Here is a 57,671-nt window from a genome sequence, read left to right as displayed (position 1 = left end):
GCGTTTTTTCCTGCTTTTCATACTCGCGTTCCTGCGTCAGGCGTTCCTGTTCTTTTTGCTCACAATACGCTTGGTAGTTTCCTTTATACCGCGTTGCCTGACTCGGAGTCAGTTCAAGGACAGCCTCGGCTGTCGCATCGATAAAAGCCCGCTCATGTGACACATACAGGATGGTAAGCGGCGTTTGATGCATCCAGTGAATCAACCAATCCAGCGTATCCGAGTCCAAGTGATTGGTCGGTTCGTCGAGCAGAATGAAATCCGGCTGTTGGACCAACAGGCAGGCGAGTTGAATGCGTGTCTGCTCGCCGCCGCTCAGTGTATCGAATGGGTGTGTCCAGACGTGTTCCGGCAATTGCACTTCTTTTAACGCCCGAGCGGCGTCTGTCTCAAGTGAAAAAGCATCGAGATCGAGCGCAGCTTGGTAGTTTTCGAGTGACGATGAGTGGAGAGCCGCTTCCCTTGCTTCGTAACGTACTCGGTCAGCCTGTTCAACAAGCCGAATGGCCGGTGTACTGGAAGTGAGATGTTGGGCGACATGTCCAACGTTCGTATAGCCGCGGAAGATGTTTCCTTCCGTCGGCTGAAGCTGTTTTAAAATCAGCTGGAAGAGTGTCGTTTTACCGACACCATTGGAACCGACCAAAGCAATATGCTCACCGGGACGGATGGAAAATGACACGTGTTGAAACAACGTCTGTTGTGGAAGATCAAAGCGTACATCATGAAAAGATAAGATTTCTGCAGGCATATGTTCAGCTCCTTTTGGGTTCATTTCAGCATTGATGAAATGAAAACACACCATCCGAAAGCGAGCGGATGGTGTGCAGGAGGGCAGATCAAAGAAGGTATATTCCGAATGACGGAAATACCGAAAATGAGCAGACTCGTAGCGTCAGTCATCCGCAACTCATTGCGAAAGTGATGAATTCTTTCATCATTAGACAGTAGCGAGTGAATGCTTCATTTCGGTATTGTACCTCCTATTCATAGACTATGTGTTCAGTGTAGCAACTTGTCGTCAGCAAGACAAGTAAGAATCAAGCAATACTTGAGCCGCAGCAGCTTCCTCTGGATTTGGCGGCAGAACATCCGCTAATGGATAATCGAGACCGAGCGCTTCCCATTTGTAGACGCCAAGCTGATGATAAGGAAGTACTTCGATCCGTTCGACATTACCGAGTGTCCGGATGAATTCACCGGTCTGGCGCAGGAACGTCTCCGTCATCGTCAAACCGGGCACGAGAACGTGGCGGATCCAGACGGGAATGTTCCGTTCTGCCAACCGTTTGGCAAAGGCAAGCGTATTGGCATTACTGCGCCCCGTCAGAATCCGGCAGGTCGCATCATCAATATGCTTAATGTCGAGTAACACGAGATCCGTGTAATCGAGAATCCGGTCGATATTTTTAGGGACGACCGAACCGGCTGTATCGATGACGGTATGCAAGCCTTTTTGTTTTGCTTCCCGAAGTGCTGCTTCCAAAAATTCCGGTTGGGCAAGGGGTTCTCCGCCGGAAAATGTGATACCACCGCCTGTTGCTTCAAAAAATGATCGGTAACTTTCCGCTTCTTCAATGATTTCCGTTGCCGAGACGGAACGACCACATCCGAATTCCCACGTATCCGCATTGTGGCAGTATTGGCAACGTAAAGGACAGCCTTGCGTGAAGACGATGAAGCGAATACCCGGTCCGTCGACCGTGCCGCAGGATTCAACAGAATGAATCGTTCCGATTGTCATAGCCATTTCAGTCCTTTCTTTCAGTTAAAGTGCACCGTGGAACGTCCGGTTGATGACGTCGATTTGCTGTTCGCGGGTCAACTTGATGAAGTTGACGGCGTAACCGGAAACGCGGATCGTCAATTGGGGATAAAGTTCCGGATGTTCCATCGCATCGAGTAATGTCTCCCGGTCGAAGACATTGACGTTTAAGTGATGTCCTTTTGAAGTAGTTCCGCCCATGTAGCCGTCAAGCAGTCCGACTGTATTTCGAATTCGTGTCGGTTCATCTTTCCCCAGTGCTTTCGGGACGATGGAGAACGTGTAGGAAATGCCGTCAAGGGCATGTTCATACGGTAATTTCCCGACGGAAGTCAATGCGGCGACGGCACCCTTCGTATCCCGACCATGCATTGGATTGGCTCCCGGTGCGAATGGTTCACCAGCACGTCGTCCGTCCGGCGTATTGCCGGTTTTTTTGCCGTAGACGACATTTGAAGTAATCGTCAAGACGGATTGAGTCGGTAAAGCATCACGGTACGTCGGATGTTTCCGGATTTTTTCCATAAACAGTTTGACGAGATCAACCGCCATCTGATCGACCCGTTCATCATTATTTCCGAATTTCGGGAAGTCACCTTCGATTTTAAAATCAACCGCAATTCCGTCAGCATCACGAATCGGGGAGACTTTAGCGTAACGAATGGCGGACAGGCTGTCGGCCACGACAGAGAGTCCGGCGATACCGCAAGCCATCGTCCGTAAGATTTCCGGATCGTGCAACGCCATTTCGATGCGTTCGTAACTGTATTTATCATGCATGAAGTGAATGACGTTCAATGTATTGACATAGAGTTCCGCCAACCAGTCAAGCTGACGGTCGTAAGCAGCCATGACCGTTTCATAATCTAAGACATCATCTAAAATCAAGTTCGTCTTTGGAGCAACTTGAATTTTAAGTTTTTCATCCATGCCGCCGTTTAACGTATAGAGCAATGCTTTTGCTAAGTTCGCCCGTGCTCCGAAAAATTGCATTTGCTTCCCGATTTTCATGGCGGAAACACAGCACGCGATGCCGTAGTCGTCGCCATAAATCGGCAACATCAGATCATCATTTTCATACTGGATCGAACTGGAGAGAATCGACATCTTGGCACAAAATTCTTTAAAGCCGCGCGGTAGTTGTGTGGACCAGAGGACCGTCAGATTCGGTTCTGGAGCCGGACCGAGATTGACAAGTGTCTGCAGGAAGCGGAACGAACTTTTTGTCACGTTGGAGCGACCGTCCTCACTCATCCCGCCGATTGATTCCGTGACCCAGGTCGGATCACCGGAGAATAAATCATTGTAGTCCGGTGTCCGGAGGAATTTGACGATTCGCAGCTTCATGACAAAATGATCGACAAGTTCCTGGGCAGTCTGTTCCGTCAAACGTCCTGACTGTAAATCGCGTTCGATATAGATATCAAGGAACGTCGAGACGCGGCCGAGTGACATCGCAGCCCCATTTTGTTCTTTGATTGCAGCGAGGTAAGCAAGGTACACCCATTGGAACGCTTCTTGGGCGGTTTCCGCCGGACGGGATAAGTCGCAGTCATAACGTTGACCGAGCTCGGTCAGTTCTTGTAACGCCCGAATTTGTTCGTTCATCTCTTCACGGTCCCGGATCATCGATTCGGATAAGAAGCCGCCGCGGTCTTTTAAATCTTGTTTCCGTCCTGCAATCAAGAAGGCTGTACCGTACAGCGCAACACGGCGATAGTCTCCGATAATCCGACCGCGTCCATAGGCATCCGGAAGACCTGTGATGATACCCGCTTTACGGGCAGCACGCATTTCAGGCGTATAAGCATCGAACACGCCTTGATTATGTGTTTTACGATATTCACTAAATGTTTTTGTTACGAGGGGATCGGCTTGGAAACCATAGGCTTCTAAAGCATCATTGACCATTCGAATCCCGCCGTTCGGATGAATGGAACGTTTAAATGGTTCGTCGGTTTGCAGACCGACGATTTGTTCGAGTTCGCGGTTGAGGTATCCTGGACCGTGTGACAGAATCGTTGAAGGTATCGAAGCATCGACGGCATAGACGCCACCACGTGAACGTTCTTCACTTGTTAAATTCATGATTTGTTGCCACAGTGTTTCCGTAGCCACGGTTGGTCCTGCAAGAAACTGATCGTCTCCCCGGTATTCTGTCCGGTTTCGACGGATGAAATCAGCTACGTCAATTTGATTGTTCCATGCGCCTGTTTCGAATTGTTGCCATGCTGGTGTTTTTTCAAGTAACATCACGAACACTCCTTTGTTTTTAAGGTGAACAGTCCAAGATACATCCCCTATGTGAATAGTGTAACAAACATTAGGGGGGAAGAGTTTTACATCCCGGTGAAAGCGTAAAGGACTTGAAAAACGTTGGTACATAAGGAATCCGTTAAATGTGTACCAGTGATTGGAATATGCTTAAAAAACAGAAAAAGGGCGAAATAAAGCCATATTTTAAATTCTGTATCACTATTTTTATATGTATCTAAACAAGACAGTTCGAATCGTGATAAAAGTCACACCGGGTTATCTTGTATTTTTATGACGTATCGTTGACAATGAAAAAGGGAATATAGACCGTGGAGGTGCATAAAATGGATTTTTCGATGTTGGAAGACCGTGCCGATTATAGAGCAGGTGATTGGGTGACGTTAAAAGTATCGACTGAAGGAACACCGCGAACGGGAATGATTACGGAGTTTGAGGAAGACGGCTTTTGGATTCGTTTTGAAGATGACTTTGATTTTGAAGACTTCATCGGATATAAAGAAAAATACTTGGTGAAGCTGATTCGTCGCCCGAATGATGTCCGATCCGATTACCCGGTGCTCAGTCAGTTTCCGAAACTGGCGGATGAACTTCAAGACCGGGTCATTCAAGGGTTTGATATTTTGACGGAAGAAATAAAGAATGACCAGGAAGTGGTATATCACATCCGGCTCATCGACGCAGGGAACGAATACACACAAACGTTACGTGGTCTGCGTGACGAAACGACCGATCAATTTGAATATGTCACAGAATGATGCAGAAGAGAGTAGGAGAATACACGTTATGGACTTTATGAAACCTTTTATTACAGAAGCATGGGAACGCGCCCGCTTCGAAAAAATGATGCCGGTTCAAGAACAGGCGATTCCATTATTACGCGAAAGAAAAGATGTTTTGGTCGAAGCACCGACCGGGACCGGGAAAACATTAGCATATGTCATTCCTGCATTAGAATTGATTGATGAAAATGAACCGCATATCCAAGTCGTGATTACAGCACCGACACGTGAACTGGTCATGCAGATCCATCAAGTCATTCAACTGTTTTCGCAAGGAAGCGGCATAAAATCAGGTGCCTTCATTGGTGGCGTCGAACTCAAACGCCAGCATGAACGATTGAAGAAAAAACCGCAAATCATCGTCGGAACCCCGGGACGACTCGTCGAACTGATTGATTCTAAAAAAATGAAGATGCATAAAGTAAAACTGATAGTTTTAGATGAAGCCGATCAAATTTATGAGAGCGGCATGAGCGCGTCGGCAACACGAATTGCCAACAGTGCACTGCGGGATCGTCAGCTGGCCTTTATCTCGGCGACATTGCCAGAACGAACAGCTGAATGGGGAAAAACATTATTTGCGAACGAGCCTGCACGGATTAAAGTAGAACGTGTCATGAGTACGCAAGTGAAATTCGGTTATATCGAAATGTCACGCCGTCTTAAACCGGAATACTTGCGTCGCCTGGCGAACATGCAGGGAGCGAAAGTATTGACGTTCATCAATAACCGCTCATTCCTTGGACCGTTAAACGGCGAACTCAGTAAATTCTCATTAAAATACCGCATTCTTGACGCCGAAAAAGGAAAACGGGAACGGATGGAGACACTCCGTTCGTATAAACGGGGCGAGTTCCCATTGCTCGTGACGACGGGCCTCGCAGCTCGTGGCCTCGACATCGAGGCGGTTACCCATGTCGTCCATTATGATTTACCTGAGTCATTCGATGATTTCGTTCACCGTTCTGGACGGACAGGACGCGGGAATGCATCTGGTATGGTTCTTGCCCTTGTCACGGATCACGATTTGAAACACCTGAAGACCCTGACTAAGCAAATGGGTGTGGAAATGGAAGAGATGGAAATTTATCGTGGCGAAGTGATTCCGAAACGGGAACACACGGAACCCGAAACAATCAAACGACCGGCGAACCCACACCGGAAAGGACCGACACGATGAAAAGCGAGCGAAAAATAATCCCTTTTCCAACGACCGTATCGGAAGCGGAGATGAATACGGCGCTTAAGAAGATGTATCAAGAAGCCGCAACGGCCAGAAGTACAGACTGGGTGGCCTTCATCGAAGAAATCGCAACGGAAGGACGTTGGTATTTGAAAGACGCTGAACTGTTCCGTGATTTATTCGTAGATTGGGCAATTTTCTATGAAACCGATGAACAAGGGAAAACGCCGCACGGCCGTTTTTTAGAACAGGTCAAGGAAGACATGTCACCGAGTCTGTACCGTGCGCTGAGAGGTTTGGCGGATCCGGTTCCCTCGTTGTTTCTTGTTGAGGAAGAGCGGGTCGTCGACATCATGTCAAAACAGACGTATCAGACGGAGTTAGCAGAAATTGAAGTCGAGCCCGGTGATTTGTTGGTCGGTAAACTTCTTTATATCTCGGGGAAATGGCGTTTTGCGATTGCTTACATGAAAGTCGCCAAAGCATTAGTTCCGGAAGTCCGGATTCTTTTAGCTGATTTCGTAGACGAAGTAGGAGAAGATGCCTTGTTACGTCAGTATCCCGAATTTTGTGCCGAGTTGATTGATTTATTACTCGATATTGAAGAAGGAAACATCGCACCACGTCCAGAATAATCAAAACCGGCCTTTCCGAATGTTTACGGAAGGGCCGGTTTTTTTGGACAGGTACACTCATTCAATCTCGGAACGATAAATCCTAACCCCATTTTTATCTTGATGTTTCACACGATACATTGCTAAATCGGCCTGTTTGAGCCATTGTTCTAAATCAGTTTCCGGATCGTGGCGTGCGACGCCGACACTGGCAGAAACGCGTAGCAGTTCTCCGCGATAATGATAGGGTTTCGACAGCTGATTCAAAAAGACTTTACAGCGTCGTCTTAAGGAAACTTCATCCTTCGCCGAGGTCAGTAAAGCAAATTCATCCCCGCCAAGCCGGTAGACGGATTCGTCGGCGGATAATTCGGACGCAAGACGTCGTGCCACTTCTATCAAGATATAGTCTCCGGTTTCATGGCCGTACGTGTCATTAATTTGTTTGAAGCCGTCCAAGTCAATCAAAGCCAGATAATTCAAGTTAGATGTTTTTTCATTAAACATTTTTTCTAAAGAACGGCGATTGCCGATGGGCGTCAATCCATCATGATAGGCATGGTATTCGATTTGCTGTTGTCGTGCCATTCGCTCTGTCACATCATGGAGAATCAGGAAGTGACCAACGGCAGTATCGGCTATCTTGATAGGAATCAGAATCAATTCGAATTGTTGATTCGCTTCATTTTGATAATGATTTTTTTTCGTTTTCAAGGCAGTCTGAACATGTTTTAATTTATCTGTCAAATGATCAATTGTCATGGCGGGGAGACCCAAAATTCGTTGAGCAGCCCGATTCGCAAAAATGGGTTCTTGAAGCTTATTAAAACGAACGATGGGGTCAGGGTGTCCGAGGAACAATGGGATGACTTGTTGTTCACTTGCTTTAATTTGTTCTGTTCGCCGCTCAACCCGTATCGCCAACTGCTCATTCCGGGTATCTAACTGATGGACGATGGATGTATGTTGCCGTGTGATGAAAATTTGGCGGACAATCAATAACAATAAGATGACAAAGACATCCCGTTTTTGTCCGTCTTCATCGAGGAAATAATGAAAGAATAACGGCAAAGATAACAACGGTAGCCAAGCGCGTTGGACGATAGATGATTTGTTAGTCCCTTCAAAGATGTGATCAATGTGCCAAAGGATGGCCGCACTTTGGGCCAAACGGATAAGAATTGGTGAGAAAATCAGATACTGCATCGTGAACGCCGGAAAGTAGACGGATGATATTTCGTAAATTCCACGAATGAAAATTGATAAAAAGAGCAGAAGCAAAGTTGTTCGTGATACCCAATGCGTGTCCTGGATAAAGAAAAAATAAAAGAAGACGAACAAACCGAGTGACGTGTTGATGATGACGACAAGTGAGTATGGAAACGGATTGACTGCAGGATTAACCAGTTCATTCAGAATATGAAACGCAACAAGTGCGAAAAAAATGACCAAAATGATGGCATCCATAAAAGCCAAGAGGTGTTGACCAAAACTTTTTTTAGATGCAATCCGGTAAAAAATAGCATATAAAAACAAGTAATGGGACAACGAAAACAAGACCATGCTGTAGAGTCCGGAAAAGCTTTCAGCAGGACTGAATAAATGAATTGTTTCTAAGATCGATCCGATGACAGATAAACATAAAGAGCCAAGAGTGAACAACCAAAAATTTCGTCTTGGAACGATCAGAAGCTGTTCTTTTTTATAGGCGACCAGGATAAAAAAAGTAATCAATACCAACGATAGGTATTGTAGGATTTGCTCAACGATAAGATTTGGAATCGATTCGTTTGCAGAAGCAATTACCATCAAGACCGTGGAAATGATCAGTAAGGGTGGAAACCATTTTATGAAATAGGGAGATTGCTGCACGAAACTGCCTCCTCACATGAATTGGTCTGTCTTTTTCTCATCATACACTGCTTTTGTCCGGTTCATGTGATTCAAAAAAATAAATCGTATCCGTCCGTCATGTTGACGAAAGGATACGATTTATAAAAAGGCAGGATTACTTTTTGTAGCTTTCGTACGCTTCCACTTTTTCGGACAGGTATGTCCAGTATTCCATCAACTGATCGACTTTTGCTTTCGCCTGTTCGATTTGTTGATAGAGATCGTTGACCTGACCTAAATCACTCCCGGAAGAAGCCAGCTTCTGTTCAAGGGATTCGGCATGAAGTTCGGCTTCTTCAATTTGAGACTCAATCGTTTTCCAGTCGAGTTGTTCTTGATAACTCAATTTCTTAGGAGTCTCGGCAGGCGGTGTCTCGACAGGTGTAGCGTCTTTGACGACAGGCACAGTTTCGATAGTCGTAGACGGGAGTTCCCGTTGCTCCAAATAATCAGTGTATTGACCATAATAAGACACGATCTCGCCGTTTTCGAATGCCAATAACCGATTCACGACACGGTCGAGGAAATAGCGATCATGACTGACCGTGATGACCGTTCCGGGGAACGAATCGAGGTAATCTTCCAATACGGATAATGTTTCCGTATCCAAATCGTTGGTCGGCTCGTCAAGGAACAGAACATTTGGTTCATCCATCAGGATGGTCAGCAGTTTTAACCGTCGTTTTTCACCACCGGATAATTTACCGATTGGTTTATATTGTGCTTCTGGCTTAAATAAAAATTGTTCCAACATCTGACCGGCTGTGATTTCTTGACCGTCCAACGTCGTGATGACTTGGGCAATCCGTTCGACTTCTTCAATGACGCGCCGGTTAGGGTGACTGAATTCTGCGAACTGGCCGTAGAATCCGACTTTGACGGTTTCGCCATGAATAATGTCACCGCTCGTCGATTCTAGACGTTTGGCAAGGATGGATAATAAAGTGGACTTGCCGCTCCCGTTGCGGCCGACGATTCCGTATCTTTCCTTACGACCGAATAGCCAATTAAAGTCGCTGAACAACGTCCGGTCGCCAAACTGATGCTTGACATCAACAGCCTCGATGACTTTTTTGCCGAGTCGTGTTGAACCGACCTGAACTTCGAGTGATGCTTCGTCTTCTTCGTATGAAAGTTCCTGCAAGGCATCGACACGCTGGATCCGTGCTTTTTGTTTCGTTGTCCGTGCTTTCGCTCCGCGACGTAACCAGGCGAGTTCCCGGCGGAGAATATTTTGACGTTTTTCCTCCATAGAGGCAGTCCGTTCCCGGCGTTCCGCACGCTTTTCTAAGAACGATTCATAATTACCGACATAGAAGTAGGCTGTTCCATTCGCGATTTCCATCATGTGGTTCGTGACACGGTTCAAGAAGTAGCGATCATGGGTGATGAGTAAGATCGCCCCGCGGTATTCCTTGATTTGTGACTCGAGCCAAGTAATCGTCTCGGCATCGAGTTCATTGGTCGGCTCATCGAGTAGCAAGAGATCAGCTTCGTCGAGCAATGCTTCAGCCAGTCCGACACGCTTGCGTTGTCCGCCTGACAACGAACCGATAGTCGCTTCAAGATTCGTGATACCGAGTTTGTTTAAAATCATTTTGAGACGGGATTCTGTATCCCAGGCATTGGCAGCATCAATTTCTGTTTGTGCACTGATGAACCGTGTCAATAACGTTTCATTGCTCGGGTCTTGTTCAAGCGCCAGGCGCGCAACCTCATAATGGCGAAGTGCATTGATAGTGGGGGTATTACCGGATAACAAGACTTGCATGACCGTTTGATCTTCCGGATAATCCGTTGACTGGGACAGCAGACGGATCCGGTAATCATTCGGATGTTGAAGCTCACCTGCGTCCGGTGTTTCTTGTCCGGCTAATATATGGAGTAACGTTGATTTTCCTGTACCGTTGACACCGATGATTCCAATCCGGTCACCGGGACTGACGGAAAACGTCACGTCTTCGAATACGATTTTATCGGCAAATTCTTTTTTTAGTTGATCGACTTTAAGTAACATGTCAGACTCCTTCTACAATTTCCTTGATTTGCTGTTCGACGAGAACGACTAATTCTTTTTGCGACAATGATTTAGGATCAATCGGTTTTAGAATCGTAACATCGACGGTCGCCGGACGAATGCGTCCGGTTTCCTCCATGACACGATAACTGCCCGAAATCGCAATCGGAACGACAAGTGCACCACTGGATGTGGCCAGTGTAAAACTCCCTGCCTTGAACTCGGCGACAGGACCGCCTTTAGAACGTGTGCCTTCCGGAAAAATAATCATCGACTGACCATCTTTAATCGTCTCGATTCCGGCCCGGATGGCCTTTAACGATTGTCGTCGATCTTTGCGGTCAATCATGACACATCCCATCAGATTCATCCAGACATTGACGATGGGAATCTTATTAACTTCGATTTTTGAGATGAACGCTTTTGGTTTATCAATTTTCCCGAGTAGAATCGGAACATCAAAATTTCCTTGGTGATTGGCGATAAAAACAACCGGTTGATCGGCCGGAATGTTTTCCTGACCGGTCATCCGGACTTTGACTCCGGCAAGACGGAGCAGTGAGTTTGCCCAGGCATGGGCAACTTTTTGTGTGTATACATATCGTGCAGCGTGTGTTCGACGTTTTGCCCCCGGGAGAAACGGTAATGTAAGGGGTAGAACCAGTCCGAAAAATATGAACCAGATGATTGTGCGTAACATAGTGGCATCAGACTCCTTTTCTACTTTCATTATTATTGTACAAAAAAAGACCGGGTATCGCACCCAGTCTTCGTCATCATTCCCAATAACGAGGTTCCGACTCTTCTTCGGTCTCTCCAAGTTCAAACGTCAAGCGACGGGTCGTCGGATTAATCGAGAAAGAGGCGTTAGTATTATCAATCTGTTTGATTTCCATCGTTTCCTCGTCAAGGATTAATGTCAGTCGGACCTTATCTTCGTGATCGACAAGCAAGACACCGTCTTCTTTTAACCACAGGTCGATGACAGGCGAGTAACGAAGGGTCCAACCGTTGGATAAGGGAATTTCATTCATAGTGACTCAGTTCCTCCTAGTAATACGAAGTTAAAGCGGTTCTTTATTTATCATGCTGTTCTGTCGCTGATAATGCAAGTGGTGGAATGGATTCCCGTTGCTCGTAAGATAATTGATACGATTGTTCCCGCTTTTTCATCCGTTCATACTGCTTTTTGACTCGACGGTGTTGCACATATTCATGATAAGACTGGTGAGATGTCCGAATGAGTTGTCTGAAAGAAGAGAGCGATAAGCAGATGGCAAGTGTGAAAACGAATACACCGATTGAATCTGTATAATAGCCGGTCGTATAGCTCAAATATGTACTGATGAGACCCGTAAACGTCGTGAAAAGGTAAAACCACATGACATGCCCTCCTTGTTTAGATGATATACATCTTTAAAGGAATTCGTGGTAAAACCAGGATTTCCTGTATCACCCTGTGAAACTTCGGGAAAAATAAAAAAATCCACACGCTTAGTGTAGATTTTATGGAGTATCGATATGTTGGAGTGCAGGTGTCTTTGGAGACAGATCTGTACTGTTCGAACCTTCTGCAAAGACGATTCCGATCGTTGCGAGGAACGCAAAAAAAGCAAATACCAATGTTTTTGTGAAGCGTCTTGCGAAAGAACGCGATTGAATGTTATGAAACATGTTTTTCCCCCATATTTAACTAAACTAAACCTTCTTTTTCCTATTGTTTTATCATATCTCTTTTTTTCAAAAAAATCACTCAAATCAGAACCGTTCACAAAAATGTCATATTTGTTCACTTTTGCTTCATGTCAGAGAGGGGAGGAAAAAGAGTATAGTATGATAGGTGATACGCAGAAACCGGGAAAAAATGATGGAAACGACAGAAGGGAGATGACCACTCATGGCATTACGCGCAGGACAGGTTGTCACATTAAAAGTAGAACGAGAAGCAGAGTTTGGTGTTTTCTTAAGCAACGGGGAAGAGGACATCTTACTTCATAATAATGAACAAACGAAAAAACTGGAACTTGATGAAGAAGTAGAGGTCTTTCTTTATCAGGACAATGAAGGACGACTCGCCTCTTCGATGACGATTCCAGAAGCGTCATTTGAAGATTACGTCAAAACGACGATCAACGGCACGCGTTACAATACAGGTGTATTCGCCAATATCGGAATTCAAAAAGACGTGTTAGTATCACTCGATGATTTGCCACAACGCCGGACATTCTGGCCGGAAGAAGGAGATCAGCTTTATATCCGCCTGAAGCATGACCAGAAACTTCGTTTACTCGGAGATCCCGCTCCGTATGCTTATTTCAACTTACAGGCAAAACCGGCACCGGAAGAGTGGAATAACATGGACGTTGAAGGGCTTGTTTTTGCTCAACGGGACCCTGGTGTAAACGTCTGGGTCAATGAACAGACGATTGGTTTTCTCCATGAACAAGAGATGGAACGCTGGCCGCGACTTGGAGAAGTTATGAAATTACGGGTGACAAATGTGAAGCCAGATGGTACAGTATTACTTTCAGCAAGACCACGTGCTCACGAGGCAATCGACATCGATGCGGATTTAATCATGAATCATCTTCTTGAACATGACGGTCAGATGGCGTATGGTGATAAGACACCTCCTGAGACGATTGATGAGGTATTTGGCCTAAGTAAGGCTGCCTTCAAACGTGCTTTAGGTCGATTGTTGAAAGACAAAAAAATAGAAAAACATGAAACGGGTATTCGGTTAACGAAATAAGTTGACCAACTTAAGCCTACGTTTCGAATAAATAGTTAGGAATTCATCATTTTGGTGGTTGCGGCTGGTACTTACCGGCGACCATTTCCAAATAAAACCCCATCACTAGTGGGGGCAAGCGGCGCGAATTCGAGCGTTGTACGGTCCGGGCATCATGCCTTTCCCTCGCCCTTATGGCAACGATTATGATGGTGACTTCCCTAAACATTATTATACGCAGAAATAGCCCCTATCTTTAAGGAAGAGGTTCTGCTATAATAGGTAGTCGATTGTATTCGTTACGGTAGCGTCTGTTTAGTGGCAGACGCTTTTCATATGACAAAGGAGAGTATTTAGCATTGACAACATTTCGTGAATTAAATCTTAGTGAGGCACTTATCAAAGGTGTCCTAAAAATGGGCTTTGAAGAAGCAACTCCAATCCAAGCAGAAACAATTCCAGTCGGTCTTAGCGGCGTTGACTTAATCGGTCAAGCGCAAACAGGAACAGGGAAAACAGCTGCATTCGGTATTCCAACGATCGAGCGTCTTGACGCAAAATCACGCCATATCCAAGCATTAATCCTTGCACCAACTCGTGAACTTGCGATTCAAGTTGCAGAAGAACTAAACCGCATTGGTGAAGTAAAACGCGTTCATGCCTTGCCAGTATACGGTGGTCAGCAAATCGACCGTCAGATTCGTGCGCTTCGTAAGAACCCACAAATCGTCGTCGCGACACCTGGTCGTCTAATGGACCACATGAACCGTAAAACATTAAACCTCGACCACGTCCAAACAGTTATCTTGGATGAGGCAGATGAAATGTTGAACATGGGATTCGTGGAAGATATCGAAAAAATCTTGGGTACACTTCCGCCGACTCGTCAAACACTTTTATTCTCTGCGACAATGCCGCCGCAGATTCGTAAAATCGCAGATCGTTTCATGACGACTCCGACTCACATCAAAGTAAAAGCAAAAGAAATGACTGTCGAAAACATCGACCAATCATTCATCGAATTAAAAGAAAACCAAAAATTCGATGTGCTTTGCCGCTTGATTGATACGGATTCTCCGGAACTCTCAATCATCTTCGGTCGTACGAAAAAACGTGTTGATGAGATGACAGAAGGACTTGTCCAACGTGGATACACGGCTGACGGTTTACACGGTGACTTAACACAAGCAAAACGTGACCAAGTTATCCGCCGTTTCAAAAAAGGAACAATCGATATCCTTGTAGCTACAGACGTAGCGGCACGTGGTCTTGATATTACAGGCGTTACACATGTTTATAACTTTGATGTCCCGCAAGATCCGGAAAGCTATGTTCACCGTATCGGCCGTACTGGTCGTGCTGGTAAAACAGGATCAGCGATTACTTTTGTTACACCACGTGAATTCGGTCAGATCAAAACGATCGAACGTGTTACAAACAAAAAAATGTCGCGTCGTCATGCACCGACACTTGATGAAATCCTAGAAGGTAACTTGAAACTTGCTGCACAAGAATTAATCAAACGTGTAGAAGCGAAAAATGCTCAAGAGTATACAACACTCGCTCAGGAACTTCTTGAAGAGTACGAAGCAGTTGAATTGATTTCAGCAGCACTTAAAGGATTAACGAAAGAGCCGGATGCAACGCCAGTTCAAATTTCGTCAATCGAACCAATCCGTGTGAAACGTTTTGGTAGCAACGGTGGCGGCGGTAACCGTCGTCCTTACGGTAACAAAGGTGGATCAGGTTCTGGTTCTTCTTCTAACCGTAGCAGTGGCGGATACCGTGGCAGTAACCCACGTGGTGGGGAGCGCCGTGAAGGCGGTCGTCCTTCTGAAGGAAACCGTAGCAGCAGCACATCTTCTTCTTCAGATCGTCGTGAAGGTGGATACGCTGGTCGTAACCGCAGTGAAAGTGATCGTAACCGTGGCGGACGTAAACCACGTTTTGAAAAGTAAGAAGTTTGAACCGATTTGTCACAGACAAGTCGGTTCTTTTTTATGAAATCTCGTGCTAAAATGAGCAATGAACGATATAGAGAGGGCGGAATCTTGTGTATATTACCTACGCTTTGGCATTCATTTGTCTGATAGTGCTAGTCGTCGCAACGAAACGAATTAGTGAACAGACGACAAAAGGGCACTTCCGTTATATTCCTTTGGCGACTTTGTTATTTGGCGGAATTATCTTTCTTGTCTTGGCGATTGGCAAGGGCGGGGCGACCGGCATTCAATACGGAGTCCTCAGCATCATTTATCTTACAGCGACATTTGGTGTTTATCTGTACATCGCAATCAGAAAAGATACGACCTTATTTTAAAGACAGGACCTCTCTGATTACAGAGGGGTTCTTTTTTTGATAAGATGGAACAAGAGAAAAGGGGGGCAGAAGAATGGATGCCTTAGATGTCATTGTTCATCCCGAACAAATTGAAGCTTGGTTTCAGCCGATTGTCGGAGCGGCGCCTTTTAAAGTGGAAGGGTATGAAATTCAATCCCATTTCCGGGGAGAACCATTAAAACCGTTTTTTCAAGAAGACGATGTACCGATTGAGTATCAGCTCGAAGTGATGAGTCATGTCATTCGACATGCGTTTCAAAAAGTACCGACGGATGCGCATTCGTTTGTTTTAATCCGCTGCCGACCGGCCTGGCTGTTTGAGAACGGAGGAGAAGATTTTTTAAGCATCTTGCGTGATGCACAAATCGATTTTCCGGAAGACCGGTTATATGTCACATTAACGGATGTGCAAGTCGATGATTTTGATCGACTCGGCCGGATTGTCGCCTATTATCAAAACTCCGGTTTGAAGGTCGCATTAGACCGGGCAGAAGCGACCAGTCTGGAACGAGTCTTTTCGATGTCGCCGGATATGTTGATTGTCGATTTGGCATCGATGATTGAGAAAAAGACTGTGTCGGCCAGTTATCCGCATTTACTGCAGACGATGGAACATCTCTGTGATCAACTCGGCGCGCCGTTGTTGTACAAAAATATCAGCCATCTTGGTCAGTTGCGTTATGCCTGGCAGCACGGCGGACGATACTATATGGGAAATTTACTCGGTGAAACAACACCGGACTGGGTAACGACATGTCCGGGAATGGAGATTCTTCTTCACGAGGTCCCGATGTTTTATAAATATGACCGGGAACAGATGAACCGGCTGTTTCAGCTGGAGCAGGATTGGACGATTCGTTTTAACGAATATTGCCAGTCGATCAAAGCAGAGGAAGACCTCGACAGTTGGCTGTTGATGCTTGCGAAAAAGATGGAACCGGAGTTTATCCGCTTTTATATCACGGACGCGAACGGCTTCCAGCAGTCATCGAATATCAGTAAAAAAAGTGGGGACTGGAAACGGTATTCGTTTTACCAAGGGTACAATTGGAGTTTCCGGCCGTACTTCATCCGAACGACGGTCGCAATGGAACGACGGCATACCGGTTACTTATCCGACCGTTACGTCGACTTCAGTTCAGGTGAACAGACACGGACCTTCAGTATGCCGCTGAATAATGGGATGTTCTTATTTGCTGATATTTCAGCAGACTATTTATATCAAGAACGATTGAGTGAATGAGGAGGAAATGAATGATGTTGGATTATGATTACGATGCACTACGTGAAATTGGACGGATTGTCGCGATCGCCCGCGATGAGATGGCAAATGCCGTCAAACCAGGGATTACGACAAAGGAACTGGACGAGATCGGGGCACGTATCCTGAAAGAACAAGGAGCGGAATCCGCACCGATCGTCATGTATGATTTTCCGGGAGCAACTTGCATCAGTGTGAACGAAGTGGCAGCACACGGTATTCCGGGTGCGTATGTCATCCAAGAGGGAGATATCGTGAATGTCGACGTTTCCGCTGTGAAAAACGGTTACTACTCCGACACGGGCAAAACCGTCATCGCAGGACAAGCCCGTCGTCCGGAAGATGTCCGCTTAGTTGAAGTCTCGTTGTCTGCCCTTGAAAAAGGATTAGAGAAAGTGAAAGCCGGGACAAAGGTGAATCAAATCGGCAAAGCGATTTATGCCGAGACACGCAAGAGCGGATTTACCGTCATCCGGAACTTGGCGGGTCACGGGTTAGGGAAGACGTTGCACGGCGAACCGGAGTCGATTTCGAACTACTTCAGCCGTGAGGAAAACGACTTGTTAAAAGAAGGGCAAGTCATTGCCGTTGAAACGTTCATCTCAACAGGCGACGAATTTTGTATGGAAGACGAGAAGGACGGTTGGACATTATACACACCAAATAAAAGTTTGGTTTCTCAATTTGAACATAGCGTCATCGTCTTAAAAGACGGGTATGAAATCTTAACAAAAGTCGATTGAGTCAGGAATCGTCAATCGATTACACCAAACAGGAGTATCAAGTCCCTCGATTCGAGCGGGATGTGATACTCCTGTTTGTTTAGAGCCTTTTTGTTGAGACGGCTAATCGTTCAAGGCGTTCGCGGGAAACCGGATGTTCCGCATACCGGATCGAGCCGTTTTCGACGATGTAGTCCTGTTCTAGCAAATCTTCAATGAAGTATTGATCGGTTCCGGACATATCAATCGGATAAGCAAGTCCCGGTAAAGTGGCGAATGCCAACGTTTGGCGTCGGCCAATCCCGCTCTCAAACATGCCGCCTAGCCAGTACGATGGCGCCATGCTTCGGACATCGAGCGCTGCTGTCAAACCGCCGAGACGAGCCGGTTTGATGTTGATGATTTGACCTGCCTGCAGTGTCCGCATCAGCAAGGCATCCTGCGTCGTCTGAATAGATTCATCGAGACAAAGCGGTGTCTTGAGTAACGAGACAGCCTGCTGATGACTTAACCAGTCATCAGCAGGAAACAGCTGTTCCATCATCAGCAAAGAGAACGTATCCCACTCTTGAAGGAGTGGTAAATCCGACAAATAAAAACTTCCGTTGGCATCAAACATCAACGGAGCATCCGGAAAAGTCTTTCGAACCTGTTTAAGAATAGCTGTATCCGTTGGAGCCAGTTTCAATTTAATCCGCTCGAATCCATCAGTCAATGCCTGACCTACAGCTTCAATTGTCTGATCGGCAGAGGAACGTCCGAGTGCTTTTCCACACGGAATTGCCAGCGTCGCATCACCACCCAAATAGGTCGCAAGGGAGATATGTTCCGCTTGTGCAAACAGTTCATGAACGGCCCCGTCAAACATCGCTTTTGCCATCTGATTTCCTTTGATCGGCTGAAAGCGTGCAGGGACGTCAGCGGGTGACGATAAAGGTTGTGCCGCAAGCAAACGGTAAAGGAGCGGTGACAGGGCACGAAGTGAGTCTTGTGTTTCTGCCGTATACCAAGGTGTCTCAAAAGCGACACCTTCTCCGTAGCCGATTCGACCTTCTTGATCGGTCAACCGGAGAATCGTTGTCTGTCGTTTCGACAACGTGGAGATGGCGGTCTGCATCGGCTGACGAAACGTCAAATCCACATCAAATAGTTCCGCGCTGCGAAGGGTGATTGCCGTCATAGTGACTCCTTCAGCTGACGCCGAATCAGTTTACCGTTGGCGTTACGCGGTAATGTATCACGGTAAAAATAAGTGACGGGACATTTGTATTTTGCCAGTAAACGTCCCATTTCTTCGCGGATACCAGTCTCTGGCATCGTACTGACGATGAAAGCGACCGGTACTTGCCCCCAGATCGGGTCAAATCGTCCGACGACACCGGCTTCCGTAATACCTGAAATCGATAATAGGGCAGCTTCGACTTCGGCCGGATAAACATTTTCACCACCGGAAATGATCAAATCACTTCTACGATCCAATACATACAAGTAACCATCGGCATCGATTCGTCCGAGATCTCCTGTCTTCAAATAGCCATCCGCTGTAAAGGCGGCTGCAGTCGCCTCTGGATTAGCAAAATAACCGTTCATGACAGTCGGGCCTTTGACTTCAATTTCCTGGTAACGATTGATGCGGATTTCCGTCGGAGCAATGGCTTTACCGGCAGAACCAATCTTTCGAATCGCTTCTTCCGGCAGGAGTGTCGCGACTTGGGAAGCAGTCTCGGTCATTCCGTACGTTTGCATGACGGGAATATCACGGTCTAACGCGCGGGTCAGAATCGGTAAAGGTACGGGACCGCCACCGGTCAGGACGACACGCAAATCAAACCGGCGCAGTCCGGCTTCAAGCAAACGATCTAACATGACTGAGACGAGAGAAATGTGTGTAATATGTTCTGTCTTGATCCATGTAATGGTCTTATTCGGTGAAAAATGAGGTTCAAGGATAAGTGGAACACCATAGATGACGGAACGGTAGACGACAGCTAAACCGCTCATATGAAACAACGGTGTGACGACAAGGAAACGGTCATCCGGATAGGAGCCGGTATGACGGGCCGCATTCATGGCGCTCGAAAAGTGATTGAGCATCGTTTGTTCGACCGCTTTTGGCCGTCCGGTCGTTCCGCTCGTAAATAACATCGACTGGATATAATGTTTCGGCATATGACGCACGAGAACATCGGGCGCCGGATCGACTACTTGAAACGGGAGCCGTTTGACCGGTGCATCAATCGGTCGGTCTGAGATGACGAACCGGACATCAGCTTGTTTAAGTTGCATCTGCACTTCCGTTTGACTCAAGCGGATGTTGATTGGAACGATCGTCAATTCAAGCAACTGGGCGGCGTGAACGGCGATGATATAACTGCTGCTGGAAGGACCGTATAACGCGATACGATCACCACGGGAAAGCAGGGGAGCCCAGGAACTTGCCAGTTCATGTGCTTTTGTGTAGAGCGCGGACCAGGTCAAACGTTCGCTGTCCGTGATGAGAGCAAGATCATCCGGTTGTTCTTTAGCACGTGTGTAAATCCAAGGGTACACGGATTACCACTTCCTTTCTGGATGATGATAAGAAAAAGGTTCAAACGTCTTTCGACATTGAACCTTTTTTGTATTATGGGAATCGTGGAAACTGTCCAAAGTCAGGATCACGTTTTTCTTTAAACGCATCGCGTCCTTCTTTTGCTTCGTCTGTCGTGTAATACAGTAATGTTGCATCACCCGCAAGTTGTTGGATACCTGCAAGACCGTCTGAATCGGCATTAAATGCAGCTTTTAAGAAACGAAGTGCTGTTGGTGAGTGCTGAAGGATTTCAGAACACCATTGGATTGTTTCTTGCTCCAGATCAGCCAGTGGAACGACCGTATTGACGAGGCCCATGTCAAGTGCTTGTTGGGCATCGTATTGACGGCAGAGGTACCAGATTTCACGTGCTTTTTTATGACCAACGACGCGAGCGAGGTAACCAGAACCATATCCAGCATCGAATGATCCGACTTTAGGACCCGTTTGACCGAATTTCGCATTGTCAGCTGCAATCGTTAAGTCACAGACAAGGTGAAGAACATGTCCGCCACCAATTGCATATCCTGCAACCATTGCGATGACCGGTTTCGGAATAACACGGATCAGGCGTTGTAAATCAAGAACGTTCAAGCGTGGAATTTCATCCTCACCGACATATCCACCATGCCCGCGGACTTTTTGGTCGCCGCCTGAGCAGAAAGCAAGATCGCCTTCACCAGTCAAGACGATGACACCGACGTTTTGATCGTCACGTGCACGTGAAAAAGCGTCAATCAGTTCGTGGACGGTCTTCGGACGAAAAGCGTTGCGGACTTCGGGACGGTTGATCGTAATTTTAGCGATCCCATTCCATTTTTCATACTTGATGTCTTCGTAGCTACGGGCAGATGCCCATTCTGGAACGTATCTCATTTCAATTCCCCCATTTAATTAATTAAGAGTAGTTTCTCTACTATTGTAACAAACTTTTCCGGTTGGTCGATATGTGGGGCGTGTGATGCACCGTCAATTAAATGAATTTTTTCGGGTAAAGCAGCTTCGATAGCAATTTTTTTAAATTTACTGTCCTCGGTCCCGACAATCCAGTCAATTGAAGAAGGGTCGAGTAAGTGCCAGACCGGAGCCATATTGCCTGTTCCTTGAGCGATCAAAGAAGCGGCCAGTCCTTCCGGTGATTGTGCCAGTCGTCCACGGCGGATCGACTCCCGTATTTCAACCGGTAAATGACGTTGACTTGCAAAAAGCGGGAGCGACTCCCAGTAATCGATGAAAGCTGTCAGACCATCCGTCAATAAACGATCGGCGAGACGGCGATCGGCTTGACGACGTAACCGTCGTTCATGTGCCGAGCGGATGCCTGGTGTCGTACTGATGGCAATCGTCTGTTTCACCTGTTTCGATGTCGCAGCAAGCAGAAGGGCGATTCGACCGCCCATGGAATAGCCTAACACCGACCAGTCTTCGTCACGGGTCGCAAGTAAGGTCTGCAAATCCTTTACCTGTTCCGTCAGGCGCATCCGTTGGTAAGGAGCAGCAGCTGTCCGACCATGTCCGAGCAAATCAATCCGATAGACGGTATAGTCTGATTGCAACCGGCTTTCGAGCAGATCCCATGTGGCACTGCTCCCGGTAAAACCGTGTAATAGCAACAAAGGCGGACCGCTTCCTGTCATCTCGACATGGTATTCCTGATGCCGCAGTTTCATCGGAATGCGTCCTGCAATGCCTGATTCGTCTGTTCCCAAATCAAGCGGTGGAGACGAACGTTTTCCGGACGATCGGTGACGATTTCCAAGACACGTGTCGCAGTCGCTTGTTGCTGCAACGTCGACTTGAGCTGCGTAATCGATGAAATCCGTTCATATTCTACCCCGTAGCCGGCAGCCAAGTGGCTGAAATCAACGTCTTGTGCCGTTCCAAAAAGGGGTTCAAACAAAGCAGGATCAAGATTTTGTTGCGGTAGAAAACTAAAGATACCGCCGCCGGTGTTATTCACTAAAAGTATCGTGATCGGGACAGATCGTGCCATCATCAATCCGTTGATGTCATGTAAGAACGCAAGATCACCGACCAGGAGGTAACGATTGTCGGCTTCATATGTTGCGCCGAGGGCACTTGAAAGAATCCCGTCAATGCCATTGGCTCCTCGATTGGCGAGGATACGCAGCGGCGTACGCGTCGGTAAAAACGTATCGAGGTCGCGGATCGGCATACTGTTCGAAACAAATAGACTGCCTTCCGTTAAATCATTTAATGCCCGGACGACGTTGTATTCCGTCAGCTGGTCTGCATCCAAAGAAGAAAAGACAGTCTGGACGATGTGCTCTGCCCGTTGAAGGGTCTTGAGATAAGATACATCATGCGTTATGACGGGGACAGTCTTCATTTGGCTCGGATGACCACTTAAAAAGTGGGCCTGCAACTGGGGATCACGCCAATTTCCGGGATGCCCGACAACTGTCGTTGGAATACCTTTTGACCAAAGAAGATATGGTTTTGATGTCGGCATCGCACCGAATCGTAAAATATGATCCGGTCGGATATCATCGTGAATCGCTGTTTCTTTTAACCAGGTATCGTAATAGCTGAAAACCGTATCGTTAGAAGAACGGCGGCCTTGACTCAATGGATCGGCTAAAACCGGAATCCGCGCACGGTCGGCATAGTCAAGGATGATTTGTGTATCCGCAAGAGAAAGTTGAGGTCCGATGACAATCAAAAGACGCGGAATTGATAAAATTTCAATCCATTTTTGTGTATGTTTTTCTACTGCCGGTTGATGCGGTTGTCCGACCGGCTGACCCGTTTGCAGTAAATCCAGTTCTGGAATCAATGGTTCCCGAAGTGGAATATTGATATGGACCGGACCAGCAGGCTCTGCCAGGGCGAGAAGAACGGCGCGTTCCGCTACGTGCTGTACGTACGGAAGAGCAGTATCTTCCGGCAGCGGAAGGTCAAAGGCATGCCGTACCTGCTTCCCGTATAGACCGACTTGATCAATCGCTTGGGGGGCACCGACTCCACGTAATTCATGGGGGCGATCCGCCGTCAATACGATTAACGGCAACTCGAAGATGTTTGCTTCCGTCACGGCAGAATAATAATTCGTGGCTGCCGTTCCGCTCGTACAAATCAAAGCGACCGGACGCAATGTATCTTCCGCACGTGTTAAACCAAGGGCAAAAAAACTAGCCGACCGTTCGTCAACGAGGACGTGGGTACGGCTAAAAGGGTGAAGAAAAGCAGCGATGGCAAGGGGGGTCGAACGAGATCCGGGACTGATGACAAAATCCCGGACTCCGCCTTTCACTAAATTATCGATTAATGCATGCATCCATTTAGTCAACATAAATATCATCCTTTTCTATCGTACAAAGATGCGACAGGGCCTGTAACATCGGTGATAGTTTTGTATCGGTTTCTTCCAGTTCACTTTGGAGAACAGATCCTTCGACAATCCCGCAACCCGCATAAAGAACAGCCGAGCGGTCGGTAAACAGACCGGAGCGGATGGCGACGATGAATTCACCATTTTCCTGTCCGTCCATCCAACCGACGGGAGAACCGTACCAGCCACGTTCGAACGTTTCGATTTCGCGGATCGCAGCGACGGCCGCCTCCTTGGGTTCTCCACCCAGTGCAGGTGTAGGGTGAAGCTTCTCGATCAGCTGAAACAGACTGACTTCAGGTGAAAGTGTTGCATTGATCGGCGTATAGAGATGCTGGATATGGCGATTCTTCAGCAACATCGGTTCATCCGGTTTGGTGATCGCTGTCGAGAGTCCTTGAAGTGTATTTTCAATCGAGTCGACGACAATCGCGTGTTCGACACGGTTTTTATCATCCTGTAACAATGACTGTCCCAGTGCGGCATCTGTTGTCTCAATCGCGTGTCGAGGAGCGGATCCGGCAACGGCGGCTGTTTTGAGCTCAAGACCGGATTTTAAAATCAATCGTTCCGGCGTCGCACCAAGGAAAGCTTCATCTGTCGTCGGTTGAAAGAAGAAGATATAACTGCCCGGCTGCGAAGACTCGAGTTCTTCGACGAGTCCTGCCAAATCAATTGGCTGATCGAGCTCATAGACGACCTCACGGGCTAAGACGATTTTTTTAAGTGACGTTTTTAAGAGTTGTGCCGCTTGATGAAACGAGGCTTCAAAAGCATCATTTCCGTCACGCGTCAGACGAATCCGTGTCACGAATGGAGTGGACTTCGGTGTATGCAATTCTGCATATTCTACTGCCAACTGGTTGAGAATCTTTTCTGCGTTAGATTGCGGTTCAACGAACGCAAAAACCGTTACCGTCGTTCGTCCATCCTGTTCCAAGTAAAGATACTTGGGAATGGTCATCGACGCTTCTCCAAAAGAAGACCAACGATATTCAGTATGCTTGAGTTCAGAAAAAGAAAAGCCGCAAAAGGCAAATAAATCGGTGCCGACATGATCCCGATTCAAATTTGACCACATGGACTGCATCCGTAAGAAACGATCGTGTCCTGCCGTCTTTAGTTGTTGCGTAATGCCAAAACCAATGGCACGCATGGACCGATCAGGTGTCGTAAAATAAAAGCGTTCTTCTGTTCCGAATGACAGTGCGCTGACATCCTGCGTCTCGACATTCCACGAATACGCGGCGATAATAGACCGTTGATATGCATTTGCATGACCAACAGCACGTTCAATACATTGTTTAAGCTCATGTTGAGCGTAAGCCATACCGCTCATTGCCCCCTAGTCTAAAGATACTGTGATACGTTTCACTTATTCTCAGTGTAAACTTTTTATCTGAAAAAAAGAAGGAATAAGCTATCTGGGATTGAGCATTGACAGTAAAAAACGAAACCCGATACACTTATACAGGAAAGGGGTTTATTATATGAATAAATCAATCGCTGTATATTGGCGAATGACACGACCGCATACGTTGACGGCAAGTTTTGTGCCGGTCGTCGTAGGAACGGCTATCGTGGCACCACGGATTGAATCGTTACGGATGGATCTGTTTTTTGCCATGTTGATCGCATCGATGCTGATTCAGATTGCGACGAACTTATTTAATGAATATTATGATTACAAGCGGGGACTCGATACGGAAGAATCGGTGGGGATCGGAGGATCGATTGTCCGCGACGGTTTTAAGCCGGGAACGATTTTAGCATTTGCCTTCTCGTTATACGGCATCTCGGCCCTGCTTGGTATCTATTTGTGCCTTGAAACAACATGGTGGTTGCTTTTGATTGGAATCGTTTCGATGTTCGTTGGTTACATCTACACAGGAGGACCATTACCGATCGCTTATACACCGTTCGGAGAAATCGTCGCCGGTTTTTTCATGGGGTATGTCATCATCGCGATCTCAGCTTATCTGCAAATCGGTTATGTTCCGACAGAAGCAGTCGCAATTTCGATTCCGGTATCCATTTTAATTGGATCGATTCTACTCGCGAACAATATCCGTGATCTCGACAATGACAAAGTCAATGGACGAAAGACGATTGCCTGCTTAGTCGGTCACCAAAAAGCAGTCTATGTGCTGATCGCCTTTTTTGCTGCTGCCGTCCTGTCGCTGTTGATTGCCGTACTGGCCTTTAACGTTACATTGTGGGCACTGCTTGCTCTTTTAAGCATTCCACTGATGATTAAAGCCGTGAAACTGTTCTGGCGTGACCTGCCGCCGCAGGAATTGATGCCGGGTATGGCGCAGACGGGGAAGGTCAATACAATCTTTGGATTATTGCTTGCGATCAGTTTGACCATCGCCAATCTCTGATGGAAACAATAACGCTTTTTTGAATGGAATCCCGAACGATCGACAGACAAAACTGTCATCGTCGGGATTTTTTTGTTGGGATCATGAAGGGTCTGATTGGTTGTAACAGTTTTGAAATTTTACTATAATGGAAGCAATGTGCCTAGAACGCGTATAAATCCTTCGGGTTCATGAAATTTTTTTAGAGGTGGAACAGGAATGAATAAAATTGCGGTAATCGGAAAAGTATTCGTCGACATAAAAGGAACTTCGTTTGCACCCTTGCATAAGGATGCGAAAAACGTCGGGGATATCACCTTCTCGAATGGTGGTACAGGACGGAATGTAGCACAAAATCTCGCTGTTCTCGGAAATGATGTTCGTTTTATCTCGACGGTTACGAACGATCAAATCGGTGTCGGGGTACTCGAAGAGTTAAAATCTTACGGGGCCAACGTCGATCATGTAGAGATGCTCGAAGATCATGGAATGGGGATGTGGCTTGCAGTCATGGACAATGAAGGAGATTTACAGACGTCGATTTCTAAACAACCGGACGCTAAACTCCTGGAAGAAGCCATTCTTCGTCAATCCGTCTATGCGCTTGACGGAGTGGATGCAGTTGCGATCGATTTGGATTTATCGGTGACAGTTCTCGAACGGTTGATTCATATCTGTCGCAAAATGGAGTTACCGCTTTACGGCGTCTGTGGACATTTGAGTGTGATTGAGCGTAATCGCCACCTCTTACAAGGATTTACGGGCTTCATCTGTAGCCGTGAAGAAGCTGAGATTTTATCGGACCTATCGATTGTAACGGTAGAAGACGCCATTCATGTAGCGAACGAACTGGCGAAAAAAGGAGCACCCTTCACGGTTGTCACAATGAGTGAGTTAGGTGCTGTCTATGTGGACCGCCGGACAGCGACTTCTGGTCATGTTGGGACGAAAAAAGTGAAAGTAGTTGACTCAACAGGTGCTGGAGATTCATTCTTTTCTGCCGTGCTTTCCGAATTGACGGAATCCAAGCGGGCAGAAGATGCACTTAAACTTGGAATGAAGGTTGCCGCACAAGTCATTGCATCCACGGAAAATGGATTGATTCCAGAAATGCTTGAGACCATTCGTTGAGTCCTCAGATGATGAGGAGGAGTGAAAATCAATGCCGATTCAAAGAAGTGCCATTATTCTAATCAATGAAGCAGATGAAGTTGCCTTGATTCGTCGGGATAAGCCGGGTGAGACCTACTATGTGTTTCCGGGCGGCGGACGAGAAGCAGGCGCAACATTAGAAGAAACCGCCATCCGGGAAGCGCATGAAGAGCTTGGAGTGGACGTGGAACTTGAGGGAGTTGCCGCGAATGTTCGATTTAACGGATTGGACAATCCGTATTACTGGGCAAAAATGACGGGTGGTATATTTGGAACAGGGACGGGAGAAGAATTCGAGGATCTGTCGTCCGGATATACACCGCTCTGGATCAAACGTGAAGAGCTGATTCATTTACCGGTTCGTCCGACATCGCTTGTACAAAAATTGACGAAGATGACGGAACGTTTTTATGATATCGAGCTTATAGATAATTGAGGTTTTAGTTGAAATAAACAGGGAAAAAGTATAGTAAGACAATGAGGTAGTCCTGGACTGCCTCTTTTTTATGAAGGGGAGATGATGATGGCGCATACACGTGATCCTAAAGGGTTAGCCCTTAATCTAAAGCAACGCATGTCCGATCACAACATTACGGATTACGCAGGAACGTTAGCTTATTATTGGTTCTTATCGATTTTTCCAGGCATTATTTTTGTTATTTCAGTATTATCATTCTTTGATATTGATCAACAGACGCTTGAATCACAAATTCGTGATTTAGCGCCGGGTGGATCGGTCAATACGTTTACGGATGTCATTTTCCAAGCAATCAAGGAACCGCAAGGCGGTCTCTTGTCAATCGGGGCGATTTTAGCGATCTGGTCGGCTTCCAAAGGCGTCGATCGTCTGATTACGACAGCCAATCATGCCTATGGTGATTTTTCACCCCGTAGATTCGTCGCAGCACGTGGAATCGCATTGATTCTGACCGTTGTGCTCGGAATCGGAATGCTCTTGTTGATTGTCTTGAACGTATTAGGTGGGCCGATCATCAGTTACTTAGCCAACTTTGTCCTACCGATTGATATGGGGCAAAAAATCCTGTTGACGGTCTTGCGATATGCCATTTCGACTATTTTGCTGATTTTGATTTTGTCGATCTTCTACCGTGTCGCTCCGAAACGTCCGATTTCCTTTAAAGAAGCGATTCCCGGGGCGGTTTTCGGTGTCATCGTATGGCAGTTGTTATCGGTTGGGTTCGGATTTTATGTATCGAATTTCTCAAATTACAATCAAACGTACGGTTCGCTCGGAAGTGTCGTCATCGTGTTGTTATGGTTGTATTTTACAGGGTTGATCATTTTACTCGGCTCTGAACTGAATGCGTCGTGGGAACGTTTCATGAAAAAAGCAGATCCGAAAAAGATGGAAGAAAAACGATTAAAAGAGCAAGCGGATCTGGACTCGATTCCAACCAATACATTTGGTTGATTTCAAGCTCCATCTATTCTTTGAACGTCACACCAAAAAAGCATCTACTGTCGGTAATCGACGGTAGATGCTTTTTGATTGGATTACGCTGCTGCTTGTTTTGAAAAAGTTGCAGGAGTTGCCGGGAGAGGCATATCTTTTTGAAGGAGGCGTAATCCGTTCAAAATGACAAGAATGGTCGAACCTTCATGACCGACAACTGCGAACGGCATGATGAGGAACTGTGACAAATTCGAAATGATTAGCAGAAGAATGACACCGATTGCGAGTGTGATGTTTTGTTTGACGACACGATTCATCTTACGCGCTTTGTTGACGGCATAAGCCAGGCGTCCTAAATCATTTTTCATCAAGACGACATCGGCTGTTTCAAGAGCAGCATCTGTTCCTTCACCCATTGCGATACCGACATGTGCAAGTGCAAGAGCGGGAGCATCATTAATTCCGTCCCCGACCATAGCGACTGTTTTTCCTTCAGTCTGGTACTGCTTGATATAACGTACTTTGTCTTCAGGAAGACATTCGGCAACGTAATCTGTCAGGCCCGCTTCCTTCGAAATCGCAGCAGCAGTCACAGGGTTGTCTCCTGTCAACATGATTGTCGTGATCCCAAGTGCATTTAACGACGCGATCGCTGTCTTGGCTTCAGGACGAATCGTATCCCGTAGTGCGTACAGCGCGATGATCGATTGACCGTTACTGACATAGACGATGGTATTTCCTTGTTCTTTTAACGTTTGCTCCATCGATAGGAAAGGATCGGTCAATCCTTCGTGGAACGCATATTTTCCGATCCGGTACGTCTGACCGGAAACCGTGGCTTCGATTCCGTAGCCGGTCACGTCTTTGAAAGCGGATGGTTCAATGATATCCGTTTTTAAGTGTGTAACAATCGCTTGTGCCAGTGGATGATTCGATTGTGCTTCAATGGATGCGACCGCTTGTTTGACGGCGAAGACATCCATTCCGTCAGCATAATGGCTTTCCGTGACGATAGGTTTCCCGGTCGTTAATGTCCCGGTTTTATCAAAGACGATCGTATCGACTTGTCCAAGTGTCTCGATATGTGCTCCACCTTTAAATAAGACACCGTTTCGAGCAGAAGCGGCGATTGCTGCTAGGGCAGCCGGTGTGATTGAAGCGACCAAAGCACAAGGAGAAGCGACGACGAGTAAAATCATGGCCCGATAGATACTTGTTTCAAATGTCCAGCCAATTAAGTAATGGGGGACGACCATCATCAAGGCGACGACGAGTAAGACGATTTTAACGTAACGGCTTTCGAACCGTTCGATGAATTGTGCGGATGGTGATTGTTCGCTTTGAGCGTTTTGAACCATGTGAATGATTTTTTGGAACAGGGACTCGTCCGCGGCTTTTGTCATCTCGATTGTCAGCACACCATTCATATTGACGGTTGAATTGTATACGGTATCGCCGACCTGTTTTTCGACAGGAATCGATTCGCCTGTAATCGAGGCCTCTTCAATCGCAGCTTGACCGCGGATGATGGTTCCGTCGACAGGAATCCGCTCACCGGGACGGACGTAGACGAGTTCTCCGACGATCAATTGGTCAAGACCCACGACTTCCAGTTTACCGTCTGAGTTCAACCGAGTAGCTTCTTCCGGCTGTAAGGACATTAAACTTTGTAATGCCCGTTCGTTTTTATTCATCGTGTAGGTTTCGAGGGCACCGGATAACGCAAAGATGAAAATCAAGATGGCACCTTCCATCCAGTAGCCGATAGCCGCTGCACCGATGGCAGCTAAAATCATCAATAATTCTACATTCAAGGTTTTGTCATGATACGTTTCCGTTAACCCTTCTTTTGCTTTTGCATACCCTCCGATTAAATAAGCGGAGAGATAAAGCGTGACATAACCTGTGGCTGGGATGTTGATCTTTTCAAGTGTGTAGGCAATTAAAATCAATATTCCGCTAAAGAGTGCTAAAATCAATTCGTGATGTTCCTCCCAAGCATGACGGAGAGCGGAACGCTGATGGACATCAGTAGTAGTAGAGGTAGTCATATGGAAAAGCTCCTTTCAAGTCTAAATGAGAAAAGAAATCATTATGTTAAAACAATGAGAATGTTAATTACCAACGTTTTCTCATGAATGATAATGAGTTTCATTGTCGCTAGATTATAATAATTATTATCTGTAAAGCTACTATACCATGTCTATGTCAAAAGGAACAGGAAAGGAATTAGCAAAAATGAAAAAAATCTTGACTGATCGATTTGGTATGGTTGTACTCGCTTTAGTGACGACCTTCCTTTGGGGAAGTGCGTTTCCCTTCATCAAAAAAAGTTATGAGCTGCTTGCCATCACTTCAACGGAATACGGGGAACAACTGTTGTTTGCCAGTTACCGCTTTTTTATCGCCGGCGTCTTATTGCTGATTGTCAGCGTCCTGATTTTTAAGCAACCGATTACATTAAAAAAGCGGACACTCGCGTACAGCCGGCTCGGCTTCTTTTTGACGTTTCTTCAATATGTGTTCTTTTATATCGGACTTTCCTTATCGACCGGGGTTCAGGGATCGATCATTGCCGGATCGACTTCATTTTTTCAAATGTTGCTCGCCCATTTCCGGTATGAAGATGACCGGTTAAATCGATTCAAAGGACTGGCCTTGTTTTTAGGATTTACAGGTGTGATTTTAGCCAACTGGCCGCAAGGGTCAGCCGGTGTATCGTTTGGGAGTGGTGAAGTCTTACTGATTCTCGCCATGATTTCCGGCGCATTCGGAAATTTGATCGCTAAGGAATATTCGGCCAGTTATCCGGTCGCACCGATGACAGGTTGGGCCATGGTCATTGGATCAATCGGCTTATTCATCGTCGGAGCGGTCTTGAATGGAGACTGGTTCCCGTTTAGCTTCACGAGTACGACGGTCTGGATGCTGATTTATTTAGCATTCTTGTCAGCGACAGGGTTCACCTTGTGGAATCTCTTAATGAAATACAATCCGGTCAGCCGTGTGTCATTGTTCATGTTTTTTGTACCGATTTACGGTGTGACGTTATCTGCGCTCATTCTCGGGGAATCCATTCCGCCGCAAGCCTTTATCGGTCTGCTGTTTGTCGTTGCAGGAATTCTTGTATCAACGTATCTTCCGATTTGGTTTCAAAAGCGGAGTTGACGAAGGTTCTGAATCGTGCAAAAATGGTCTCAATCAATCTGTTATTTTTAATCGTTCGTTGCTAAGCCGACTCGTTCGGCTTTTTCTGTACGGTCATAAAACCACCGATTCGGCCTTGCTGCAAAGGCTAGTGCAACTAAAAAACGAGAGGAGATGAGAGAAGTGGAACGGAATGAGATCGTTCGAAAGATCATTGCCAACCGTCGTCCGCGGGATGAGTTTGCCCGCTTTGTCGTCACTTGTGTCAGTCAACAATTAAAGGAGACGCACGGAGATGTCGGTGTGGAAATCGTTGAGGCGGAAAGAGGGTACGACTCCGTTTGGTCAATCAACGGTCGAGAGGTCGTCGTCTTGCTGGAAACGGAAGAATTGAAACGCGCAAAAGAACAACCGTATGCAATCGACGATAAGCTCTGGCACAGTTTTCGGCAAGAAGGAATCGTAAAATAAAAAGACGGTCGTTCCGCATGGGACGACCGTCTTTGCTTGTTTACAGCAACCGGGATACAGGTTTTGAGCGAAAAAGAAGGTAAGCGAGTGTCGCGAGAACGAGGACGAACAAAATAAAGTAGAATCCCGGCGGTAACATGACGAACAAACTACCAGAAATCGGGCCGAGAATCGAACCGAGACTAAATGAAATCCCGGCAAGCAGGTTCCCGGTCGGCAGCAGATGATTTGGCAGCTGTTCGGTCATATAAGCGACGCCTAAAGAATACGTCGAACCTAGAGCCATGCCGCTGATTGCAAAAATCAGGAACAATGCACCGTAGCTTTGGAATAAAAAACAGGCTGTCAAAAATGCGAAAGATCCGATGCTGAGGACAGTGATCAGCGTCCGCCGTTTTCCGAAATGATCGGCGAGACGTCCAAGTGGTAATTGCATCAATAAGGAACTGACGACAAAAGTTGTGATCAACGTACTCGTCTGGGATAGCTCATAGCCGTTTCGTGTTGCAAATACAGGAAAGCTGGCGTTCAATGTCGCTTCTAAAAAGCCGTATGTGAAGCCGGGCAACAATGTAAACCAAGCACTCGTCAAGACAAGACGATAACGGGAAGCCGCAGACTGAAGCTCTTCCGGCATGACATCAGACGGCTTCTCGTTCGGTACTCGTCTTAAGGCAATCAGGACGAGGACAGTCAGTGTTCCGGTCAAGACGAACGGCAGCCAACTGATCCAGTCGACGAGTGGTGCGGCAAGTGGTCCAAGGGCAAAACCGAGTCCAAATGCCATGCCGTACAGAGACATCGTCCGGCCAAGCTTATGGTTCGGTGTAATGGAGGTAATCCAAACTTGAGAACCGTAATGGAGAGTCTGATCCCCGAAGCCGACGACGAATCGCAGTACCATCCAAGCGAGAACGCTTGGGATGAGCGGGAAAGCAAAGACGGCAACAGCCACTAAAGCAAGACCGAACGAGATGACAGGAACATACCCATGGCGCCGCAACGGTTTTTCCATCAAGGGTGCTGCGACGATGACACCAATATATAGTACAGCAGCACTCAGTCCATTTATGTAAGCGGGTGTTCCTTGACGTTCGAGCAAAATGGAAAGCAGCGGGATGAGTAATCCTTGGGTGAAACCTGAAATAAATACAATCGAAAGAATCAAAGCAAAGCGACGCGACAAATCAAACAACTGCCTTTCCTTTTTTATATAAGCATAACATGTCCCGGATGTACGTCTGTACATCCGGGACATGTTATGCTTATTGTTCTTTTTGTTCAGTTGGTTCGAACCGTGTTGGACGTGGCATATGCAAAAGATGTTCGTCCCAATCCGTTTGGTCGAACACTTCATCGTGTTCGATACTGTGAGACGCTCGAATGCCAATCATCATGATTCCAAGTACCATACTGAACATTCCGATAATCGCGACAATCCCGACGAGCCATTCCATTTTTGAAACCCCCTTCGAACAAGGAAAGTGTGTCAACTTTGTGACAGACTTTTCCCGTTTTGAAAGAGACTCAAACCTGGTCAGAGGCGGCTGGATTGCTGTAGGAAATCGACTTCCGGATAATAGGCATTTTTGACGAGTGCATTTGGACCGAGACATTGAACGGCGGGACAGTGACAGGACAAACTTTGATTGAGCTCAGTTTTTTGCCACATCGCATACGCATCGTTGAAGGAAGTGTCCTGAATCGTCCCGAGTGAGGCAAGTTCATCCCCGAAATCCGTCACGATGATTTCACCGTCAAAGATATTGACGTTCAGGCGTGATCGGCCGTCAGGGTCATTACGGACGGAAACATTTGGTTCCTGACGTAAACGACGGTGGAGCTCTAAATCTTCTTCTTTCATCGAGCAGGCATAAAATGGCAGGGTACCGAATAACATCCAGACATTTGGATCCCGGACATCAAGAAGACGATGGATGCCGTCACGGATTTCATCCAGACTGGCGGCTTCAATCATCGAGGCGAAATCTGCCGGGTACATTGGATGAACTTCATGGCGGACACATCCCATCTCAACGATTTCCTGGTGGATGGCTTCTAGATGTGGCAGTGTTCGCTTGTTAATCATCGTTTCTGCTGAAACGAGGACGCCACGTGCGTTCAGAATCCGGGCGTTTTCCTTCATCTGTTCAAACAGCTTCGTCCGTGCTTCACGAGAGGGTTTCCGTTCCATCATGGCGAAGCCGCCATCAATAAAGTCGTCCGCAGTTCCCCAGTTATGTGAAATATGTAAGACGTCAAGATACGGGATGATCAGCTCGTACCGCGAAAGGGGAAGTGTTAAATTTGAATTGATTTGGGTTTTAGCTCCCCGTTCGTGGGCATACTTAAGTAAGGGCACGACGTATTCCCGGACCGATTTCATCGACAGCATCGGTTCTCCGCCTGTAATCGAGAAGGCACGCAGATGTTCAATCTCGTCCAGTCGTTTGATGAGCAGTTCGACCGGGATGGTAGGTGTTTCACTGTTCGACAACATATAGCCGACGGCACAATGTTCACAGCGCATGTTACAAAGGGTCGTCGTCGTGACTTCGATGTTCGTCAGTCGGGCTTGTCCGTACTGTTCGATATCACGGTACGCTTCCCACGGATCATTTTTGATGGTGATGGGTGATTTTAATGACATGATACATTTTCCTCCTTTTTAAAGCTTCACTACGTATCGTATGCTAAATGTATACAGGAATAAAGAACAAGAAAGGAAGTCAGAATAATGGGAAAAGCAAGAACTGATAAACTTGGGCAGATGAATGTGCTAAAATCAAGAATGCAGCTTTTATGCCATACGATCGATTCATTGGATGAAACATCAGATATTGAGGATTTGGAACGTTTAGCCGTCTCCTTGGATCAGTTGAAAGCCAAGGTGCTTCGTTATGCAAAAGATATGAAGGAACATGAGGAATCAGAGAGCGGTTCGAAATGACCGCTTTTTGATTTGGATCATGGAAAGGATGAATCAGATGACAACTAAAATTAAACTACAGGTAGGCGAAATTCGTTCCGTAACCTGCTTACGCATGGGAATCAACGGAGAAGGAATCGCGACACTCGAACGACAAATCGTCTTCATTCCAGGTCTGCTTGTCGGGGAAACGGCTCAAATCGAGATTACAGAAATCCATAATAACTTTGCGAATGCAAAAATCTTGAAACGTGATGTCCGTTCACCGGACCGTGTGACACCGTTATGCCCGATCTACAGCCAGTGCGGCGGATGTCAGCTCCAACATATGAGCTACGAAGGGCAACTCCGTTATAAAGAAGACATGGTCCGAAATGCCTTTACGAAATCGACGAAGCTGAATGTCGAGAAATCGGATATTCGTCCGACAATCGGGACGACGGAATGGGAATACCGGAATAAATCACAGTTTGCGGTCGGAAAAGAAGGAACACAAATCGTCAGTGGATTGTACTCAGCGAACTCGAACCGTCTCGTTGCAATCGACGAGTGTATCGTTCAAAACAAAGAGACGTTACGCGTCAACAAAGCCGTGACGAAAATTTTGAATGACTACAACGTTCCGGTCTACAATTCGGCCAAACAAGACGGTGTCATCCGGAACATCGTCGTTCGGACAGGCATCAAGACAGGTGAAATTCAAGTCGTGTTAGTCGCGTTCAAAGACGGCTTTAAGGATCTTGAAGGTTTGTCACGCGATATCTATGATATTCCGGGTGTGATTTCAGTCGCCTTGAACATTAATGATAAATTGACGTCACGTGTCTTCGGTGAACAAACGGAAATTTTGCGCGGTGTGGAACGAATCGAGGAACAGATGGGTGAGTTCACGTATCAATTGTCACCGCGTGCCTTCTTCCAGTTGAATCCGGAACAAGCCGAACGGATGTACGGTGAAATCGTTAAAGCAGCAGCCTTGACGGGCGAAGAACGTGTTGTTGATGCTTATGCAGGTGTCGGCTCGATTGGTCTTTGGATTGCAAAAGGTGCAAAAGAAGTCCGTGGAATGGAAATCGTCGAGGAAGCGGTCGAAGATGCGACGGCACACATGAAACAATACGGATTTAACCACGCACAGTACGTGGTCGGGAAAGCAGAAACTTGGATTCCGCGCTGGGTGAAAGAAGGATGGATTCCAGACGTCTTCATCGTCGATCCGCCTCGTTCAGGATGTGATACGCAACTGTTGAACGCAATGATTTCGTCAAAAGCGAAAAAAATCATTTATGTTTCCTGTAATCCACAAACGTTGGCACGTGACTGCGATCATTTGATGAAAGCCGGCTACAAAGTCAGCTACATCCAGCCGTACGACATGTTCCCGCAAACGGCGCATGTCGAAGCCATCGTTGTACTAGAGAAAAAGAAAAAGAAAAAGTTTTAAACAGATCGAACGGATATATGAAGTGATTTCTATATGAAAAAAAGGAAAACGGCGACTGAAGCCGTTTTCCTTTTTGTTCCGTCTCACGACTTTTTAAGTTTGTTGTAACCAATTTTCATCCTGTTCTTGAAAACACCGTTTGAGATCAGCGACCCGTTCTGCCGGTAAAGGTCCTTTTTCCAACAAGCGGATATTTTGGACCAGATGCTCCGGATTGGCTGTTCCGATGATGGCACTTGTGACACCGGGTTCAAAAACGGTAAACCGGAGTGCGGTTTCAAGCCAAGAAGCTTCTTCAAGCGGGAAATCGAGTTGCTGTGCCCGTTCCCAGTAAGGTTCGACATATTGCCCGGCCGGCCGGGACTCAAACCGCCATGGTGCATTGGCAATCGGACGTTTGGCGATGATACCTTTTTGTTGATGATGAATCAGCGGGATTGAATCATTCAATGCCCGTTGATCATACAGATTAACGGACGTTTGAAAACTGTCGAATCGTCCCGTCGTGATGGCATAGTCGAGATCTTCCCGGTCGCCTGAATAAGCAATCAGTCGGACTTTTCCGGCCTGTTTCGCCCGCTCGAGCGCCTCGATGACGTCATCTTGAGCCAGTATCTCTTTACTGCAGGAATGCAAATGGACGATATCGATAAAGTCTGTTTTCATCGTCAAAAGGGCTTGATCAATCCCGCCGGCAACAGCTTGGAATGTCCAGTCTTGCGTACGCGGGACATCATACCCGACCTTCGTCGACAGGACGACATCATGGCGGTGCTGCTTCAAAAAGTCACCGAGCCGTTGTTCGGATAAACCGTAACCGCGGGCGGTATCAAATAGACGGATGCCTGCATCCAACGCTTGATGGAGGATATAGCTTGCTTGCTGATCGGATAAATCATCGGAACCGATATGACCGGCACCAAATCCGAGAGGGGAGACTTGGATGTCAGTGTTGCCAAATGAACGTAATTCCATGCTTGTTCCTCCTTTGTTTACTTCTCTACACTATACGAAGAAAACGGTTGCATCAATCGATATCCCTCGATGGATGCAACCGTTTTTTATAAAGATAAATCAGATAAAACACCAAAAACAGTCCAACAATCAGCCACGGGATCATCGAATCCCGTTCGATCAATTCATTGACGGCGAAAGCTTCGAGGACCAATGCGGGAACTTTTCCAATCGTACTGGCAGTTAAAAAGACAAGTGCCGAGACACCGCTTGTCGCACTTAAAAATGTGACGAGTCCGGATGGCGCAAACGGCAACAGCCGTAAAAAAAGAATTGTCCAAAAGGCATCCCAACCGGTTTGCTTCGTTAACCTGGCGAGCCACTTCAAGACGAACGGGGACTGAATCAGCGGTTCAACACGCCGGAAACCATGACGATAGACATAAAAGGCCACACCGGCACCTAAAGCTTCGCCAAGAAAAGATAAAAGCAGTCCATCCCAAAAACCGAAATAAAGTAAATTCGCTGCCGTGACGAAGGCACTTGGCACAACGCCGAACAGACTGATGACGATACTGACTAAAAGACTGATTGGTACAGCAAACATATCCGCTTGCTGCAACCAACCAAGGAGTGTTGCTTCGATAATAAAACGTCCTTTCAAGCGTAGAGCAATCAATGCTATTCCATTAACCAATCAAAAACCGTGACATTAAGAGAACCCGTCGTCCTCGTCCGGTAACAACGGTAACGTGATCAGGACGGTTGTTCCCTGACCGAGAGCGGATTCGAATGAAATGGTTCCGTCGTGCCGGTCAATGATGTGTTTCGTGATGGCAAGTCCAAGACCTGTTCCGCCATCTTTTCGTGTTCGTGATTTATCGACCCGGTAAAATCGCTTCGTCAAGCGCTCCAAGTGTTCCGGCGGAATGCCTTCTCCTTCGTCCCGGATTGTACAGACGGTATGATCACCTTCTGTTTTCGTCGACAGATAGATATGTCTTGAAGCAGGGGTGTAGCGTAAAGCATTGTCCAACAGGTTTCCGATGACTTGTTCCAAACGGTCATTGTCACCGAGAACGATTTGACTTGGATCAAAATCGGTGACGATGGACACGCCTTTTGCTTTCGCAATCGGTTCCATCCGGTAAACGACATCTTCCAGGACTTGGCTGAAAACAAGCGGTTGCTTCGTCATCGGATACGAGTCTCGTTCCAGTTGGGCGAGATCAAGCAAGTCATTGACGAGGCGTTGCAACCGTTCCGTTTCCCGCTCGATGATCTGATAATATTGATCCCGCGTTTTTTCATCCAATGCTTTGTCTTGCATCATTTCCGTATAACCGCGGATATAGGAGAGTGGTGTCCGTAATTCATGACTGACGTTCGCTAAAAATTCCTTCCGCTGTTCATCCACTTCACCGAGAGATTCGGCCATCTTATTTAAGGTTTCTGCCAGTTCCCCGATTTCGTCATCCGATTGGATCGGAATCCGGTAAGCAAAGTCCCCTTGAGCATAGACGGTGGAAGCCCGTTTCATATCAATCAGTGGACGAATGATCGTATCGATGATTTGACGGCCGAAAATCACAAGATTCAGCACAATCAATCCAATCATAAAGAAGATCATCAGACGAAGCGGGCGGAACGGTTCACTGATTTGACCGAGTTCCAGATACAGAATCAGTGTCCCGACAAGTCGGTTGTTCTCAATGATCGGGAAACCGGTCATTAAGATATCTGTTCCTTCGATCGGATGGGTCCGGCTTGAAACGATGGTTTCACCATTGCGCAACTGTTCGATATCCGCATTCGTCAGGAACCGGAGACCGGCCGGATTTTTCTTCAGAAAATCGATGAAAAACACCTTGGATTCGGTCAGTTCATTCGTATAGGTCATCCCATCGTAAAAGGCACCGGACAATCCCTCTGATTCATAAATGTTAATCAGTTTTTCACCCCGGTTGAGCAACAGGTCTTCCTGCGTTTGAAGGTAAAACCGGTCATACAGATAAAAGGTTAATAAGACGAATAAGACGGCAGAAAAAACGCTTGTGAACCAAATCGTAATCCAAATCCGGCGACGAATGGTATACCGCTTAATCATACTTCCTCGAATTTATATCCGATGCCCCAGACCGTCTGAATCGAGCCGCCGGCTTCACCGAGTTTCAGGCGAAGTGTTTTGATGTGAGTATCGACCGTCCGCAAGTTTCCGATGTAGTCTGCTCCCCAAATCTGATCAAGCAATTGTTCACGGGAAAAGACTTTGTCGTTGTTTTGGACGAACAAATGAAGTAAATCGAATTCCTTGCGTGTTAAACTGATTGGTTTTCCGCTGACATGGACACTGCGGCTTTCTGTATCGAGTTCCAGTTTACCAATCGTCAATGTCGCCGACTGATCGACCGTAAAGCGATGCGACCGACGGAGTGTCGCTTCGATACGGGCCAACAGTTCACGGGGACTGAACGGTTTCGTGATATAGTCATCAGCACCGATTTTCAGACCATGAATCCGGTCGAGTTCGTCAGAACGAGCCGTCAACATGATGATCGGGACATTCGAGAATTCACGAATGCGCATGCAGGCCGTTAAACCATCCATTTCCGGCATCATGACATCCAGCAAGACAAGATGAAACGTATCGCGTTGCATTTGATCAAGCGCTTCTTGACCGTTTGAAGCGGTTGTCGTCTGATAGTTTTCTTTTTGAAGATTCGAGACAAGCAGATCACGCATTTGTGCTTCGTCATCTACGACAAGTATTTTAAAGGATTGTTCTGGCATCAGTAATCACTCCATTTCATATAGGAAGAGGTGACGGCTTCTCCCGACAGGTGAATTTTCCTTATTATCATACCATTTGAAGCTTTCGATCCGCATCAAATGTACGAACAAAAAAGCACAAGAGGCAGGTGCCTCTCATGCTTCGAGTTGTTGTTCGTAGACCGTTTCGAATTCGCGGCCATGGATATACATTTGAAAACTTGATTTCGAGACTTCGTACAACGTGAATTGAGTTTCCCCGGTGTTCAGCTGTTCAAGTAACGCTGGTCGTAATTCATCGGCACAAAAAGCATAAGGCAGTTTTTCCGCTGCTTTTTGTGAACGGATGTTAGTCTTCCGGATTTTCATGAAAACACTTTCGAATTCGAGATCAAAAAATAGTTCTGCAAAGAATGCTTCTTTTGCAAGATTGTTATAACCTTTCCCATGATACGGTTTACCTAACCATGTACCGAGAAACCCATACTGTCCTTCGATATCGAGTAAACTGATTGTACCGATTGGTTGGTCAAATTCGTCTAGGATTGTGCGTGAGACAAGCTCACCGCGTTCTTCCTCTTCGATTGCCTGCTTTGTAGTAAACAGAAATTCATCAAAGTACCGTGTTTTTTGGCGGACGTACGGATATACGTCTTGATGCTGCATCAGTTCGAACAAATCAGCGCAGTCGCTCAGCTCCCGTTGCTTGAGCATACTTCCATTCCTCCTTCTTAAGACCGCTAGAATGATTGTCGAAAGCTACCTGTCTGACTCGTTTGAACCGCGCATGGTATGCCTTCTTCAGTTGTCGGATAAGATAATATTACCTTCTTTTTTTAAAAAAGCAAGCAAATAATTTTTGTGAAAAAACATACGAAAATAAGACATTTCTTGCAAACGAAAAAGCCTCACTTTCATAACAAAAAAAGCCTATGATTTTCAACGGATTTCCGTTAAAATCGTAGGCTTTTTTCTTAAGACATCGATGTCAGATGGGTATGTTCAAAAATAACTTTTCCGTCAATCATGGTCATCAAAGGCTTCGCCAGATAATCGAGCGGGAAGTGACTCCAAAGAACAAGATCGGCATCTTTTCCAACTTCAATGGAACCGACACGATCCGCAACGCCAATCGAACGGGCCGGATTAATCGTGATGGCACGAAGCGCGATATCAACCGGCAGTCCTTCACGGGCGGCAAGACCGGCACATAAATTTAAATATTGAACCGGTGTGTACGGATGATCCGTCGTGATTGATACTTCAAGACCATGTTCATGCAGAACACGATACGTTTCCCATGTTTTGTTTTTGAGTTCGATTTTTGACTTTCGTGTAAAGGTCGGACCAACCGTGACATGTTCAATCGGTAATTGTTGCAGTTCTTTGGCAACGAGATGACCTTCTGTACAATGTTCGATTCGGACATCGAGCTCAAACTCTTCTGCAAAACGAATCGCTGATAAAATATCATCGGCTCGATGGGCGTGGACACGGAGCGGCATTTCTTTTTTGAGGACCCGTTCAATCATCCGGTGCGCAAATGTATCTGCGGTCCGTTGCATCTTCACTTCAAGAAACGCTTCCCGCAACATACCCATGATTCCCATGCGCGTCAATTCACCGGCACGACCGGCACTATGGACACGTTTTGGATTTTCACCGAGCGCAATTTTTAATCCGGCATACTTCCGTAAAATCATATCATCGATGAAGCGGCCATGTGTCTTGATGACACTTGTGACACCACCGATGATATTCATGCTGCCCGGCATGACTTGTACCGTCGTGACACCATGTTCGATCGCTTCTTTGAATCCTTCGTCGAGTGGATACACGCCGTCGATTGCCCGCAAGTGGGGCGTCATCGCGAAAATGGTTTCATTGGCATCGTTTCCGACTGTACCGGTTCCTTCATCGTACAAACCGAGATGGGTGTGGGCATCGATGAAACCGGGAAGCAGGAAGCGGCCTTCTGCTTCGATGACACGTTCGTTCTCTTTGGCATCCAACAATTCATTGATTTCATGAATCTTTCCATCTTTGATTCGGATATCGCCATAAAAATTATCTGACGTAATCGGAAAAATATGTGCATTACGTATTAAAACATCCAACATTGTTCAACCCCTGTATTAGTTTGTGTGCTCGAGATTCTGAAGTGCATCCTTTAATTCAGCATACCGAAACTTGTAGCCGTTTTCGAGAGCTTTTTTTGGAATGACACGAGCACCCTCGAGTACGATAACACTTTTTTCTCCTAGAGCGAGCTCGAGGGCAAAGCGTGGAGCCGGTAACCAGTGCGGACGGTGCAACACTTTTCCAATCGTTTGACCAAACCGGCGCATCGTTTCCGGATGAGGGGCTGTAATGTTGAGCGGACCGTTGACAGACGGTGTCGTCAGTGCGAACAGGAACAGTTCGACAAGATCGTCGATATGGACCCAGGAAACCCATTGTTTCCCGTCGCCCATCGTGCCGCCGCCGAATAATGTATACGGCAGGCGCATCAATGGATAAGCACCGCCTTCTGTACTGAGGACGACACCAATTCGCGGATGAACGAGACGCACACCGCTGTCGGCAATCGGTTGAGCGAGATTTTCCCATGCGACGCAGACATGGCTGAGGAAGTCGGCAGTCGGGGGGATAGTCGTTTCTTCCGTAAACGTCTGATGGCGGTCCTGACCGTAAATTCCGACGGCAGAAGCCGATAGGACGACATCCGGTTTTGAATCGAGGGCCTGAATAATCCGGACGAGTTCTTTCGTCGAGTCAATCCGGCTCTCCAGGATGACGCGTTTACGTTCTTCTGTCCAGCGCCCTTCATTGATGGAAGCACCTGCTAAATGGATGAAGGCATTTACATCGTTTAAGTGATGTTCGGGTGTTGCTGTATCCGTCAGCCATTCAACGTAAGAGACAGCACCTTCTGTTGCCTTCGGTGAACGGGTTAAAATGACAATCTGGTGGCCTTCGTTAAGTAATCGTTTTGTTAATGCCTGTCCAATCATTCCGGTTCCGCCTGTAATCGCTATTTTCATAACTAGAGTCATCCTTTCGTTCAATCTATATGAATACTTGTACATATGTTCCCGTTTGTCCATTTCACTCAAACCTCATTCAACATGTTATCGTTGCAGGAGAAGATGAAAAAGGAGGAACCGACTTGAAAATCACACGGATTTCAACCCAAAAGAAAAATACGGAACGCTTTAATATCTACATCGAGCGTGAAGGGAAGGAAGAATATGCGTTTGCCGTTGATGCCGATATCCTAATCAAATACAATCTGCAACGGGATAAAGAGCTGGACGATGATTTCGTCAAGGAAGTGCTGACGGCGGAAGAACAACAAAAAGCGTACCGCTTATCACTCAATCATCTGTCATATCGGATGCGGGCGACGAGCGAAGTGGAATCGTATTTGATCGAAAAAGAGACGCCGGAACATGCCGTCAAGCATGCCATCAAACGATTGACCGACCAAAAATATTTGAACGATCAACAATTTGCGGAAGCGTATACCGCGACAAAAAAAGCGACGACACCGCAAGGACCGGGTAAAATCCGCCGGGACTTAGAAATGCTGAAGATTCAAAAGACGTATATTGATCAGGCATTGACAGCATTCACGGAAGAAGAAGAGCTGGAAAAGGTGTTGAAGTTTCTTCGGCAAAAACAAAAAGAACTGGCCCGCCGATCGGTTCGGGAACTAAAGCAGAAATTGCAACAAACCCTGATGCAACGCGGATTTTCATCGGAGGTCTCGAAGCTCGGGATTCAACAAGTGTTCGAAGAGGTGGAAGCGGACACAGAAGAATCTGCCGCTTTGTACCAGGCACGAAAATATTATCCGAAGTATCGGAACCTGGAACCGTTCGCCCGGGTTCAAAAAACACAACAAGCATTGGTTCGAAAAGGATTTCCGTATGCACTCGTTTCGGAAGTGATCGAACAGGTTAAGCAGGAAGAAGCGGACGGAATATAAGTTTTCACTTCATTTTAAAAGATTAGACACAAAATTGACAATTGTTCGATAATTATGCTATTCTACGCTCAGATTAAGAAAAGGAGGAACCGTCAAATGAAACAGCCAATTGTAAACGCACTTATTAAACAGCTGAATATGGCGGAGACTCTCGAACTCGTATAAACACTACTTTCAGTGTGCGATTGACAGGGAATCCGTTCCCCGAGCACGCAGACCATATCGTCGATTCACATCGTCTTTAGAAAGGCAGATGGATTCTCGGACTGCTCCGGAAATCCGTCTGCCTTTTTTGCGTGCTTGGAAACGTGTAACACCATTATGAACGACAAAGGGGGGAGCCATCGTGCGATTATTTCGCCAACTCAGTTGGTTTCTGAAAGAACATAAAAAATCGTATTTGATTGCCGTGTTACTACTGATCGTGACCGGCTTCATCGACTTGACACCACCGTGGTTGATCGGAAAAGTGATTGACGGACTACGTTCCGGATCCATGGACCGGACGACATTGATTCAATATGTGGTAGGTCTGACCGTTATTTCCATTACGTCTTTTATTCTGACGTACTTGTGGCTTGCGAAATTATTCGGGACAGCCTTTTTACTCGAACGGACGTTGCGCAGCCAATTCTTTACGCATTTATTAAAGCTGACGCCAACTTTTTACCAACGCAACCGGACCGGGGATTTAATGGCACTTGCGACCAATGACTTGAAGGCAGTAGAACGGACAGCCGGCTTTGGTGTCCTGACGCTCGTCGACTCGTTAAACATGACGGCCATTACACTTGTCGTCATGGGAGTGGCAATCGATTGGAAACTGACACTTGCGGCATTGTTACCGATGCCGATTCTCGCTTACGCGATGAATAAACTCGGCAGCCAGATTCATGGACGGTTCATGACGGCGCAGGATGCGTTTGGCACGATGAATGACCAAGTCGTGGAATCGATTTCCGGTCTGCGGGTCATTCGTTCATTCGTTCAGGAAGACATCGATGTCAAAAAATTTGATGCTGTGACGAGTGATGTATTTGATAAAAACATGCACGTCGCAAAAATTGATGTCTTATTCGAGCCGATTATCAAATTACTCGTCGGAATCAGTTATCTGATTGGCTTATCGTTCGGGACTTATCTTGTCTTTACGAACGACATCACGCTTGGGCAACTCGTTGCCTTTAATATTTATCTCGGGATGTTGATTTGGCCGATGTATGCATTCGGGGAATTGATTAACGTCATCCAGCGCGGAACAGCAAGCCTCGATCGTCTGCAAGCGACGATGCGGGTGAAACCGTTGATTACGTCAACACCGGTCGCAGATGTGGATTTTCCGGAAACAATCGTTTTATCTGATCTAACGTTTACGTATCCGGGAACGAAACAGCCCGCCTTACGCGATATTAACGTGACAATCGAACAAGGCAAGACAATCGGGATCGTCGGTCCGACCGGCGCCGGAAAAACAACATTGTTGCGGCAGTTTTTACGCGAATATCCGCTGGGGCGCGAGATGTTGCAAGTCAACGGGATTCCGTATGAAGACGTCGCCTTGGAAACGGTCCGCGGCTGGACCGGTTATGTCTCGCAGGAACATCTTTTATTCTCGAAAACGGTACGGGACAATATTTTGTTCGGTGCCGGAACGGCAACGGAAGCTGAATTGCAGGAAGCGATTCGTCTCGCTTCGTTCACGACAGATATCACGATGCTCGATCAAGGTCTTGAGACGTTGGTCGGCGAACGTGGTGTCACGTTATCCGGTGGACAAAAACAACGGCTGTCGATCGCCCGGGCAATGTTGAAAAAACCAAAATTATTATTGCTTGACGATTCGTTATCCGCGGTCGATGCGAAAACCGAATCGCACATCATTGAAGCGATTCGAACCAACCGCGAGCAGGCAACGACATTGATTGTCGCACACCGTTTGTCTGCTGTTGCCCATGCGGACGAAATCCTTGTCCTGCAGGATGGTCAAGTGACCGAACGGGGCACGCACGAACAACTGATGAACCATAGAGGATGGTATGCCGAACAGTTCGAACGGCAAAGTGAAGAAACGTAAGGTAGGAGGTGTCGAACGTGAAGGAAGAAGAATTGTATTTATTAGATCCCGTTCGTCGGAAAACGACGATTCGATCGCTTGTCCGTTATGCGATGTATGAAAAACAAGCGATTTTCCTAGGATTATTTCTATTGATTTTAGCAGTCGGAGCAGAACTGACCGGACCTTATATTGCGAAAGTCATCATCGATGAGCATATCGTCGCGATTGAAAAGGACTGGGTGGAAGTGAAAGATGGAGGACGGGTCGAGTATGACGGGCATCAATTTGCGAAGAAGCAGGACGTCCCGTCCTCTGCCGTCATTCAATCCATTTCGATTGTCCAGTCAAAAGACGGTTATTATTTTGTACCGAAACAAGTCGTGAGCGGTGGAGAACGCAGTGTGGAGGATGGGACGTTGACCGTCACGCGGGGCGATGAGGTATTTCGTTACGCAAACGTCGCGAAGCTCACACAAGGACAAGTGTATGATTTTTATGCTTCCGACTTAAAAGCAGTCGGCTGGCTATCCTTGATGTATATCATCCTGCTGTTAATCGCAGCCGGTCTGAACTGGGTGCAACAAATCCTGCTTCAGCGGTCGGCGCATAAAATCGTTAAACGGATGCGGCTTGATGTCTTTACACATTTACAACGGTTGCCGGTCCGCTATTTTGACCAAACACCGATTGGGAAGATTGTCAGTCGTGTAACGAACGATACGGAAACAATCCGTGATTTGTATTTGGGTGTGTTGGCACGGGTCTTTTCAGGACTGATTACGATGGCTGGAATTTTAGTAGCAATGTTTTTCCTTGATGTCCGTTTGGGATTAGTTTCGTTGCTGATTATTCCGATTGTCTACTTTTGGGTTCAGTTGTTCCAGAAGCTCGCGACGGAAAATAATTTCAAAGTCCGGTCGCTTGTTGCTGATATGAATGGTCAATTGAATGAGAATATTCAAACGATGCCAATCATTCAAGCGTATGCGCGGGAAAAAGAAGTGTTGGCGGAATTTGAGCAGAAAAATGAAGAGAACTATCAAACCCGCTCCAAGTTATTGCGGCTCGATGCCTTGATGTCGCATAACTTATCTTATTTCTTAAAAAACCTGACGCTTGCCTTGTTGATCTGGGTCGTCGCCGGAAAAAGTCTGACCGATGGGACGTTTTTATCGCTCGGTATTTTATACGCCTATATCGATTATGTCTCCCGGTTATTTGAACCGGTGACTCAAATCATGAATCAACTATCACCACTGCAACAAGCACTCGTTTCGGCAGACCGCATGTTCCAACTGCTCGATGAAAAAGGCGAAGAAGTCGGAAAAGGACGTTTACCCCGTTTCGCCGGTCGCGTGGAATTCAAACAGGTCGGCTTCAGTTATGATCCGGGCCATCCTGTCTTACAAGAAATCGAGATTGATGCCCGTCCCGGTGCGACCGTCGCTCTCGTCGGACATACCGGAAGCGGGAAAAGTTCGGTCATGAATCTTCTGATGCGTTTTTATGATCCGTCATCCGGTCAATTGTTGATTGACGGACAAGATGTTACGTCGCTGCCAAAACAGGCGGTTCGTGACCACATGGGCATCGTCCTGCAGGATCCATTTTTATTCACCGGAACGATTCGGTCGAACATCACGCTCGGAAATCCGGCAATTTCGGAAGAGCGGATCCGGGAAGCGATCGTGGCTGTTGGAGCAGACCGGTTCATTGACCGGCTTCCTCAGGGACTTGATGAACCGGTCATCGAAAAAGGGGCGACCTTATCGGCCGGTGAACGGCAGTTAATCAGCTTTGCCCGGGCACTGGCATTTGATCCGGCCATTTTAGTGCTCGATGAGGCGACAGCGAGTGTCGATTCCGAGACGGAAGCGATGATTCAAGAAGCGTTGTTGACCTTGACGAAAGGGCGGACGACGTTCATCATCGCCCACCGCTTGTCAACGATCAAAGACGCCGACGAAATCATCGTCCTCGACCAAGGACGGATTGCCGAACGCGGTACGCATGACGAGTTACTCAAAAAACAAAAAATCTATGCCAAAATGTATGCGTTACAAAGTAAACGGAATCTCGAACTGAAATCAAGCTAACTCCATCATTTTTCTTCCTCTTTTCGTATATACTAATGACGAAGAGGGGGAGTTTTTTTATGGAGACACGTATGAGTCAGTTATCAAAATATGAATTAGAGATGCTCGTGACGAAATTAAATGAGCAGAAACGTAAAGCCGAGCAACATGGCAACATGAGTGAAGTCGAGGTGATTATCCGTAAGATTGCGATTGCCCAAAGTTATTTAGTCGACGCCAGCCGGTTTGAGACGGGGCGTTTTTACCGGATTGCCGGAGAAGATGCACGATTCGAACTGCATTTCGTCAACGGTGTCATGGGCTGGGGGCATTTTGAAGGGACAGTCAACGAAGTGGCGATTCCACTCGCGTTGATTCAAGAAGAGGAGGAATGACGATGGATCAAAATCGTTCAGAAGCATTAAAAGGATTGTCGGAAGAATTACAAGAAGTCAATGAGACGCTGACACCGCTTGAAGCCTTGACGTGGGTGGAAGTCTTATGGGAAGATTTTGAAGCGACACTTGCACGAGCGGGAGAAAAATACCAAGGTGAGGCAGTTGCCGTCCGTTTCGTTCAGCAACAAATCAAGCAACACGGTTCGATGCTTCACCGTTTCAATACGACAAATGAGAAATTCAAGCATTTGATGATCGGGCGCGACGACCAGTCATTAAATTAAAAAAGGACTCGCGGTTCGGAAGAATGTCTTCCGAGCATGGCGAGTCCTTTATTCATAAAGCGGGAACGAATAATTTTTTTTGCAACGTCCGTTCACTGAAGACCCATCCTGTGTAAGAACTGACGATTTGACGTGACGTCGCATCGACCCTTACGACAGCAACGAACGGATAGACTTCTTTCGTGAAGTAACGTAAATTCGTGAAACGATATTCAACGATTCCGTCTTTTCGGGAAACGGTATACGTATGAATTTTAGAGAACTCAAGGAAAGCCTGTAAATCGGCGTTCTCTTTGACGATGTCGTATAATTCGTCACCGTGCGGTTCATTCTTGATCCGGAAATTGCCGCATTCGACGACAGTCCCGGAATTGATTTTGACGACCGCATATTCATTTCGAAGACGTGCGGCGACATGCCATTCGTCCCATTTCATTCCGGGAGAAATAAACAGTTTGTGGGCACCGCCATAATAACGGGCTGCCGTTGCCAAGGCATCATTTCGCAACTTAAATTGAACCGCGTAATAGATGATGACGATCGCAATCAGAATCGGGAAAATGACGATTGTTGCACGGGTCAATAACCAAATACCGAACGCACCGTAATACATCGTGAACAGATAGGGATCAAACGTATTGATGACGCCCCACCCAATCCAGGTCTTCTTGAACGGATGAAGTGCCTGCGTACCGTAAGCATTAAACAGATCGACGAAGACATGAAGGGCGACAGCAATCTGTGCCATCAGCCATAATGAAGTTGGTGGAACGCCGAACAGGGCGCCGATGACAATCGACAGTAACAACGGCCAGGCAATCAAGGCAATCAAACCATGGGATTTACCACGGTGTTGTCTCAGGTAGGCACTGTTACCTTTAAATTTAAATACAGTATCAAAGTCTGGAGCATGGGAACCGACCAACGCCGTCGTCGTGACAGCCGCAAACAGCGTAGCGCTTGCAGCGACATCCGGTTCAAGTGTAGAAATGGCGGCGAGGCAAAGTCCCATTCCGATATGCGTACCAGTATCCAATGCGAATTCGCTCCTCTATCATAGTATTCAGGATCATAAAAAACGTAAATTGATTTTAAGGTTAATTGAACTTACTATAACGTATCAAATAGAAAAGAGGTAATATTTTGACTCTTGTTACAGAATATTTCACAAACTTTAATAAACGGCATTTTACAACGGAATTGGTTCAGTGGTTTTTACGGGAACAACGACAATTACCGTGGCGTGAAACGAAAAACCCCTATCACATCTGGATCAGTGAGATCATGCTGCAACAAACACGGGTCGATACGGTCATTCCTTATTACCACCGGTTCACGGAACGGTTTCCAACCCCCCATGATTTGGCGGCAGCCGACCAAAGTGAAGTCTTAAAATATTGGGAAGGCTTAGGGTACTATTCCCGGGTTAAGAACCTTCAAATCGCCGTTCAGGAAGTTGTTGAAAAATATGATGGAATCGTACCGGATGAAAAAGAACGGTTTGAAAGTTTACGGGGAGTCGGTCCCTATACGACCGGTGCCGTTCTTTCGATTGCCTACGGCCATCCGGAACCGGCTGTTGACGGGAATGTCATGCGTGTATTATCCCGGGTTCTCGGGATTTATGACGACATTGCGGCGCCGAAAACACGGAAAGTCTTTGAAGCGGCTGTTCATGAATTGATTGATCACGCGGATCCGTCAAGCTTCAATCAAGGTTTGATGGAACTCGGCGCGATGGTCTGTACACCCAAATCACCGATGTGCGGACTTTGTCCCGTCAATGATGTCTGCTTTGCTTACGAACGGTCCGTTCAAGCAGAACTTCCCGTTAAAACCAAAAAAGGCAAAACCCAGACGATCCAGTATGATGCCCTTGTCTATGAGGAAAATGGACAAGTTGCAGTCATGCAACGTCCGGATACAGGACTCTTGGCCGGTATGTGGCAGTACCCTTTGATTGAATCGACGGAAGAACAGCCCGGAATACGCGTTGGCAGTGTCAAACATATCTTTTCGCACCGGATTTGGGATATCACGGTGTACCGTGTTACGACACAACCGGAAGGAACTATTTTAATGGATGAACAGACATATGAAAAACAACCGATTTCCGTTGCTCAGATGAAGATTGATCGTTTATTAAAGGAGGAACTCTAATGGATCATTTTTATACAGAAACGAAAGTGCCGACGACGAAGGAGCAAGCCTGGTCCTTTTTAAGTGATGCCAAAGCCCTGACGGGGATGACGACGTTTCCGAAAGTACAGACGAACGGGGATACACGGACATATGCGGGGAACACGATTCAGCTGAAGGTCGGTGTTCCACCGGTTTTTGTAAAGTGGGATTCGATCATTCCAATGGTCGGGAGCGACTTGTTCGTGGATGTCGGAGTCAAGGTGCCATTTCCTTTTACAGCCTGGTGTCATCTTCACCGTGTCGAGGAACGGGCGGACGGGGTCTACATGATTGATGACTTGGTCTATAAATCGTATTTACCAAAAGGGTTGGTGGACTTATTTATTCTGAAGCCGATGTTTCAGCAGCGGAAACAGGCGATGTTGCATCATTTTTCAAGTTAAATACCAGTCATTTTCCTGAAAAAGTAGCCTTTCGTTTTTCATGTGTTCTGAAAATGGGTATAATAAGCACGAGAGTATAGAAAAAACTGAATAAAAAGCTTCAGAAAGGAGTAGCACATGAGTCGATTCCCAAAAGAAAGTAGCAAGATTGAGATTCAAAGTTTCAAACATAACGGCAGCTTACACAGAGTTTGGGAAGAAACGCTCGTGCTTAAATCGACGGAAGAAGAATTGATTGGATTCAATGACCGGATCATGGTCAGTGAATCGGATGGTCGTCAGTGGCGGACACGAGAACCCGCGATTTGTTATTTTTCGACAGAACTCTGGTTTAATGTAATCTGTATGATTCGTGAAGACGGAATCTACTATTACTGCAACTTAGGGTCACCTTCGACGTTTGATGAAAAGGATCGAGCAGTCAAGTACATTGATTATGATTTAGATATTAAAGTCTATCCGGACATGTCTTACATGATTTTGGATGAGGACGAGTACGAAAAACATCGCCGGGAGATGAACTATCCGAAAGCGATTGATCGTATTCTGAAGGACAACGTTCAGATTTTGATTCAATGGATCCGCAGTCGCAAAGGTCCATTCAATCCAGCTTTCGTGGAAACGTGGTATCGTGAATACGAAACAAGATATCGGAGATGATGGTTCGCCATCGTCTTTTTTTAGTGGAAAGAAGGGAAATACATGGGTAAAGCAAAACAAAAACAGTTAAAAGAGAAGGGTTCCATCCGGCGGTACATGGAATTCGTCAAACCGTATAAAAAACAAATTCTCTTAACGGTGTTCGTCGGGATCATCAAGTTTTCGATTCCGTTAGGATTGCCGCTGCTCTACAAGTACATCATTGACAATTTACTTGATAATCAGACCGTTCCGCTGGCGGAGCGCAGTAAAGAGCTGGCCTACTTGATCGGAGCCGGATTCTTCGTCTTCCTTGTCATCAAACCGCCGCTTGAATACATTCGGCAGTATCTGGCCCAGTGGTCGGCGTCAAAAATTTTATTTGATGTCCGGAACCGTCTGTTCGATCATGTTCAGAAATTGTCACTCCGCTTTTATTCAAATACGAAAACCGGTGAAGTCATCTCCCGGATCATCAATGATGTCGAACAAACAAAAGATTTTGTCGTCACCGGACTCATGAATTTATGGCTCGATATGATTACGATTTTGATTGCCATCGCTATCATGTGGACGATTGATCCGAAACTGACACTCGTCGCCATCATTCCGTTGCCGTTTTACGCACTCGCGGTCAAGTTCTTTTACGGACGACTCCGCAGTCTGACACGGGACCGTTCCGCAGCTCTTGCTGAGCTTCAAGGACACTTGACGGAACGGGTCAACGGAATGGCAGTCATTCGCAGTTTTGCGCTTGAACCCCATGAAAACCAGGCGTTCAAAAAACAAAATGACGGATTCTTGACAGCGGCCTTACGCCAAACGAATTGGAATGCCCGGACGTACGTCGTCGTCTCGACGATTACCGATTTTGCACCGATTTTGATTTTCGGAGCAGCAGCCTTCCTCGTTCTGAACGAACAGGAATCACTTGGGACGATGGTCGCCTTTATTGCCTACATTGATCGTCTGTACGCACCGCTCGGTCGTCTCGTGAACTCTTCGACGACACTGACCCAGTCGATTGCCTCGATGGACCGGATGTTTGAATTCCTGGATGAGCCGTATGACATTACGGAAAAAGCCAATGCGAAAAATCCGGTTGCTGTCAAAGGGAACGTCCAGTTTGAAAATATCAGCTTCTCATACGAAGAAGGCGGCGAACGGGCGATTGACCGGTTGACGCTCGATGTTCAGGCGGGAGAACGGATAGCATTTGTCGGGATGTCGGGCGGTGGGAAATCAACACTGGTTAGTCTGATACCCCGTTTTTACGACGTGTCATTAGGGCGAATCACGCTTGACGGCGTCGACATTCGTGATTTGAAGTTACGTGGTCTTCGCGATCAAATCGGTATGGTCATGCAGGAATCGATTCTGTTCAGTGAATCGGTCGAAATGAACATTAAGATGGGAAATCCCGAGGCAACGGATGAAGAGGTGGTCGCGGCAGCGAAAGCGGCCAATGCCCATGAGTTCATTGAACGTTTGGCGGACGGCTATAAAACACCGGTCGGCGAACGGGGTGTCAAATTGTCTGGCGGACAAAAACAACGTCTGGCAATTGCCCGGGTATTCCTCAAAAATCCACCGATTTTGATTTTGGATGAAGCGACGAGTGCACTTGATTTGGAAAGTGAATCGATGATTCAGGATTCGCTTGCCCGTCTCGCGAAAGGACGGACGACGTTTACCGTCGCCCACCGTCTCTCGACCATCACCGATGCCGATAAAATTGTCGTCATTGAAAACGGTCAGATTACAGAAATGGGACGTCATGAAGAATTAATGCGAAAACGTGGCGCCTACTTTGAACTGTATGCGATTCAAAATCTAGAACTCGTTGAATGAAAAAAGGCTGTTCCGAAAAAATCGGAACAGCCTTTTTGTATGAATGGTTGATTTACAGTTGGGCGAAAGCACGGTTGACAGCAACAATTGTTTCGTCAATGTCTGCTTCCGTGTGAGCCGTCGTCAAGAACCAGGCTTCGTATTTAGAAGGAGCGAGGTTGACGCCTTGTTCAAGCATTAACTTGAAGAAACGACCGAACGTTTCACTGTCGGCACGTTCAGCACCTAAATAGTCGATGACTGTTTCGTCCGTGAAGTAAACCGTCAATGCACCTTTAAGACGGTTAATCGTAATCGTGACGTCATGTGTGTCAGCAGCCTCTAGTATTCCTTGTTCGAGTTTTGCACCGAGACGGTCGAACTCTTCGTATACACCGGGCTGTTCGAGCAACTCGAGACAGGCGATTCCAGCTGCCATCGAAGCCGGATTTCCCGCCATCGTACCTGCTTGATAGGCAGGACCAAGTGGCGCAACATGTTCCATGATATCTTGGCGTCCGCCATAAGCCCCGATCGGCAGACCGCCGCCGATGATTTTTCCGAGCGCTGTCATGTCTGGGCGGATGTTCAAGAGTTCTTGTGCACTACCGTACATGAAACGGAAAGCAGTGATGACCTCATCATAGATGACAAGAGCACCGTGTTCATGGGTGATGTCGTTGATCGCTTCGAGGAAACCGGGTTGAGGCTCCACGATTCCGAAGTTTCCGACAATCGGTTCGACAAGCACACAGGCGACTTGATCGCCCCATTCTGCCATGATTTGACGGTAAGATTCGATATCGTTGAACGGTGTCGTAATGACTTCTTTGGCTGTCGCTTTAGTGACGCCGGCCGAATCAGGTGAACCGAGTGTGGCAGGACCGCTACCGGCTGCAATCAGCATTAAGTCCGAGTGACCATGGTAGCAACCGCTGAATTTGACGACAAGTTCACGTCCTGTATAGGCGCGGGCGACGCGGATCGTCGTCATGACGGCCTCTGTTCCAGAGTTTGTGAAACGCACCTTTTCTAAAGAAGGGATCGCTTGTTGGAGTTTGTGCGCAAAGTCGATTTCGAGACGGTGGGGTGTTCCGTATAACAAACCGTTGCGCGAAGCGTTCGTGATCGCTTCCGTAATATGTGGATGACCGTGACCGGTGATAATCGGACCGTAAGCTGCTAAGTAATCGATGTAACGATTGCCGTCGACATCATAAAAGTAAGCTCCTTCTCCACGCTCCATATAAACGGGGGCACCACCTCCGACTGCTTTATAAGAGCGGGATGGGCTGTTCACACCTCCGACGATACATTGTTGTGCTACTTCATATAATGCTTCGGAAGTCGGGCGATTTGCATGAGTTGACATGATGATTCCTCCAATCCTTGATACGTGAAAAATATCACGATATGATTGTATCATGTCCGTCAAACGTGGAGCAGAGCCGTTGACGGAAAGAGAGAATGTAGGTAGACTAATTATAAAGATTACAATCTAATAATCAATGAAAGATAGAAATGAGGGGATGACGTGGCGAACGAAATGCTAGATGATGCAGTACGCTCTTTACGGGAATCAGGCGTTCGGATGACACCACAACGTCATGCGATTTTGGAATATTTAACGACGGGACATACACATCCGACGGCAGATGAGATTTATCGTGCGCTCGAACATCGTTTTCCAAATATGAGTGTGGCGACAGTTTATAATAATCTACGGGTTTTTAGAGAAAAAGGGATCGTAGAAGAGATGAATTATGGAGATGCTTCAAGCCGTTTTGATTTCGTTACGACGCGTCATTACCATATGATTTGCGAAGGATGCGGGAAAATCGTTGACTTCAACTATCCTGTTTTAGATGACGTTGAGACGGTTGCGGCGCATTTAACAGGTTTTAAAGTAGATCGTCATCGTCTTGAGGTTTACGGGACTTGTCCGGAGTGTCAATCAAACGTGCATTAAAAAAACGAGCTTCCTTAACGGGGAGCTCGTTTACTGTGTTTATTGTACTTTTCATCGAATTCTTTTCCTTCAAGGTTACGATCCATCGTCAGAGGTTCGTCGCAGTGCATGCATAAATCGACTCGCCCGAGGACTTTCGTCTCCTTGCCGCAGTTTGGGCAGGTGACGACTGCTGCTTTCGTCGAAGTGAGTCCGATCAAAAAATAGAGAGCCGTACTGGCGAGGACCATTACAAATCCGACAAGCATGAGGATGACCATGATGATTTCGAATTGTTTTAACAAAAGACCGCCATACATGACAAGCATTCCACCAAAGACAAGGAACATTGCCAAGTTACGGGCGCGGTTTATTTTATTCTTGCGTTGTTTTTTCACATGAATTCCCCCTGTAGTCAGTCTAGCATATTGTTGGATCGAGTCAGAAGCAGGAACGATTGATTTTTTGTCGAAAATGGTAACGGACGAATGATCAGAGTAACGAGTATGGAGTAGAGAAGGGTGAGAAGGAAATGGAACAAGCAACACGAACGATTTATTCAGAATATGCGGCTTATCCGGAGACGCAAGGCATTATCTCTGTTGAAAAAAGGCAACCGAGAGACTCTTTGACCGATCAATTTGATGTTTTACTTTTAGTAATTACCCGAGATCCTTCTATCGAGTGGACAGTGAAACATTATCGTTTGGATACACTTCGGGTTTCATTACATCTTGTGCATGAACAAGTCCTTTCCCGTTGGTTGATTTTAAATGCGAATCGCCGCGCTGTCCATTGGGTGTCGGAAGGGACTATCATTTTTGAACGGAATGACTATTTGACAGATTTAAAAAAACAACTGCTCAATTTCCCGGAAACGGAACGCTGTTTACAGATGTCGCTGTCATTCGCAAAACTACTGCGCCGTTTTCAGGACGGAAGAAATCTGTTCAGTCGCGGGAATTATTATGATGCCTATACGCATGTCCATCATGCACTGCATCATTTGGCCCGATTGTCCGTATTGGAAAAAGGAGCGCATCCGGAAGTCGTCGTTTGGGAGCAGGCGCGACTGGACGATCCGGATGTCTACAAATTATATGAACAACTACTGTTAAGTGAAGAAACATTGGAACAACGGATTCATTTAGCGCTGATCGGACTAGAGCATTTACTGCAATCGAAAGTATTGTCCGGTGGCAGATACTTATTCGAAGTCATGCGAGAGCACGACCATCCTTGGACGATGCAAGAATTGATGGAAGAAAGCCGTTTGACAGAATTGAAAGTTGATTTAGGTAGCTTGATTGATTTCTTCATCCGGAAAGGGTTAGTCCGGATTTCGTACCAACGTACGAAAGGACTTGGAGTTGAACTCGTGACATATGAACCGGTCGTTTGACAGACCGGTTTTTTGTTTTTTAAAATTAAATAGAGTAAGCATATATAGAAGAAAAAAATAATAACAAGAAAAATGATTAAAAAGCATTGACGTTATTATCTCGAGATAGTATATTAATACATGTCGACAGGCACACGCCATTGACGCGATGAAAAAAACGAGAAAAAAACGGTTGACGCATAAGCTATTCCGTGATATCTTATTAAAGTCGCTGAAAACGACACGACGAACTTTGAAAACTGAACGATGAGGCAAAAAACGTATCTTCGGATACAAACAATGAATGAAGCGCAAGCTTCGTCAACGTGACTTC

Annotated in this window: 56 protein-coding genes (1 of these 56 running past the window's edge); 27 read left to right on the top strand and 29 right to left on the bottom strand. The window is 46.6% G+C overall.

Annotated features, from left to right (window positions below; translation table 11 throughout):
* From abc-f to pflB, 3 genes are all read right to left on the bottom strand, one after another.
* Positions 1-751: the 5' portion of a ribosomal protection-like ABC-F family protein gene (gene abc-f, locus KNP93_RS11760; RefSeq protein ID WP_214855412.1), read on the bottom strand. It extends 932 nt beyond the left edge of the window; 751 of the gene's 1,683 nt are visible here — the first part of the coding sequence; it begins with the start codon at positions 749-751; its stop codon lies off the left edge, out of view.
* 270 nt (positions 752-1,021) lie between these two features.
* Entirely contained in the window at positions 1,022-1,744 is a 723-nt protein-coding gene (gene pflA, locus KNP93_RS11755; protein ID WP_165871685.1) for a pyruvate formate-lyase-activating protein, read from the bottom strand.
* A gap of 24 nt (positions 1,745-1,768) precedes the next feature.
* The gene (gene pflB / locus KNP93_RS11750; protein ID WP_131504211.1) at positions 1,769-4,018 is read right to left on the bottom strand and encodes a formate C-acetyltransferase; all 2,250 of its coding nucleotides are present in this window, start codon (positions 4,016-4,018) and stop codon (positions 1,769-1,771) included.
* A 347-nt stretch (positions 4,019-4,365) separates the two neighbouring features.
* On the opposite strand from pflB, the gene KNP93_RS11745 reads away from it, so the two are divergent.
* The 3 genes from KNP93_RS11745 to KNP93_RS11735 are packed head-to-tail and all read left to right on the top strand — an operon-like array spanning position 4,366 to position 6,639.
* Entirely contained in the window at positions 4,366-4,797 is a 432-nt protein-coding gene (locus KNP93_RS11745; protein WP_131504210.1) for a hypothetical protein, read from the top strand.
* Positions 4,798-4,825: 28 nt separating this feature from the next.
* The gene (locus tag KNP93_RS11740; RefSeq protein ID WP_131504209.1) at positions 4,826-6,001 is read left to right on the top strand and encodes a DEAD/DEAH box helicase; all 1,176 of its coding nucleotides are present in this window, start codon (positions 4,826-4,828) and stop codon (positions 5,999-6,001) included.
* A complete protein-coding gene (locus tag KNP93_RS11735) occupies positions 5,998-6,639 on the top strand; it encodes a hypothetical protein (RefSeq protein WP_131504208.1) in 642 nt (213 codons plus the stop codon). The genes KNP93_RS11740 and KNP93_RS11735 overlap by 4 nt, the downstream gene beginning before the upstream one ends.
* 57 nt (positions 6,640-6,696) lie before the next feature.
* On the opposite strand, the gene KNP93_RS11730 is transcribed toward KNP93_RS11735, so the two are convergent.
* From KNP93_RS11730 to KNP93_RS11705, 6 genes are all read right to left on the bottom strand, one after another.
* Complete coding sequence (locus KNP93_RS11730) at positions 6,697-8,490, bottom strand: diguanylate cyclase domain-containing protein (RefSeq protein ID WP_214855410.1); 1,794 nt, start codon at positions 8,488-8,490, stop codon at positions 6,697-6,699.
* Between the two features lie 136 nt (positions 8,491-8,626).
* A complete protein-coding gene (locus KNP93_RS11725; protein WP_131973606.1) occupies positions 8,627-10,528 on the bottom strand; it encodes an ABC-F family ATP-binding cassette domain-containing protein in 1,902 nt (633 codons plus the stop codon).
* 1 nt (position 10,529) lies between these two features.
* Complete coding sequence (locus KNP93_RS11720) at positions 10,530-11,228, bottom strand: lysophospholipid acyltransferase family protein (RefSeq protein WP_131973605.1); 699 nt, start codon at positions 11,226-11,228, stop codon at positions 10,530-10,532.
* A 76-nt stretch (positions 11,229-11,304) separates the two neighbouring features.
* Complete coding sequence (locus tag KNP93_RS11715; protein ID WP_131504204.1) at positions 11,305-11,562, bottom strand: hypothetical protein; 258 nt, start codon at positions 11,560-11,562, stop codon at positions 11,305-11,307.
* A 43-nt stretch (positions 11,563-11,605) separates the two neighbouring features.
* Positions 11,606-11,911: a hypothetical protein gene (locus KNP93_RS11710; protein WP_131504203.1), complete on the bottom strand. Its 306-nt coding sequence runs from the start codon at positions 11,909-11,911 to the stop codon at positions 11,606-11,608.
* A gap of 123 nt (positions 11,912-12,034) precedes the next feature.
* Complete coding sequence (locus tag KNP93_RS11705) at positions 12,035-12,202, bottom strand: hypothetical protein (RefSeq protein WP_012369521.1); 168 nt, start codon at positions 12,200-12,202, stop codon at positions 12,035-12,037.
* A gap of 223 nt (positions 12,203-12,425) precedes the next feature.
* On the opposite strand from KNP93_RS11705, the gene KNP93_RS11700 reads away from it, so the two are divergent.
* The 5 genes from KNP93_RS11700 (at position 12,426) to map (ending at position 17,604) form a co-directional block, all read left to right on the top strand.
* Positions 12,426-13,280, top strand: a complete 855-nt coding sequence (locus tag KNP93_RS11700; protein WP_114596826.1) for a S1-like domain-containing RNA-binding protein — start codon at positions 12,426-12,428, stop codon at positions 13,278-13,280.
* Between the two features lie 338 nt (positions 13,281-13,618).
* A complete protein-coding gene (cshA, locus tag KNP93_RS11695; RefSeq protein WP_131504202.1) occupies positions 13,619-15,217 on the top strand; it encodes a degradosome RNA helicase CshA in 1,599 nt (532 codons plus the stop codon).
* Positions 15,218-15,312: 95 nt separating this feature from the next.
* Positions 15,313-15,579, top strand: coding sequence for a hypothetical protein (locus KNP93_RS11690; protein WP_131504201.1), 267 nt, complete (start codon positions 15,313-15,315; stop codon positions 15,577-15,579).
* Between the two features lie 73 nt (positions 15,580-15,652).
* Positions 15,653-16,843, top strand: coding sequence for an EAL-associated domain-containing protein (locus KNP93_RS11685; protein WP_131504200.1), 1,191 nt, complete (start codon positions 15,653-15,655; stop codon positions 16,841-16,843).
* Positions 16,844-16,857: 14 nt separating this feature from the next.
* On the top strand, positions 16,858-17,604 hold the full coding sequence (gene map / locus KNP93_RS11680; RefSeq protein ID WP_188005415.1) for a type I methionyl aminopeptidase: 747 nt from the start codon (positions 16,858-16,860) through the stop codon (positions 17,602-17,604).
* A 79-nt stretch (positions 17,605-17,683) separates the two neighbouring features.
* On the opposite strand, the gene menC is transcribed toward map, so the two are convergent.
* The 6 genes from menC to KNP93_RS11650 all read right to left on the bottom strand — a co-directional run bounded on the left by menC (position 17,684) and on the right by KNP93_RS11650 (position 24,837).
* Positions 17,684-18,763: an o-succinylbenzoate synthase gene (gene menC, locus KNP93_RS11675; protein ID WP_214855408.1), complete on the bottom strand. Its 1,080-nt coding sequence runs from the start codon at positions 18,761-18,763 to the stop codon at positions 17,684-17,686.
* Positions 18,760-20,133, bottom strand: a complete 1,374-nt coding sequence (gene menE, locus KNP93_RS11670; protein ID WP_131973604.1) for an o-succinylbenzoate--CoA ligase — start codon at positions 20,131-20,133, stop codon at positions 18,760-18,762. The genes menC and menE overlap by 4 nt, the downstream gene beginning before the upstream one ends.
* Before the next feature lie 73 nt (positions 20,134-20,206).
* Positions 20,207-21,031 (bottom strand): 1,4-dihydroxy-2-naphthoyl-CoA synthase, encoded by an 825-nt coding sequence (gene menB, locus KNP93_RS11665; protein ID WP_026829150.1) that lies wholly within the window; start codon positions 21,029-21,031, stop codon positions 20,207-20,209.
* A 14-nt stretch (positions 21,032-21,045) separates the two neighbouring features.
* Positions 21,046-21,825, bottom strand: a complete 780-nt coding sequence (gene menH / locus KNP93_RS11660) for a 2-succinyl-6-hydroxy-2,4-cyclohexadiene-1-carboxylate synthase (RefSeq protein WP_131504196.1) — start codon at positions 21,823-21,825, stop codon at positions 21,046-21,048.
* Positions 21,822-23,468 (bottom strand): 2-succinyl-5-enolpyruvyl-6-hydroxy-3-cyclohexene-1-carboxylic-acid synthase, encoded by a 1,647-nt coding sequence (gene menD / locus KNP93_RS11655; protein ID WP_188005188.1) that lies wholly within the window; start codon positions 23,466-23,468, stop codon positions 21,822-21,824. The genes menH and menD overlap by 4 nt, the downstream gene beginning before the upstream one ends.
* Entirely contained in the window at positions 23,458-24,837 is a 1,380-nt protein-coding gene (locus KNP93_RS11650) for an isochorismate synthase (protein WP_131504194.1), read from the bottom strand. Before KNP93_RS11650 ends, menD begins: the two co-directional genes overlap by 11 nt.
* Before the next feature lie 160 nt (positions 24,838-24,997).
* Between KNP93_RS11650 and KNP93_RS11645 the strand changes: the two genes are divergently transcribed.
* From KNP93_RS11645 to KNP93_RS11630, 4 genes are all read left to right on the top strand, one after another.
* A complete protein-coding gene (locus KNP93_RS11645; protein ID WP_214855406.1) occupies positions 24,998-25,891 on the top strand; it encodes a 1,4-dihydroxy-2-naphthoate polyprenyltransferase in 894 nt (297 codons plus the stop codon).
* 198 nt (positions 25,892-26,089) lie between these two features.
* Positions 26,090-27,001, top strand: coding sequence for a guanosine-inosine kinase (locus tag KNP93_RS11640; RefSeq protein ID WP_114596815.1), 912 nt, complete (start codon positions 26,090-26,092; stop codon positions 26,999-27,001).
* A gap of 31 nt (positions 27,002-27,032) precedes the next feature.
* Positions 27,033-27,458 carry an NUDIX hydrolase gene (locus tag KNP93_RS11635; protein WP_131504193.1) on the top strand — a complete coding sequence of 142 codons (426 nt, stop codon included), beginning with the start codon at positions 27,033-27,035 and terminating at the stop codon, positions 27,456-27,458.
* Positions 27,459-27,545: 87 nt separating this feature from the next.
* Complete coding sequence (locus KNP93_RS11630) at positions 27,546-28,454, top strand: YihY/virulence factor BrkB family protein (protein WP_214855403.1); 909 nt, start codon at positions 27,546-27,548, stop codon at positions 28,452-28,454.
* 83 nt (positions 28,455-28,537) lie between these two features.
* Here KNP93_RS11630 and KNP93_RS11625 read toward each other — a convergent pair whose 3' ends face one another.
* Positions 28,538-30,487, bottom strand: coding sequence for a heavy metal translocating P-type ATPase (locus KNP93_RS11625; protein ID WP_214855400.1), 1,950 nt, complete (start codon positions 30,485-30,487; stop codon positions 28,538-28,540).
* 187 nt (positions 30,488-30,674) lie between these two features.
* Between KNP93_RS11625 and KNP93_RS11620 the strand changes: the two genes are divergently transcribed.
* Together KNP93_RS11620 and KNP93_RS11615 are read left to right on the top strand one after the other, a co-directional pair.
* Entirely contained in the window at positions 30,675-31,604 is a 930-nt protein-coding gene (locus tag KNP93_RS11620) for a DMT family transporter (RefSeq protein ID WP_114596811.1), read from the top strand.
* A gap of 162 nt (positions 31,605-31,766) precedes the next feature.
* Entirely contained in the window at positions 31,767-32,054 is a 288-nt protein-coding gene (locus KNP93_RS11615) for a hypothetical protein (protein ID WP_114596810.1), read from the top strand.
* A gap of 40 nt (positions 32,055-32,094) precedes the next feature.
* On the opposite strand, the gene KNP93_RS11610 is transcribed toward KNP93_RS11615, so the two are convergent.
* From KNP93_RS11610 to yfkAB, 3 genes are all read right to left on the bottom strand, one after another.
* The gene (locus KNP93_RS11610; protein ID WP_371819923.1) at positions 32,095-33,303 is read right to left on the bottom strand and encodes an MFS transporter; all 1,209 of its coding nucleotides are present in this window, start codon (positions 33,301-33,303) and stop codon (positions 32,095-32,097) included.
* Between the two features lie 16 nt (positions 33,304-33,319).
* Positions 33,320-33,511, bottom strand: coding sequence for a hypothetical protein (locus KNP93_RS11605; protein ID WP_114596808.1), 192 nt, complete (start codon positions 33,509-33,511; stop codon positions 33,320-33,322).
* Between the two features lie 80 nt (positions 33,512-33,591).
* Positions 33,592-34,704, bottom strand: a complete 1,113-nt coding sequence (yfkAB, locus tag KNP93_RS11600; RefSeq protein ID WP_131504187.1) for a radical SAM/CxCxxxxC motif protein YfkAB — start codon at positions 34,702-34,704, stop codon at positions 33,592-33,594.
* 87 nt (positions 34,705-34,791) lie between these two features.
* Here yfkAB and KNP93_RS11595 point away from each other — a divergent pair, with 87 nt between their 5' ends.
* Both KNP93_RS11595 and rlmD read left to right on the top strand, forming a co-directional pair.
* Positions 34,792-35,004, top strand: a complete 213-nt coding sequence (locus KNP93_RS11595) for an SE1561 family protein (protein WP_012369544.1) — start codon at positions 34,792-34,794, stop codon at positions 35,002-35,004.
* A 37-nt stretch (positions 35,005-35,041) separates the two neighbouring features.
* A complete protein-coding gene (gene rlmD / locus KNP93_RS11590; protein ID WP_131504186.1) occupies positions 35,042-36,427 on the top strand; it encodes a 23S rRNA (uracil(1939)-C(5))-methyltransferase RlmD in 1,386 nt (461 codons plus the stop codon).
* Positions 36,428-36,520: 93 nt separating this feature from the next.
* Here rlmD and KNP93_RS11585 read toward each other — a convergent pair whose 3' ends face one another.
* From KNP93_RS11585 to KNP93_RS11555, 7 genes are all read right to left on the bottom strand, one after another.
* Positions 36,521-37,402: an aldo/keto reductase gene (locus tag KNP93_RS11585; protein WP_131504185.1), complete on the bottom strand. Its 882-nt coding sequence runs from the start codon at positions 37,400-37,402 to the stop codon at positions 36,521-36,523.
* Positions 37,403-37,454: 52 nt separating this feature from the next.
* The gene (locus KNP93_RS11580) at positions 37,455-38,045 is read right to left on the bottom strand and encodes a TVP38/TMEM64 family protein (protein ID WP_131504184.1); all 591 of its coding nucleotides are present in this window, start codon (positions 38,043-38,045) and stop codon (positions 37,455-37,457) included.
* A gap of 48 nt (positions 38,046-38,093) precedes the next feature.
* Positions 38,094-39,488 carry a sensor histidine kinase gene (locus KNP93_RS11575; RefSeq protein WP_131504183.1) on the bottom strand — a complete coding sequence of 465 codons (1,395 nt, stop codon included), beginning with the start codon at positions 39,486-39,488 and terminating at the stop codon, positions 38,094-38,096.
* On the bottom strand, positions 39,485-40,171 hold the full coding sequence (locus KNP93_RS11570) for a response regulator transcription factor (RefSeq protein WP_114596803.1): 687 nt from the start codon (positions 40,169-40,171) through the stop codon (positions 39,485-39,487). Before KNP93_RS11570 ends, KNP93_RS11575 begins: the two co-directional genes overlap by 4 nt.
* A 135-nt stretch (positions 40,172-40,306) precedes the next feature.
* Positions 40,307-40,864: a GNAT family N-acetyltransferase gene (locus KNP93_RS11565; protein ID WP_114596802.1), complete on the bottom strand. Its 558-nt coding sequence runs from the start codon at positions 40,862-40,864 to the stop codon at positions 40,307-40,309.
* A 260-nt stretch (positions 40,865-41,124) separates the two neighbouring features.
* Complete coding sequence (locus KNP93_RS11560; RefSeq protein WP_188005190.1) at positions 41,125-42,270, bottom strand: amidohydrolase; 1,146 nt, start codon at positions 42,268-42,270, stop codon at positions 41,125-41,127.
* A gap of 15 nt (positions 42,271-42,285) precedes the next feature.
* On the bottom strand, positions 42,286-43,194 hold the full coding sequence (locus tag KNP93_RS11555) for a TIGR01777 family oxidoreductase (protein WP_214855396.1): 909 nt from the start codon (positions 43,192-43,194) through the stop codon (positions 42,286-42,288).
* A gap of 125 nt (positions 43,195-43,319) precedes the next feature.
* Here KNP93_RS11555 and KNP93_RS11550 point away from each other — a divergent pair, with 125 nt between their 5' ends.
* The 5 genes from KNP93_RS11550 (at position 43,320) to KNP93_RS11530 (ending at position 48,954) form a co-directional block, all read left to right on the top strand.
* Positions 43,320-44,141, top strand: a complete 822-nt coding sequence (locus KNP93_RS11550; RefSeq protein ID WP_131504180.1) for a RecX family transcriptional regulator — start codon at positions 43,320-43,322, stop codon at positions 44,139-44,141.
* Between the two features lie 346 nt (positions 44,142-44,487).
* Entirely contained in the window at positions 44,488-46,215 is a 1,728-nt protein-coding gene (locus KNP93_RS11545; protein ID WP_131504179.1) for an ABC transporter ATP-binding protein, read from the top strand.
* A 17-nt stretch (positions 46,216-46,232) separates the two neighbouring features.
* The gene (locus KNP93_RS11540; RefSeq protein ID WP_214855394.1) at positions 46,233-48,293 is read left to right on the top strand and encodes an ABC transporter ATP-binding protein; all 2,061 of its coding nucleotides are present in this window, start codon (positions 46,233-46,235) and stop codon (positions 48,291-48,293) included.
* A gap of 59 nt (positions 48,294-48,352) precedes the next feature.
* Positions 48,353-48,667 carry a DUF1811 family protein gene (locus KNP93_RS11535; RefSeq protein ID WP_214855392.1) on the top strand — a complete coding sequence of 105 codons (315 nt, stop codon included), beginning with the start codon at positions 48,353-48,355 and terminating at the stop codon, positions 48,665-48,667.
* 2 nt (positions 48,668-48,669) lie between these two features.
* The gene (locus KNP93_RS11530) at positions 48,670-48,954 is read left to right on the top strand and encodes a YfhJ family protein (RefSeq protein ID WP_131504176.1); all 285 of its coding nucleotides are present in this window, start codon (positions 48,670-48,672) and stop codon (positions 48,952-48,954) included.
* Positions 48,955-49,006: 52 nt separating this feature from the next.
* Here the strand turns inward: KNP93_RS11530 and KNP93_RS11525 are convergent, their stop codons facing one another.
* The gene (locus KNP93_RS11525) at positions 49,007-49,990 is read right to left on the bottom strand and encodes a metal-dependent hydrolase (protein WP_131504175.1); all 984 of its coding nucleotides are present in this window, start codon (positions 49,988-49,990) and stop codon (positions 49,007-49,009) included.
* Between the two features lie 107 nt (positions 49,991-50,097).
* On the opposite strand from KNP93_RS11525, the gene mutY reads away from it, so the two are divergent.
* The 4 genes from mutY (at position 50,098) to KNP93_RS11505 (ending at position 54,029) form a co-directional block, all read left to right on the top strand.
* The gene (gene mutY / locus KNP93_RS11520; RefSeq protein WP_131973594.1) at positions 50,098-51,114 is read left to right on the top strand and encodes an A/G-specific adenine glycosylase; all 1,017 of its coding nucleotides are present in this window, start codon (positions 50,098-50,100) and stop codon (positions 51,112-51,114) included.
* Positions 51,114-51,539, top strand: coding sequence for a hypothetical protein (locus tag KNP93_RS11515; RefSeq protein ID WP_214855390.1), 426 nt, complete (start codon positions 51,114-51,116; stop codon positions 51,537-51,539). Before mutY ends, KNP93_RS11515 begins: the two co-directional genes overlap by 1 nt.
* A 117-nt stretch (positions 51,540-51,656) precedes the next feature.
* The gene (gene ntdP / locus KNP93_RS11510; protein ID WP_012369561.1) at positions 51,657-52,199 is read left to right on the top strand and encodes a nucleoside tri-diphosphate phosphatase; all 543 of its coding nucleotides are present in this window, start codon (positions 51,657-51,659) and stop codon (positions 52,197-52,199) included.
* Positions 52,200-52,241: 42 nt separating this feature from the next.
* Positions 52,242-54,029, top strand: a complete 1,788-nt coding sequence (locus tag KNP93_RS11505; protein ID WP_214855388.1) for an ABC transporter ATP-binding protein — start codon at positions 52,242-52,244, stop codon at positions 54,027-54,029.
* Positions 54,030-54,081: 52 nt separating this feature from the next.
* On the opposite strand, the gene KNP93_RS11500 is transcribed toward KNP93_RS11505, so the two are convergent.
* Positions 54,082-55,380 carry a glutamate-1-semialdehyde 2,1-aminomutase gene (locus tag KNP93_RS11500; RefSeq protein WP_131504171.1) on the bottom strand — a complete coding sequence of 433 codons (1,299 nt, stop codon included), beginning with the start codon at positions 55,378-55,380 and terminating at the stop codon, positions 54,082-54,084.
* Between the two features lie 174 nt (positions 55,381-55,554).
* Here KNP93_RS11500 and perR point away from each other — a divergent pair, with 174 nt between their 5' ends.
* Complete coding sequence (perR, locus tag KNP93_RS11495; RefSeq protein ID WP_251138800.1) at positions 55,555-55,977, top strand: peroxide-responsive transcriptional repressor PerR; 423 nt, start codon at positions 55,555-55,557, stop codon at positions 55,975-55,977.
* A 14-nt stretch (positions 55,978-55,991) separates the two neighbouring features.
* On the opposite strand, the gene KNP93_RS11490 is transcribed toward perR, so the two are convergent.
* Positions 55,992-56,354, bottom strand: a complete 363-nt coding sequence (locus KNP93_RS11490; protein ID WP_012369565.1) for a DUF2614 family zinc ribbon-containing protein — start codon at positions 56,352-56,354, stop codon at positions 55,992-55,994.
* Between the two features lie 134 nt (positions 56,355-56,488).
* On the opposite strand from KNP93_RS11490, the gene KNP93_RS11485 reads away from it, so the two are divergent.
* Positions 56,489-57,358 (top strand): nucleotidyltransferase-like protein, encoded by an 870-nt coding sequence (locus tag KNP93_RS11485; protein ID WP_131504170.1) that lies wholly within the window; start codon positions 56,489-56,491, stop codon positions 57,356-57,358.
* The last annotated feature ends 313 nt before the right edge of the window (positions 57,359-57,671 follow it).

The organism is Exiguobacterium sp. s166 (assembly GCF_018618855.1).
Classification (GTDB): domain Bacteria; phylum Bacillota; class Bacilli; order Exiguobacteriales; family Exiguobacteriaceae; genus Exiguobacterium_A.
This window is presented reverse-complemented; position numbering and strand designations above follow the sequence as displayed.

Bases quoted from the DNA above. Each gene is read 5' to 3' on its own strand.
- pflA (WP_165871685.1), bottom strand. From the start codon at position 1,744: ATGACAATCGGAACGATTCATTCTGTTGAATCCTGCGGCACGGTCGAC.
- pflB (WP_131504211.1), bottom strand. From the start codon at position 4,018: ATGTTACTTGAAAAAACACCAGCATGGCAACAATTCGAAACAGGCGCA.
- KNP93_RS11745 (WP_131504210.1), top strand. From the start codon at position 4,366: ATGGATTTTTCGATGTTGGAAGACCGTGCCGATTATAGAGCAGGTGAT.
- KNP93_RS11740 (WP_131504209.1), top strand. From the start codon at position 4,826: ATGGACTTTATGAAACCTTTTATTACAGAAGCATGGGAACGCGCCCGC.
- KNP93_RS11735 (WP_131504208.1), top strand. From the start codon at position 5,998: ATGAAAAGCGAGCGAAAAATAATCCCTTTTCCAACGACCGTATCGGAA.
- KNP93_RS11725 (WP_131973606.1), bottom strand. From the start codon at position 10,528: ATGTTACTTAAAGTCGATCAACTAAAAAAAGAATTTGCCGATAAAATC.
- KNP93_RS11720 (WP_131973605.1), bottom strand. From the start codon at position 11,228: ATGTTACGCACAATCATCTGGTTCATATTTTTCGGACTGGTTCTACCC.
- KNP93_RS11715 (WP_131504204.1), bottom strand. From the start codon at position 11,562: ATGAATGAAATTCCCTTATCCAACGGTTGGACCCTTCGTTACTCGCCT.
- KNP93_RS11710 (WP_131504203.1), bottom strand. From the start codon at position 11,911: ATGTGGTTTTACCTTTTCACGACGTTTACGGGTCTCATCAGTACATAT.
- KNP93_RS11705 (WP_012369521.1), bottom strand. From the start codon at position 12,202: ATGTTTCATAACATTCAATCGCGTTCTTTCGCAAGACGCTTCACAAAA.
- KNP93_RS11700 (WP_114596826.1), top strand. From the start codon at position 12,426: ATGGCATTACGCGCAGGACAGGTTGTCACATTAAAAGTAGAACGAGAA.
- KNP93_RS11685 (WP_131504200.1), top strand. From the start codon at position 15,653: ATGGATGCCTTAGATGTCATTGTTCATCCCGAACAAATTGAAGCTTGG.
- map (WP_188005415.1), top strand. From the start codon at position 16,858: ATGTTGGATTATGATTACGATGCACTACGTGAAATTGGACGGATTGTC.
- menC (WP_214855408.1), bottom strand. From the start codon at position 18,763: ATGACGGCAATCACCCTTCGCAGCGCGGAACTATTTGATGTGGATTTG.
- menB (WP_026829150.1), bottom strand. From the start codon at position 21,031: ATGAGATACGTTCCAGAATGGGCATCTGCCCGTAGCTACGAAGACATC.
- menH (WP_131504196.1), bottom strand. From the start codon at position 21,825: ATGAAACTGCGGCATCAGGAATACCATGTCGAGATGACAGGAAGCGGT.
- menD (WP_188005188.1), bottom strand. From the start codon at position 23,468: ATGTTGACTAAATGGATGCATGCATTAATCGATAATTTAGTGAAAGGC.
- KNP93_RS11650 (WP_131504194.1), bottom strand. From the start codon at position 24,837: ATGGCTTACGCTCAACATGAGCTTAAACAATGTATTGAACGTGCTGTT.
- KNP93_RS11645 (WP_214855406.1), top strand. From the start codon at position 24,998: ATGAATAAATCAATCGCTGTATATTGGCGAATGACACGACCGCATACG.
- KNP93_RS11640 (WP_114596815.1), top strand. From the start codon at position 26,090: ATGAATAAAATTGCGGTAATCGGAAAAGTATTCGTCGACATAAAAGGA.
- KNP93_RS11635 (WP_131504193.1), top strand. From the start codon at position 27,033: ATGCCGATTCAAAGAAGTGCCATTATTCTAATCAATGAAGCAGATGAA.
- KNP93_RS11630 (WP_214855403.1), top strand. From the start codon at position 27,546: ATGGCGCATACACGTGATCCTAAAGGGTTAGCCCTTAATCTAAAGCAA.
- KNP93_RS11625 (WP_214855400.1), bottom strand. From the start codon at position 30,487: ATGACTACCTCTACTACTACTGATGTCCATCAGCGTTCCGCTCTCCGT.
- KNP93_RS11620 (WP_114596811.1), top strand. From the start codon at position 30,675: ATGAAAAAAATCTTGACTGATCGATTTGGTATGGTTGTACTCGCTTTA.
- KNP93_RS11610 (WP_371819923.1), bottom strand. From the start codon at position 33,303: ATGTACAGACGTACATCCGGGACATGTTATGCTTATATAAAAAAGGAA.
- KNP93_RS11605 (WP_114596808.1), bottom strand. From the start codon at position 33,511: ATGGAATGGCTCGTCGGGATTGTCGCGATTATCGGAATGTTCAGTATG.
- yfkAB (WP_131504187.1), bottom strand. From the start codon at position 34,704: ATGTCATTAAAATCACCCATCACCATCAAAAATGATCCGTGGGAAGCG.
- KNP93_RS11595 (WP_012369544.1), top strand. From the start codon at position 34,792: ATGGGAAAAGCAAGAACTGATAAACTTGGGCAGATGAATGTGCTAAAA.
- rlmD (WP_131504186.1), top strand. From the start codon at position 35,042: ATGACAACTAAAATTAAACTACAGGTAGGCGAAATTCGTTCCGTAACC.
- KNP93_RS11585 (WP_131504185.1), bottom strand. From the start codon at position 37,402: ATGGAATTACGTTCATTTGGCAACACTGACATCCAAGTCTCCCCTCTC.
- KNP93_RS11575 (WP_131504183.1), bottom strand. From the start codon at position 39,488: ATGATTAAGCGGTATACCATTCGTCGCCGGATTTGGATTACGATTTGG.
- KNP93_RS11570 (WP_114596803.1), bottom strand. From the start codon at position 40,171: ATGCCAGAACAATCCTTTAAAATACTTGTCGTAGATGACGAAGCACAA.
- KNP93_RS11565 (WP_114596802.1), bottom strand. From the start codon at position 40,864: ATGCTCAAGCAACGGGAGCTGAGCGACTGCGCTGATTTGTTCGAACTG.
- KNP93_RS11560 (WP_188005190.1), bottom strand. From the start codon at position 42,270: ATGTTGGATGTTTTAATACGTAATGCACATATTTTTCCGATTACGTCA.
- KNP93_RS11555 (WP_214855396.1), bottom strand. From the start codon at position 43,194: ATGAAAATAGCGATTACAGGCGGAACCGGAATGATTGGACAGGCATTA.
- KNP93_RS11535 (WP_214855392.1), top strand. From the start codon at position 48,353: ATGGAGACACGTATGAGTCAGTTATCAAAATATGAATTAGAGATGCTC.
- KNP93_RS11530 (WP_131504176.1), top strand. From the start codon at position 48,670: ATGGATCAAAATCGTTCAGAAGCATTAAAAGGATTGTCGGAAGAATTA.
- KNP93_RS11515 (WP_214855390.1), top strand. From the start codon at position 51,114: ATGGATCATTTTTATACAGAAACGAAAGTGCCGACGACGAAGGAGCAA.
- ntdP (WP_012369561.1), top strand. From the start codon at position 51,657: ATGAGTCGATTCCCAAAAGAAAGTAGCAAGATTGAGATTCAAAGTTTC.
- KNP93_RS11505 (WP_214855388.1), top strand. From the start codon at position 52,242: ATGGGTAAAGCAAAACAAAAACAGTTAAAAGAGAAGGGTTCCATCCGG.
- KNP93_RS11500 (WP_131504171.1), bottom strand. From the start codon at position 55,380: ATGTCAACTCATGCAAATCGCCCGACTTCCGAAGCATTATATGAAGTA.
- perR (WP_251138800.1), top strand. From the start codon at position 55,555: ATGCTAGATGATGCAGTACGCTCTTTACGGGAATCAGGCGTTCGGATG.
- KNP93_RS11485 (WP_131504170.1), top strand. From the start codon at position 56,489: ATGGAACAAGCAACACGAACGATTTATTCAGAATATGCGGCTTATCCG.